Source organism: Methylobacterium brachythecii (assembly GCF_014196345.1).
In the GTDB taxonomy this organism is placed as follows: Bacteria; Pseudomonadota; Alphaproteobacteria; order Rhizobiales; family Beijerinckiaceae; genus Methylobacterium; species Methylobacterium brachythecii.
Window position 1 is genome coordinate 453151 of record NZ_JACIDN010000004.1, and the last position, 53516, is coordinate 506666.

The window sequence follows — 53516 nt, forward strand, 5'->3', positions numbered from 1 at the left end:
CGACGACGAGCGACCGCTCGTCGACATCGGCATCGAGGCCGGCCTGATCGTCGAGATCGCCGAGGCCATTCCGGAGACGGCCGACGAGGAGATCGATGCCGGCGGGCGGGCGGCTCTGCCGGGTTTCGTCGAGCCGCATCTGCATCTCGACAAGGCTTTCCTGCATCGGCGTCTGCCGGCGCGCACCGGCACCCTCGAGGAGGCGATCCGCGTCACCGGCATCCTCAAGGCGAAGCAGGAACGCGAGGACGTGCTGGAGCGCTCACGCCGGGTGCTCGACATGGCGATCCGCAACGGCACCACGCTGATCCGCGCCCATCCCGACGTCGACCCGATCCAGGGCCTGCTCGGCGTCGAGACCGCCCTGCAGCTGCGCGAGGAATACCGCGACCTGATCGATCTGCAGATCGTCGCCTTTCCCCAGGAAGGCATCCTCAAGACGGAGGGTGTCGTCGCGCTGATGGAGGCGGCGCTGGATTCGGGTGCCGACGTGGTCGGCGGCTGCCCCTACAACGAGCTCACGCCCGAAGACACGCGCAGCCATATCGACCGGGTCTTCGACATCGCGATGAAACGCGGCCTGCCGATCGACATGCATGTCGACTTCGCCGACGACACTCGCGACGCCCGCTTCGCTACCGCCCGCTACATCGCCGAGAAGACCATCGCCACGGGCTACCAGGGCCGCGTCGCGCTCGGCCACGTCACCAGCATGGGCGCTCTGGAGCCCGAAGAGGCCAAGCCGGTCATCGAGGCCCTGCGCGAGGCCGACATCAGCATCGTCACCTTGCCGGCCACAGACGTCTATCTCGGCGGCCGCAAGGACGAGTCGAAGCCCCGTCGCGGCCTGACGCCGGTGCGGGCGCTCCACACGGCCGGCGTCAACGTAGCCTATTCCTCGAACAACATCCGCAACGCCTTCACGCCCTTCGGCAAGGCCGACCCGCTTCAGATCGGCAACCTGCTCGCGCATCTCATCCAGTTCGGCACGCCCGAGCACCAGGCTGAGATCCTGAAGATGGGCACGGTCAATGCCGCCCGCGCCGTCGGCATCTCGGAGGCCTATGGGCTCGTCGTCGGCAAGCGCGCCGACATCGTGATCCTCGACACGCTGACCGTCGCCGATGCGCTGCTCGACCTGCCTCCGCGTTCGTGGGTGCTCAAGAACGGCCGCGTCACCGTGGTGACCACCGTCGACAGCCGGATCTGCCGGGGCTGTGGCCAGGTCCACGACCGCCCGATCGAAGCCCAGCCAGTCTGAGCCAGTCTGAGCCAGAAGCCCGAGCCACCGACCCGACCTTGGGAGACGCCACCATGAAGAAGCCCCCCGCCGAGATCGTCGCCTCCGCCCTCGCCGTGACGACGCTGTTCATTCCGCATCACCTGCCGCCCTGGGCGATCTTCATCGGCTGGGCCGGCACCTTCGCCGCCGGCGGCCCCAAGCCGGAAGTCCTGAAGCGGATCTGGCCGACCATGGCGCTCGGCAACTGCGTCGCCTGCCTCATCGTGCTCGGCTTCAACTTCGCCGGACAGCATCTCTCCGGCACCGCGCTGACGCTCGCGCAATGCGCGATCTTGTTCAGCCTGAATGGATCGATGATGGCGCTCGGCCGCTTCGAGCTGCTGAGCTTCGTGCCCGGCATGTTCTTCGGCTTCGCCTGCTACTTCGCGACCTATTTCGGCGGCTTTGGCCCGGTCCCGAAGGACCCGCTGGTGGCGCTCGCCTCGGTGATGGCAATGAACGCGCTCGGCCCCGTCTACGCGTGGCTCACCGCGACGCTCGGCGCGCACCATCCGGGACGCCCCGAGACCAACCTGTCCCACCCGGCGACACAGCACTAGCACGCACGGCCTCGCCCTGGCGCCACCCGGCGCCGGGGCCACCTCAATCCGGACAAGACCATGACCCGTCCTGCCACCAAAGCGGGCCGCCCGGAAGCGGGCGCCCCCGGTCCCGTCCTCGCGACCTCGAAGAGCGGCATGGTCACGAGCCCGCACAGGCTGGCGAGCGAGGCCGGTCTCAAGGTTCTGCGCGAGGGCGGTGACGCGATCGAGGCGGCGATCGCGATCGGCGGCGTGATCGCGGTAACCTATCCGCATTTCTGCGGCATCGGCGGCGACGCGATCTGGATCGTCGCCGACCGCGAGGGCCGGCGGACGACGTTGACCGGCATCGGCCAGGCAGCTTCCACCGCGCCTGCCTGCGCAGGCTCAATCCCGACGCGCGGCCCGCTCTCGACCCTCGCCTCGGCTTGCGTGGTCGACACCTGGCGCCTCGCTCAGGACTTTTCGCGCCGGCATTGGGGAGGGCGGATCAGCCTCTCGAACCTGCTCGATCCGGCTATCGGTTATGCCGAGAACGGCTTTCCGTTCTCGGCCTCGCAGGCCTTCTGGACTGAATTCCGCCGGGCTGATCTGCCGGCGTGGCCCGGCTTCGTCCGGACCTTCCTGCACGAGGGCCGCGTCCCGTACGTCGGCGAGCCGTTTGTGCAGAAGGCTCTGGCACGCAGCCTCCGCCTGATCGCCGAAAACGGTCCGCGCGACTTCTACGAGGGCGAACTCGCCGCCGCGCTCGCCGAGGGCCTCGCCGAAGTCGGCTCGCCCCTCACGGCCGAAGACCTACGCAACACGCACGCGCGGGAGGAGGCCCCGGCCACACTCGACTATCGCGGATTGACCCTGCTGGCTCCGCCGCCGCCTACCCAGGGCGTGACGACGCTCGCGATCATGGGCGTCCTGGAGCGCCTCGGATTGTCGGACGTCGAGGAAGGTAGCGCCGATTACTTCCATCGCTGCGTCGAGGCGGTGAAGCAGGCCTTCCTCGACCGCGGCGAGATCGCGGACCCATCCTACGTCGCTCCCGCGGGCGATCTCTGGATCGGGGCGGATCGGCTCGCCGCGAAGGCGGCCGCGATCCGCTCGGATCGAGCCCTGGATTGGCCGCAGCCATACCGGACGGGCGACACGGTGTTCTTCGGTGCGACCGATGCGCAGGGCCGCAGCGTCAGCGTTCTCCAGAGCACCTATTTCGACTGGGGCAGCGGCGTCGTCGTGGGAGATACCGGCGTGCTCTGGCAGAACCGCGGCGCGGCCTTCAGCCTCGATCCGGCGAGCCCCAACGTCTACGAGCCGGGCAAGCGGCCGTTCTACACGCTGAACCCCGGTATGGCCCTGAAGAACGGGCGACCGCATATCCTCTACGGCACGCAAGGCGCCGATGGGCAGCCTCAGACCCTGTCCGTACTGCTGACGCGGCTGATCGACTACGCCCTCGATCCGGCCGAAGCGCTGGCGCGCCCGCGCTTCCTGCTCGGACGCACGTTTTCCGACGAGCGCGACAGCCTGAAGCTGGAAAGCGACGTCGATCCGAGCGCCGTCGCGGCATTGCGCGAGCGCGGGCATGCGATCAGCTTGATCGAGGCCCGGAGCCCGCTGGCTGGGCAAGCCGGTGCCATCGTGATCGACAGCGACGGGCATTTGTCGGGCGCGCACGACCCGCGAAGCGACGGCCTCGCGCTCGGACTGTGACGTCGGCTGGAGGCGGCAGATCGACCGATTTCGCCGCCAGCCAGCCTCCCCTCGCCGACACGCTGCTCCGAGCGGTTGTCCACCCTGTGGCGCTTTGCGCCCAGCACGACGCTGCCCGCTCTAATGTGGGCACCCAGAGGCTGCGAGTATTCTGTTTCTTGGTCTTTGCGTCGAACGAAGATCAACGCTCCGCGGTAGTTGAAAAGAGCGGCTTCGCTGCTCGTCAATTTCCAAAACGTAAACAATGATCTTCTTGTAAGCTAATTCCGCATTGCCCATCTCGGCGAATGCACAGATCTGAAGCTGATTAGCGCTCTGTCCGGCGTGGAGATGGGTCTCGACGCGGCGAACGTGCCTTACCAGCGCGGCGGCGTGCTCGCCGCCATGTCGAGCTTGAGGGCCGAGCGCAACGATTGAAAATCGGCGACGATCCGTTGCATCCCGCGCACGGCTGGATGGCGGAGGCGACCTTTCGTCGTTACGTCGAGGCCGAGCAGGAGGGAGGTCCGTGGTGTTGCGGGAAAGCGTGACGGTCGAGTTCCCGGATGTCGGTACCATCTCCGCCGGCCTCGCCGCGGATGGCTTCGTCTATCTCGGACCCGACGCGATGCGCCGGCTTCTGGGAGCGGGCGCGTCGTCCGGCTGGCCCGGTTTCGCGGAAAGCTGGTCGTCCCTCGAGCGTGACGCGTTCATGGGCGATGGCGGCCAATACCGTCGTCGCCGGCATGCGATATTCCGCGGCTCGGGCACCGGCGTCGAGAGGCGACCTGGGCGGCCTCACTTCCAGGCCACGGCGTTCAATCGTCTCAACGGGGGGATCGCCCGGCACTTCGCGCCCGTGACGGCCGAGGTGGCGGACAGCCCTCTGACCCACAGGCTCCTCTCGGTATGCCTGCCGGCATTCGATCGAGGTTTGGCCGCATCACGGCCGGCCTGGGACATCGAGATGCATCAGTTCCGCATCGAGGCTACGGGCCAGGATCACGGATTGCCCACCCCGGAGGGGTTGCATCGCGACGGTGTCGATTGGGTCCTGATGATGCTGGTGAACCGCGAGAACGTCACGGGTGGCACGACGACGATCGTCGATGCGACGGGAACGACCGTGGCCCAGCTTCAGATGCGGCAGCCCTTCGAGACGATCATCGTGGACGATCGGCGCCTGCGGCACGGCGTTAGCCCGCTGACGGCGTTGGACCCTGCCGTGGTCGGCTATCGCGACGTCCTGGTGGCGACCTACTCGGCGCTCTGAACACCGACGTGATGTGCGGCGCCGAGCCGCCGCGAGACGTCTGCCGCGGCCTGGGCCACCCACGTGCCGATCTGGCGGACCTTGGCATCGGGCATCCTGACCGTCGGCCCGGAGACGGAGATTCCGGCGACGGCCTCTCCGTAGGCGTCGTGGATCGCGGCAGCGACGCAGCGCATTCCGATCGTCCGCTCCTCGTCGTCGAGGGCGTAGCCCGCCTCCCGGATGTTCAGAACCTCCCTGCGGAGTTGCTCGGGTCCGGCGATCGTTCGATCGGTGAAGCGGGTGAGGTGCGCCGCCGCGATGAAGGCATCGAGCCTCGCTTCGTCGAAGGCGCTGAGCAACGCCTTGCCGATGCCCGAGGCGTGCAGCGGCGACTTCGTGCCGGGTGGAATGAAGGCACGGATCGTTTCCTGGGTCTCCATCTGGCTGACGAACAGCACCACCCCTTCGCGCTCGACGCCGAGGTTGGACGTCTCGCCGGTCTTGGCCACGAGGTCGCGCATCACCGTGCGGCTGCGCTCGACGATGTTGGAATTGCGCAGGAAAGCCGAGCCGAGGCGGAAGGCCTCCGGGCCGACGAACCACTCCTGACGCTCGGGATTCACCTCGACGTATTGCCGTCGTTCGAGGGCCGCCAACACCCGATGCATCGTCGCCGTGGACTGCGTCAGGAGTCCGGCGAGTTCCGTCAGCGTCACGCCATCATGCGTCGCCAGGGCCTCCAGCACGTCGAGGGCGCGATCGAGCGCCTGAATGCCCGGCAGAGCCTGCGGCGGCAGGATGTTCTTGGGGCGGCCACGACGGCGAATCTGCTTCGACATCGAGCCGAGTTACCGGCATTTTCCGCGAATAAAAAGTAGGTTTTGGAATACGCTTCCTGCCAATGAAAAATTATAAACCACTGATCTGGCGAGAAAATTTCTCCAAAAACGTATATTGAATAATGAATTTAAAAAAATTTACCGAGGCAGGTCCGCGTGTTAGCGCTGACTTAAGTCGAGGACGCGAGCCGATGAGTACCCAGAACCCGATCTTCATTCCCGGGCCGACCAACATCCCGGACGTGCTGCGGAAGGCGGTGGACATGCCGACCATCGACCACCGCAGCCCGCTCTTCGCCGAGATCCTGCGGCCGGCGCTCGCGTCGGTGCGCAAGGTGCTGAAGTCCGCGGATGCCGAGATCTTTGTGTTTCCCTCGACCGGGACGGGCGGCTGGGAAACGGCCATCACGAACGTCCTGTCGCCCGGGGACGCGGTGCTGGCGACCCTCCACGGCCGCTTCAGCGAGCGTTGGATCGACATGTGCCGCCATCACGGCCTCGACATGCAGGTCGTCACGCAGGCCTGGGGCGACGGCATCCCGGCCGATCGTCTCGAAGAGATCCTCGCCGCCGACAAGCATCATCGGATCAAGGCCGTGCTCGGCACGCACAACGAGACGGCCACCGGTGTCCGGTCAGACATCTCGGCCGTGCGGCGCGCCTTGCACGCGACGCGGCATCCCGCCCTCTTGTTCGTCGACGGCGTCAGCTCGGTCGGCTGCATGGACTTCCGGATGGACGAGTGGGGCGTCGACGTCGCAGTCACCGGCAGTCAGAAGGGCTTCATGCTGCCGCCCGGGCTCGCGATCGTCGGGTTCTCGCGCCATGCCATCGCCGCTGCGGAACACGCCAAGCTCGCGCGCAACTTCTTCGATATCCGCGCGATGCGCGAATCCTATGCGGGGGGCGGGTATCCCTACACGCCTCCGGTCGGCCTGCTGAACGGCCTGCGGGTCGCCGGGGACATGCTGCTCGCGGAAGGCCTGGACAACGTCTTCGCGCGCCACTTCCGGATCGCCGAGGGTGTTCGGCGGGCGGTTGCGGCCTGGGGCCTGCGCCTCTGCGCCGCCCGACCCGAACTCTACTCGGACACCGTCAGCGCCATCCGAGTCCCCGACGGATTCGATGCCAACGCGGTCGTCTCGCACGCGCTGAACGCCTACGGCGTCTCGTTCGGCACTGGGCTCGGCGAGGTGGCCGGCAAGGTGTTCCGCATCGGGCACCTCGGCAGCCTGACCGAGGTCATGGCCCTGTCCGGAATCGCCACCGCGGAGATGGTCCTCGCCGATCTCGGGATTCCGATCCGGCTCGGATCCGGCGTGGCCGCCGCCCAGGAGCATTACCGGCAGAGCACGAGCGTCGCGCTGAAGAGGGCCGCATGACGACCGAGGCATCCCTGTACATCCCGACGCTGGCGGACATGCTGACGGCCCGCACGCGGATCGACCCCTACATCCACCGCACGCCGGTCCTGACCTCGCGCATGCTGAACGAGCTCACGGGAGCGGAGCTGTTCTTCAAATGCGAGAACCTGCAGAAGGCCGGCGCCTTCAAGGCCCGCGGTGCCTCGAATGCCGTCTTCGGCCTGTCGGACGAGCAGGCCGCACGCGGGGTGGCCACGCATTCGAGCGGCAATCACGGCAGTTGCCTGTCCTATGCCGCCGGCCGCCGCGGCATTCCGTGCACGGTGGTCATGCCGCGCACCGCGCCGCAGGCGAAGAAGGATGCCGTCGCCGGCTATGGCGCACGGGTGGTGGAGTGCGAGCCCTCCACCTCGAGCCGTGAGGCGGTCTTCGCCGAGGTCGTCGCCGAGAGCGGGGCCGAGTTCGTGCATCCCTACAACGATCACCGCGTCATCGCCGGGCAGGCGACCTGCTCGGCCGAGCTGATCGAGCAGGTCGAGGGGCTTGATGCGGTCGTGGCTCCGATCGGCGGTGGCGGCATGGTCTCCGGCACCTGCCTGACGCTGTCGAACCTGGCGCCGGGCATCCGGATCTACGCCGCCGAGCCTGAACAGGCCGATGACGCCTTCAGGAGTTTCAAGGCAGGACGCATCATCGCCGACGACGCGCCCGACACCGTGGCCGACGGCCTCAAGGTGCCGCTGAAAGAGCTGACCTGGCACTTCGTGCGTGACCACGTCACCGACATCCACACGGTCTCCGAAGAGGAGATCGTCGCCGCGATGAAGCTGATCTGGAAGCGCCTGAAGATCGTGATGGAGGCGTCGAGTGCCGTCACGCTGGCTGCGATTCTCAAGAACCCGAGCGTCTTCGCCGGCAAGCGCGTCGGCCTGATCGTCACCGGCGGCAACGTCGACCTCGACAGATTGCCCTGGAACTGAGGAGGGGACCCATGAACGCACATGTGAACTTCGCCGATCTGGAAGTCGGCTTCGACGTTCCGGCGCTGCCGGGAATGAACGAGGCCGACATCCAGACGCCGTGCCTGGTCCTCGATCTGAACGCGCTGGAGCGCAACATCAGGAAGATGGGCGCCTACGCCAAGGCGCACGGCATGCGCCACCGCGCGCACGGCAAGATGCACAAATCCGTCGACGTGCTGAAGCTGCAGATGGAGCTGGGCGGCGCCATCGGCGTATGCTGTCAGAAGATCTCGGAAGCGGAGGTCTTCGCGCGCGCCGGCATCAAGGACATCCTGGTCTCGAACCAAGTCCGCAACCCCGCCAAGATCGACCGCCTGGCGCGTCTGCCCAAATACGGTGCGCGCATCATCGTCTGCGTCGACGATCGCGCCAACGTCGCGGAGCTCTCGGCGGCCGCGCAGAAGCACGGCACGGTGCTCGAATGCTTCGTCGAGATCGATTGCGGCGCCGGCCGCTGCGGGGTGAAGACGAGCGACGCGGTCGTCGAGATCGCCCGCGAGATCAGCACTGCACCCCAGCTCCGATTCGCCGGCCTCCAGGCTTATCAGGGCGCGATGCAGCACATCGACAGCTACGCCGAGCGGAAGGCCAAGCTCGATGCCGCCATCGCCCAGGTGACCGATGCGGTGACGGCTTTGAAGGCCGTCGGCCTCGAGCCGGAACTGGTCTCCGGTGGCGGGACCGGGTCCTACTACTTCGAGTCCAACTCGAACGTCTTCAACGAGCTGCAATGCGGCTCCTACGCCTTCATGGATGCGGATTACGGGCGCATCCAGGACAAGGACGGCCGGCGCATCGACCAGGGCGAGTGGGAGAACGCGCTCTTCCTGCTGACCTCGGTGATGAGCCACGCCAAGCCGCATCTCGCCGTGGTCGATGCCGGCCTCAAGGCGCAATCGGTCGATAGCGGCCTGCCCTTCGTGTTCGGCCGCGACGACGTGAAATACATCAAATGTTCCGACGAGCACGGCGTCGTCGAGGACATCGATGGTGTCCTCAAGGTCAACGACAAGCTGCGGCTGGTGCCGGGCCATTGCGACCCGACCTGCAACGTCCACGACTGGTACGTCGGCGTCCGCGACGGCAAGGTCGAGACCCTCTGGCCAGTCTCGGCGCGCGGCAAAGCCTACTGAATCGTCGATCTAAGCCGTGTCGGAGGTGAAACCTGCGGCACGGCACGCCCGAGGAACATCCATGATCATCGTCCCCGAATCCCGGATCGCCGATCTCGTCTCGTCCAGCGAATGCTTGGTTGCGGTCGAGCAGGTCTTCGCCTCCATGGCGCGGCGGTCGGCCTACAACTTTCCGGTCATCCGCGAGGCGATCGGGCATGCGGACGCCCTGTACGGATTCAAGTCGGGCTTCGACCGCGAGAGCCTTGCGCTCGGCTTGAAATCGGGAGGCTTCTGGCCGGGCAACTTCGACAAGGGGCTGACCAATCACCAATCGACGGTCTTCCTGTTCGACGCCGATACCGGCCGCTGCCGCGCCGTGGTGGGCGGCAACCTGCTGACGGCTTTGCGCACCGCTGCGGCGTCGGCGGTCTCGATCAAGTACCTCGCGCGAACGGACTCGCGCGTGCTGGGCATGATCGGCGCCGGCCACCAGTCGACCTTCCAACTCCGGGCCGCCCTCGACCAGCGCCCCTTCGAGAAGGTGATCGGCTGGAACATCGAGCCCGCGGCGCTGAGCCGCCTCGAGGCGGTGGCGGCGGAGAAGGGCCTGCCTTTCGAAGCGGTCGATCTTGACGAGCTCGGCGCACAATCCGACGTCATCGTCACCATCACCTCGTCCTTCGCGCCGATCCTCAAGGCCGCCCAGGTTCGCCCCGGCACCCATCTCGCCTGCATGGGGACCGACACCAAGGGCAAGCAGGAGGTCGAAGCCGAACTTCTGGCAAAAGCCAGTGTGTTCACCGACGAGATCGCCCAGTCGATTACGATCGGCGAGGCGCAGCATGCCATCGGCCGCGGATTGTTGAGCGCCGAGGCGATTGCCGAGATCGGCGCGGTCATCAACGGCACGCATCCGGGCCGCCGCAGTGAAGACGAGATCACGCTGTTCGACGGCACCGGTGTCGGCCTGCAGGATCTCGCCGTCGCCTCGGCTGCGGTCGACGCCGCGGTCGCGAGAGGCGTGGCGATCACGGTCGACTTCTGACCGAGACCGCGGCCCCGGCGGGACCGTCGCGGTTGCCGAAGTCTCGTGATTTTTGCGAAGCTGCAGGGGCATGGCCTTCGCACCGGATGTGAATGCATGGACATCCGCCAGTTTCGCTACTTCATTGCGGTCGCCGAGCAACTCCACTTCGCGAAGGCGGCCGACCTGCTGGGGATCAGCCCGCCATCGATCACGAAGCAGATCCAGGACGTCGAACGTGAACTCGGGGTCCGGCTCTTCAACCGGACCAAGCGCTCCGTCAGCCTGACGGCCGCCGGGGCCATGCTGCTCGACGATGCCCGGATGGCGGTCCGCCAGGCGGAGCGCGCCGTCGAGACGGCACGCCTCGCAGGCCGGGGGCAGTTGGGCCGGATCGAGATCGGCTACGTCGCCTCGACCGCCTATTCCGGCGTCCTCCAGGAGCAGATCACGGCCTTCAAGACGGCGAATGCGGGGGTCGATATCCGCTCCCGCGAAGTCGCGATGGATCTTTTACCGGACATGCTGGACACGCGGCGGCTGGACGTCGCCTTCCTGCGGCCGCCGATGGAGTATCCGCCCGGCATCGCCTCGGTCACGCTCGTGCGCGATCCCTTCATCGTGGCGTGTCGCGAAAACAGCAGACTCGGCGCGAAGGCGGAAATCGCTCCGGCAGATCTGGCGAACGAGACCTTCATACTGCCCGAGCAGATTGCCGGTGTCCTGGAAGTGGGACGATTGGGCGGATTCGTACCGAAGCTCGCCGAGCAGCCGGGCAACCTGACATCCGTCGTCGTGCACGTGTCGCTCGGAGCCGGCGTCTCGATCGTGCCGAGCTCCGTGGCGAAGGCGCTGCACATCGAAGGCGTCGTCTACCGGCCGCTCCTGTCGTCGCCGGTTCTGTCCGAGATCGCCGTGGCGTTCCGGCGCGGCGAGGCCGGACCCGCGACGCGGGCCTTCATTGCGCAATTGCGGGCGGCGAGCTTGCCGGCACCCCCATCGTCCGAGCAAGACCGGACGGCCCTCTGAAGCGACGCTCCGGTTTGCCGGAGGCCGCGTGCATCGAGCGGCACGGGGAGCCGCGCCTCGGCCGGATGGCGTCCGGACGGCGCAGCAATGCGGAGCGGGCAGCGGCCGAACTCCTGCCCGGGATCGTGAGGGCGACCCGATGGCGAGCGCGCGGACGAGGCCCCCTCAGCGGGCGTCCCCGGCGAGCAGCGACGGCTCCACGCCGGTCTCGTCGTCCGGCCTCGGCGCCAGGTTTGCCACGAACTCGGCGGCAGCATGCGCACGCCGGTTCACCTTGAACTGGAAGACGTCGAACCGGTTGTAGTAGCCTACGACGTCCTGGAACTGCTTCGGCACGACGCACTGGGCGAGATCGATCTCGGCGTAGACGATGCCCTCTTCCTCCTTCAGCACCTCGCTGATCGGAGCGCCGCCGGGACCAAAGATCAGGGACACGCTCTTCGAGGCTTCTTCGAGCAGCTGGCGCGCCCGGGCATTGTCCCGGCTGATCAGGTCGATGGCGTTCGGGGGCAGGAAGCCGGAGGCGACGATGTTGAAGAGCTTGCCCTCAAAGGCATGGGCGCCCGCGCGCAGGCGGATCGCGGCCTCGAGGTCATAGGCGGCCTCGCCCGGCGGATGCGTCGGCCAGCGCGGGGAGAAGGACGAGATGTGAACGTTCTCGCCCTGGGCGAGGAGCGCGAAGCGGGCGAGCCCATTGGTGTTCTCGCCGCAGACCAGCGCGCCGATGCGGCCGACGCGGGTATCGACGACGCGTAATCCGCTGCCGTCGCCATTCGCCCAGGTCAGCTTCTCCCAGTAGGTCGGGACGAGCTTGCGGTGGACGTTGAGGAGCGAGCCGTCGTCGCCGATGAGGACGTTGGTGTCCCAGATACAGCCGTCGCTGATCGGCGAGGCCTCGTTGATGCCCATCGAGACGAAGACGCCGTGTTTCTTCGCCGCAGAGCGCAGGCGGCCGATCTCCGGCCCGTCGATCAGCACGGAGGAGGCTGCCAGCTGGCGGAAGAAATCGTGGGTGTCGACGGGCGCCCAGACGCCGGACCAGACCGGGAAGGACGCGATGTAGGCCTCCGGGAAGGCGATGAGTTCGGCGCCGTTGCGCGCGGCCTCCTCGATCCAGGCGCAGGCCTTGTCGACCGTGGCGTCGGCATCGAAGTAGATCGGCGCGGCATGGCAGGCCGCCGCCTTGAAGCGGGGGTAGGACTTCATCGGACCATCTCCTCGGAAACGTTTCTTGGTGTGTTGGTGGGCGTCGTCAGGCCGCGAACTCAGCGATCGCCGCTTCATTCCAGCTGATCCCGAGACCTGGCTCCTCGCTCGGGCGCACGTGCCCGTCCTGGACCGGCAGCGTCCTGGCCAGGATCGGGTCGGCCAGACCGAAATATTCGACGAAATGCGCCGTCGGTGTCGCGCACATCAGATGCGCGCTCGCTTCCCGGAAGAAGTGGTTGCTGACCGGCACGCCATGGGCGTGACAGAGCGCGCTGGCGCCGAGCCAGCCGGTGACGCCGCCGATCTTCACGAGATCGGGCATCATCAGATCGGACGCACCGGCGCGGACGTACTCGCCGAGGTCGCGCGGCCCCCAGAGGTTCTCGCCCGTCTGGATCGCGGTTCCGATCTCGGCCGTGATCTGGGCATGGCCGCGGAGGTCGTCGTACCGGACCGGCTCCTCGATCCAGCCGAGGCCTTCGCCGTCGAGCGCCCGGCAGCGCCGCAGCGCCTCGGGAAGGGTGAGGGACTGGTTGTAGTCGACGAGGAGATCGACGTTGCCGATCGCCCGCTTCACGGCACGCACGACGGCGACGTCCTCGGCCAAGGTCGGGTAGCCGATCTTGATCTTGACCGCGGTGAAGCCCTGGTCGGCGGCCCGTGCGGCGAGCCGCACCGATTCCTCCTGGCCGTCCATGCCGAAGCTCGCATAGGCGCGCAGGGGCTTCGCGGTGGCCCCGAGAAGCCGCACCAGGGGGCGATCCAGGACCTTCGCATGCGCGTCCCACAACGCGACGTCGATGGCGGCGAGCGCCATGTCGAGCAGGCCCCGGCTCCCGAGCAGGACGAAGCGCGCCCTCAAGCTCTCCATGATCCGAACCGGCGCGAGTTCCACGCCTTCGAGCAGCGGCAGCAGATCGCGCAGAAGCTGCGTCAGGCCGGGTAAGACGACCGGCGTGTAGGCGAAGGCATAGCCGTGGCCGATGGCGCCCCCCTCGGTCTCGATGTCGACGAGGACCAGCGGCGCGCTCGTCATGGTGCCGGTCGCCGTGCGCAGCGGCGACGACAACGGCGCCTTCACGGCGCGAACCCGCGATCTCCGGATCACGACGCCATGGGGCGACGAATCCGCGGCTCGATCTGCGGCGTGTGCGGGGGCCTGGCTCATCGTGCGACGCTCACGGTACGAGGGCGGCGATGCCGGCCTTGGCGATCACCTCGTCATGATCGGGGGTGTCGGCGGAGACGCCGATCGCGCCGACGATCCGACCGTTGACGCTGATCGGCAGGCCGCCGCGCATCAGCACGAAGCCACGGGCCGACAGGACGGCCGGGCGCTGTCCGTTGATCGCGTCTTCGAGCGCTCCGCTGGGCCGACGGAACAGGGCTGCCGTCCGCGCTTTGCCGGGCGCGAGTTCGACTCCGGCCGGCACGGCGGCATCGTCCATGCGCTCCATCAGGATGGGCTGGCCGCCGCTATCGACCACCGCGATGACGCATGGCCAGCGCTCGGCCTGCGCCTTCGCCTGCGCTGCGCGAACGATCGCTCGCGCGGCGTCCAGGGTGAGGACCGGCTGCATCGGCAACGCTTCGGCCAGGGCACTCCCGCCGAGAAGCGCAAAGACGAGGCCGAAGGACACGCAAGGACGAAGCGTTCGCAGCACTGGCTCTCTCCGGTTCAGACCGTCCTCCGGTTGTGGAGGGCGGCAGAGCCGGTGTCATTGCAGGCGCCGTTCTATTTAATTAGCCGCAGACTAATTGTCGTGGAGACTGATTTCGAAGGACATCGGTGCATACTGCTTTCCGATGGTGCTCGCGGAGATCGGCTCATACCCAGCGGTGCGGCTTTCATAGCCCATGCAGAGTTGATCCGACGGGGCCGCCTACCTCGGCAGCTATTTGTCGAAAAGCTTCTGCAGGGCCGCCCGGTCCTTCGTCGCAGGTAGGGCGACGAGGGTCAGGATGCGCGCCTTGTCCGGGGTGAGATCGCCCGCGAACACGGCGCCGGCCTTGAGCAACGTGTTGCCGCCGCCCTTGAAGCCGTAGACCGGCAGCGCGCGGCCATCGTAGACCTTCGTGGCGACGATGACCGGGACGCCTTTGGCGATCACGTCGGCGATCGCGTCGTGCATCTCCGCGTTCATGTTGCCCCAGCCATAGGCCTCGACCACGATCGCCTCGGCGCCCGACTCGGCTGCGTGGCGGACCTGGCTGCCGTCGGCGCCGGCATACATCGACACGAGATCGACCCGCGGCATCCGGTCGGGAAGCGGCAGTGTCTGCCGCCTCAGCGACTTGCGGCTGAAGACGACGCGGTCCTCGTCCACGTAGCCCAGAATGCCCGAATCGCCGGAATTGAAGGTCTCGACGTTGCTGGTGTGAGTCTTGCGCACCTCGCGGGCGGCGTTGATGCGGTGATTGAGGGTGACGGTCACGCCGGCACCGATCGATCCATCGGCGAGAATTTGGCGCGCCGCGTTGAGGAGATTGCGAGGGCCATCCGCATCGACGTCGGACGCGTTGCGCTGAGCCCCGACCAGCACGACCGGCTTGTCGCTCTTCACCGTCAGATCGAGGAAATAGGCGGTCTGGTCGAGCGTGTCGGTGCCGTGCAGGACGATGACACCCCGGATCGCCGGATCGGCCAGGATCTCGTCCACCTTGCGCGACAGGGCCGGCCAACGGTCCGGCCCCATGTAGTCACTGGGAACGTTGCTGAACTCGGTCACCGCGATGGTGGCGATGTCCTTCAGTTTCGGCACCGCAGACACGAGGTCCTCACCGGACAAGGCGGGGACAGGCGCATGGGTCGTGGGGTCGAGCTTCATGGCGATCGTGCCGCCGGTCGCGACCACGGCGATCTTGGGTAATTCGGCTGACACCACGTTATTTCCCAGTAAGACCGAACCGAGGAGGCCGACGAACGCCAGTCTCAGGATTGCTCTCGCCATCGTCCGCATCCCCCTCTCGACCGGTCGGCTTCGTCCATAACCGTGGGTGACGGGAGCCTTTCCCCGGCTTCCCGAACCACCTCAGCCGGGCAGAAGAGCCGTTGCCGGGTCAGGCAAACACCATCGGTACGCATCGATCAATGGCCGATGCCGGCTCGCCCGATCGATCAGGCGCGCTGCTTGAGGAAGTCGAGCACGCCCTGTCGGTGAAGCCGGTCGCCGACGGCGCTGCTGTGGTCGCGGTTCGGCAGTTCGAGCGAGGTCGCGTTCGGCATCAGCGCGGCGAGGCCCGGACCGGAGCCGGCGATGGTGTCGAGGGTGCCCACCGAGACGAGCGTCGGCGTCTCGATCAAGGCCAGTTCGGCGCGCGACAGGCGTTGGCGCGAGCAGCGGATGCAGGCGGCGAGCGCGCGTAGGTCGCTTTTCGTCTGCTCGGCGAAGGCCCGGAACGCGGCTGCCGTCGGGTTCGGCGCGGGCGTGCCGGGAGGGGCCTCCAGCGCCTCGGCGATGCCGTCCGGCAGGCCGCCCTTGCCGTCGACCATGTAGAGGCCGAGGCCGCCCATCAGCAGCGAGCGCACGCGCTCCGGATGATCGAGCGCGAGAATGGCGCTGATCCGCGCGCCCATCGAGTAGCCCATCACGTCGGCATGCTCGATGCCGAGATGATCGAGCAGGCGAAGCGAATCCCCGGCCATCACGTCGGTCCGGTAGGCCTCGGGATCGTAGAGCTTCTGGCTCTCGCCATGGCCGCGGTTGTCGAGCGCGACGACCCGGTAGCCGGCCTCCGTCAGCGTGCGGACCCACAGGGTGTTCACCCAGTTCACGGCATGGGTCGAGGCGAAGCCGTGGACAAGCAGGATGGGATCGCCCGCTCCCGCTCCCGCTTTCGCCGGAACGTCGATGTAGGCAATTGTCACGCCGTCGGAATCGAAGGTCTGCACGGGTTCGCGATCCTCGTTTTCCGGTCTCTTGGCGCGGCTTCCCGCAAAAAGCAAAGCGCGCGCGGCTGTTTGGCGCCGACTTGCCGCGGACCGATCGGGCTGGCATCAGCAACCTGCATGAAGGATACGCAGCCTTACGGCACCTACATTCCCACCGGGCTCGTTGCCCGGATCGCGGCGCATACGCAGACGCTTCCCGAGGGAAGCTGGCGCGGGCGCCGCACAGCGCTCCTGCTGCGGCGGATCGCGATCTCGCTGCTGCGCGGCAAGCCGCTCGACGTCGAGCGCTACGGCGCGCGCATGCGGCTGCACCCCTACGGCAACAATTGCGAGAAGAAGGTGCTGTTCACACCTCAGTTCTTCGATTCCGAGGAGCGGCAGATCCTGAAGGCGCGCATGCCGCAGAACGGCATTTTCCTAGATATCGGCGCCAATATCGGCGCCTACTCGCTCTTCGTCGGGGCCTTCGCGGGACCGAAGGCCAAGATCCTCGCCGTCGAGCCGCAGCCCGACGTGTTCGACAAGCTGATCTACAATATCGGTCAGAACCCCTACGGCACCATCAAGGCGGTGGCCTGCGCGGTCGCCGATAAAGCCGGCGAGCTGACGCTGTTCATCGACCTGCGCAACCAAGGCGAGTCGAGCGTCAAGATCGTCGGCACCAACCAGGGTGCCGAGATCAAGGTGCCGGCCGTGACGTTGCTCGGCCTGTGCCACTCGGAAGGGATCGAGCGCATCGACGCGATCAAGCTGGATGTGGAGGGCGCCGAGGACCTGATCCTCGAACCGTTCCTGCGCGAGGCACCCGAGAGCCTGCTGCCGAAGTTGCTCATCGTCGAGAATGGCACCGAGCAGTGGCATCTCGACCTGCCCGGGCTTCTGGAGAAATACGGCTACCGCCGTCTCGCCACGACCCGGCTGAACCTGCTGTTCGAACGGGCCTGATCAGGCGGGCGTCACCACCGGGATCGCGTCGGCGATCGTGACCTCCTCTGGAGTGATCCGGCAGCGATAGGCGTGGACCTCGACGCCCGCCGCCCGCGCCGCGCGGAACGCGCGGTCGAAGGCGGGATCGATGTCGCGGGCGACGTCGAAGGCTTGTGCCTGCATCTGCGCCACCACGATCAGCATCGCCCTCCCGCCGGCCGCGACGACGTCGGCGAGCTCGGCCATGTGCCGGGCACTGCGTGCGGCCTTGCAATCGGGAAATTCGGCGAGGCCCGGTTGCCGCATCAGGTGGCAGTTCTTCACCTCGACATGGCAGGGCGGCATCCCCTCCCCCGTGGCGAGGAAGTCGACGCGGCTGGCCCGGCCGTAGGCGACCTCCGGCCGAAGCGTCGTGTAGCCCGCGAGCGGCGCCAGCGCCCCGGCAGCGAAGCCCTCCGCTACCAGGGCATTCGGGCGCATCGTGTTGATGCCGACCCATTGCGGGCCGCCCGGCAGGTCCGCCTCCACCAACTCCCAAGAATGCGGAAGCTTCCGCGTCTTGCTGTCGGAGATCGAGAGCAGCACGCGGCTGCCCGATGCGTTCAGCCCGAGCATGGCGCCGGGATTGGCGCAATGGGCGGTGACGGCCGTGCCGTCGGCCAGCACCACGTCGGCGAGGAAGCGCTTGTAGCGCTGGACCAGCCGCGCCTCGATCAGGGGATTTGGAAAACGCATCGCGCCGCGTAGCACCGGTGCTGGCTCCTAGCCACGGGCGCGCTACTTGCCACGCTCTGTCCGCCTCCTCCGCTTCAGAGCGCCCATGCCCGAACCGATCGCCCCCGTCACTGCCGCCGTGCTCGTCATCGGTGACGAGATCCTGTCGGGGCGCACCAAAGACAAGAACATCGGCTCCATCGCCGAGCGGCTCACCGAGATCGGCATCGACCTGCGCGAGGTCCGCGTCGTGCCGGACGAGGCGAGCGAGATTGTATCGGCGGTGAACGCGCTGCGCGCACGCTACACCTATCTCTTCACCACCGGAGGGATTGGCCCCACCCATGACGACATCACCGCCGACAGCGTCGCGGCCGCTTTCGAGGTCGGCATCGACGTCGACGCGCGGGCTAGGGCCATGCTGCTGGAGCGGCACAAGCCCGAGGATCTCAACGAGGCACGGCTGCGCATGGCGCGCATCCCGCACGGGGCCGACCTGATCCCGAACCCGGTGTCGAAGGCACCAGGATTTTCCATCGGCAACGTCTTCGTCATGGCCGGCGTACCGCAGATCATGAACGCCATGCTCGATGCGGTCCTACCCGGACTTTCGCAGGGAGTTCCCGTCCTCGCGGAAACGATCGAGGCAGGCGGCTTGCCCGAGGGCGCCTTCGCGACGGGCCTCTCGGCTATCGCCGCGCGGCACGGCAGCGTCTCGATCGGCTCCTATCCCTCGATGACGCAGAGCGGTTTCGCGAACCGCATCGTGGTGCGCGGCCGCGATGCCGAGGCGGTCGCTGCGGCGCGGGTCGAGATTGAAGCGATGCTTGAAACGTTGAAGAGGTAATGCCGTCTCGCTAACTGTGAAGCTTCCGCTGTATACGGCGAGATTATCGTTGTTCATGCCATGCAAAACAGTTTCTCGCTGTATTGGGCCTGACGTCTCGTAATCGAGATGGTGGATTTTAGCCGCCATTAACCGGCCGAAGCTCACCAACGGTGTGAGGGATATCCGTGACTTGGCGGGCGTCCCGCATCGTTGCAGGCGCTCACCGTGCTCCGTTTTCGCAGACCGCAATGCCTCGGCTTCCTCCGCGATCAGCGGGCGGCCACGGCTGTCGAGATCGCGCTGATCACGCCCGTCTTCCTGATCCTGATCTTCGCCTGGATCGAGGTCGGCCTCTGCCTGTTCATGCTGAGCACGCTCGACAATGCGGCGCGCGATGCGAGCCGGCTGATCCGGGTCGGAACGGTCACGTCCGATACCTTCAAGGCAGCCATCTGCGCCAAGGCCTCGCCGTTCATCCCTTGCAATAACATCGTCTTCTACGTGCAGTCGGGGACGAGCTTCGGAAGCCTGACGCCCGCGAAGCCGTCGACGACGACGACGCTCAGCAAGACCGGCTTCACCCCCGGCGGCTCGGGTGCCGAAGTTCTCCTTCAAATCGGGTACAACAAGCCGGCCTTCGTCTCCAAGCTACTGCAGGCGGCAGGTTTCGGCGGCAACATCCCGCTCCTGACCACGCTTGCATTCCAGAGCGAGAGCTACTGATGAGCGGCCTCGTCAGACGCTTTCGACGGAACCAATCCGGCGTCGGCGCGGTCGAGTTCGCGCTGATTCTGCCGACGATGCTGTTCGCGATTCTCGGGAGCTTCCAGATCTTCGCGCTGGCGCGCGCCCGCATGCTGACCGTGGCGGCGACGCGCAATCTGGCAGATCTGGTCTCGCAGCAGGACAGCGTCACGCCGACCCAGATCGCAGACTTTTGCAAGGCGGGAAAATTCTCGCTGCTGCCACTCGCCAGCGCGTCGTTCAAGGCGTCGATCGCGAGCGTGACCTATTCGAACAACGTCCGGAAAATCGACTGGACCGATGTGAGCTGCGGCGCCGTCACGGCGATCGCGAATGCGGCCACCACCGCGGCGTCAGTAACGCAGGCCGCCGGCGACACCGCTATCGTTGTCAGTGCGAGCTATACCTACACCTCGCCCATCACCTTCCCGCTGACGCTGAACGTTACCTTCGCCAGCACTGCCTTGTCGCGGCCGCGCCTTGGCACGGCGGTGACGTATGGAACCTGAGGCGACACGCATGTCCGGACCCTTTGCTCGTCGCGATGCACTGCATGCATTCCGGCGAGACCAGCGTGGCATGTTCGCGATTTGGTACGCCGTGATGGCGATTCCGCTGCTCGTCGTCGCCGGAGCCGGACTCGACATGATGCGGGCGGTTCAACTGCGTTCGGAACTGCAGTCGGCCGCCGATGCCGCCGCGCTGGCCGGGGCCATCGTCTACACGTCCGATTCGGCGAGCACGGCGGCACAAGCCACGGCGCAACGCTATATGGCCGATTCCATGACCCGGGTGCCGTATGGTTCAAGCGTGACCTATGCGGCGATGCCGAAATCAGGTTCTGCCAGCGTGAACAGTGTCGTCGTGACCGCGCAGGCGACCCTTAAGAATTCGCTCATGGCACTCATGACCAAGGCTACTGCCGTCGGCGTGGTCTCCGAGGCCCGTACCGCCGGCTACAAGCTGAACTTCTCGCTCTCGAGCTTCGCCAGCAACGCGGCCGATGCCAACAGCATCTACTGGTACGTCGTCCCGAGCGACAACAGCGTCCCCCCCGCCTCGGCACTGAACCTGCTCTTCTCGAATACCGGCGGCAGCACGTCGAAGGACATCTCGGCCATCATTGGGACTGGCCAGAAGATCGGCTTTGCCCTCAAGAACGTCACCGGCGGCGTCACCGGCTACGGCAAGAACAGCTACGGCGCCGCTCAGGGCAGCTCGCACTTCTTCTATTCGCACCTGACCCCGCCTTCATCGGCGGCCTATGGTCTGCAATTGTTTAACTGCAGCCTGCAGACCACGATCACGGGTAAGACGGCCGGGATCAACAACGGGTCCTGTGCGCTCGCGCTCGCGCCGCCCACCAACGGGACGGTCAATTGCAGCCAGTCGGCCGGCAAGACGATCACCTATTACTGGAACGACATGGGCGGCCCGACGGACGACCGCGACTACAACGACGCGGTCTTCAACGTGAGCTGTCCTGCCAGCGGCGGCGGCTCCGGTAGCACCGCCTCGAACAGCGTCGTGCTGATTCGATAGAGCGCTTCGTCAGCTTTCGGCGCGGGAGCTGCGACGGGACGCGGTTCTCGGGCGTTGCACAGGCTCGAATCGAGCCCGAGGGCGCCATGACCGAGAAGGACCGCGGCGACGCGGCTGAGAATCACCGGGATACCGACGAGGAGGTCGAGGAGGCTCATCGCCCCGACGCTCTGCTGCTCCACGAGATCATCCGCGCCGAGGGCGAGGAAGAGCTGCGCCGCACCGCCGTGGCGCTGACGCTCTCCGCCTTCGCTGCGGGGTTGACCATGGGCTTCTCACTGATCGTGCCCGGGGTCCTCAAGTCCCAGCTGCCCGATGCGCCCTGGGCCGATCTCGTCACCAGCCTCGGCTACTCCATCGGCTTCCTCATCGTGGTGCTCGGCCGCCAGCAGCTCTTCACCGAGAATACGGTCACGCCGATCCTGCCGCTGCTGCACGAGCGCAGCCTCATCAATCTCTGGCGGGTGGCGCGCCTCTGGGGGATCGTGCTCGCCGCCAACATGGTGGCGACCTTCGTGATCGCCTACGCGCTCGCCGAGACCGATGCGTTCAAGCCGGAAGTCCACGCGGCCTTCGCCGAGATCAGCCACCACACCATCGAGAGCCCGTTCCTGACGACCATGGTCAAAGCCGTTTTCGCCGGCTGGCTGATCGCCCTGATGGTCTGGATCCTGCCCGCTACGGGCTCGGCGGCGCCGTTCATCATCATCCTGATGACCTCGCTCGTCGCGATGTGCGGGCTCGCCCACATCGTCGCTGGCTCCGTCGACGCGTTCTATCTCGTCGCCACCGGCGCGATCGGCATGGGCGACTACCTCTGGCGCTTCTTCGTGCCGACGCTTCTCGGCAACGTGCTTGGCGGCGTGACCCTCGTCTCGGTGCTCAACTACGGGCAGGTCGCGCCCGAGGTCGAAGACAAGGCGGCGTCCACGCGCGACTGACGGCCCAATCTGAACGTTCGCCGTGCCCGGCCGCATGGCCCGGTTCAGGAGGCTCGGGCGATGATCCTGACCGGACCGGCGACGCGTCTCGCGGCTGCCGGCAACCCTTCGGGAAACTCGACCATGTCCCACCCTGTCGTTCGGCGATTGGCTGGTTTCGGCCTCGGCGCGTTGGCGGTCGCCACCGCGCTCCCGGCGCTTGCCGCCGATTTCGCATACCCGCCCTATCCCGGCAGCGAGCCGCAGCCGAGCCGGGTCTACCGCGACGAGCCCATCGGGGATGATTTGCCGCCTCCGCCTCCGCCTCCGCCGCATCGTCCGGCCGCCTACGGTCCGCGCTTTGCCGCCGGTCCTTATGGCGGCCCTCCGCCTGAGGATTGCCGGACCATCGTCAAGCACCGGATCGACGCATTCGGCGACGAGGTCGAGCGGCGCGTGCGTATCTGCGACGAACGGCCCGTTCCGCGATTCCGGCCGAGCTTCTACCGGCCTCATCCCGTGCCGCCGGCCGACGTTCCCTACGACCGCTGGGATGGGCCGCCGCGCTGGTGATCGCATCCGCCGACATGGAAGAGCCGGCGCATCCCCGAGGGCATGCGCCGGCTCTTCGTCGTCTCAGACTCGCGCGACCGGTTTTGCCTTCAGCGCGGTGGCCAGTGCCTTGAGCTGACGATCGAGGTCGGCCAGCTCGTTGAGAGCGATGGTCTTGTGGCCGTCCTTCACTGCGCGGGTGATGTCGCTGACCTGCGAGGAGGCCATGCGCTTCAGCTCGGCGGCGAGTTGCTCCCTGGTCATCGGCGCTCCTTGTCCTCACCCGGGTGGTGAGACCGGTGATACGCACTCATGCTTAACCGCTGGTTTTTTCGGGGCCGCGGGTCGGCTGGTTACAGCACACCCGGAGGATGCCGGCTGTCTCGCCCGGCAAAGCGCGATCGATGTCCCGTCTCATGGAAGACGAAGCCGAATGCCGGTTGCTGGGCTTGCGGAGGCTCGTCCCCTCACCTGCCTCCGGCGCGATCGGGATTTAATCCCTCTGCAGCCATGATGGCCGAGCCTGTGTGGCGGGCAGGCGACAGACTTCGTCCGAGCTTGGCCGCATAAGATGGGCGCAGACTTCAAGGATCGTCATGCGCGCCGCGCTCTTCGCACTACCCCTCGTCGGATGGAGCGCGGCTGCATTCGCGGCCGATCTCCCGGTGCGGACGGCTCCGGTCGTCGTCGCGCCGCCGCTGTTCACCTGGGGCGGCTATTATGGCGGCTTGTTCGCGGGCTACGGCACGATCGACGATGGCGGGCGCTCGGTCTGCGTCTCGCCGGCGGCCGGCCTCGGCGGAACGGGCTGCGCAACCGTCCCGTCATTGCGCCGGGACTCGGGCGATTTCGTCGCCGGAAGCGCCGTCGGGTACAACTACCAGCTCGGCTCCGGCGTGGTTCTCGGCGTCGAGGGCGACATCTCGTTCACGCGCCTGCGCGGTTACGCTCTGCAGCAGGGCGTGTTTCCGCTGGTGGGCGGCGGGAATTCCGGCCCGAGCACCTTCCACATCGGTCAGCGCCTCGATTCGCTCAGCACGATCCGTGGTCGCCTCGGCTACGCCTTCGGCAACACCCTGGTTTACGCCACCGGCGGCGTCGCGGGCGGCGAGGTGCGCGTCGATGCTGATGGCTCCAGTGTGGCGCAGGGCCCGTATGGCTCGCAGAAGACGGATTTCCGCCTGGGCTACGCGGTCGGTGCCGGCATCGAGCAGGCCTTCACCTCGCGCCTCTCGGTGAAGGTCGAGGGTCTATACTACGACCTCGGCGATCGGACCGTGCTGGGCGTGAACGGCGCCGGCATCGCATACGGCAACCGGGTCGAGACGAACGGATACCTGGCGCGCATCGGCCTCAACTACCGTCTCGGCAACGAGATCGGCGACGTGCTGCCCGGCTTCAGCATCATCAACGACATCCTGCACCCGTCGACCGCCGCCGCGCCGGTCGCAACGACCTGGGATTTCGAGACCGGCGAGCGCTACTTCTACAGCTCCGGCTCGCACCGCTACAGCCTCGGCTCCCCGGCCAATGCCGGCCAGCTCAACTCGGCGCTAAACTACGGAAACTTCTCCGCGCATTCGGCGGAGACGTTCGCGCGCCTCGACCACAACCCGTCGGGCCTGTTCCTGAAGGGCTTCTTCGGATCGGGCTTCGTGAATTCGGGTAAGCTCAACGACCGCGACTTCCCGCCGGTCGTCGCGACCGCCTCGAACGCGGTGTCGAAGATCAAGGACGGCGACATCGCCTACGCGACGATCGATGCCGGCTACACCTTCCTGCGCGGCAGCAACTACCGCCTCGGCGGCTTCCTAGGCTACCAGTACTATTCGGAGCTGGCCAACGGCTTCGGCTGCAGTCAGGCCGGCGCCGCCGCCACCTGCAGCGGCGCTGCCCAAGTGCCGACCAACGTCAAGGTTCTCAGCGAGGACGCGCATTGGAACGCCATGCGCGTCGGCCTCACCGGCGAGGTGCGCTACGACCGCTTCAAGCTCGCGCTCGAAGGCGCCTACCTGCCGGTGGTCAATCTCGACGGGTACGATCGCCACTGGCTGCGGCCGTCGATCAATCCGCTGCCGCAGAGCGGGACCGGCGACGGCTATTTCCTGCAGGGGATCGTCTCATACGACCTGAGCCCGGTGATCAGCCTCGGCGTCGGCGGTCGCTACTGGAAGATGAATGCCGATAACGGCCGAACCCAGTTCCCGTTCAGCCCGTCAAGCCCGACCAAGTTCGAGACGGATCGCTACGGCGGCTTCGTCCAGATCACGCACAAGCTGCCGGACCTCGGGATAGCGAGCCTGATCACGAAGTAAGAGCCCAAAGGCGCCCCGGTCGATTCCGGGGCGCCTTCGTCTCGGGCTCAGGTCCGCCAGGGGTGATCGGGCAGCTCGGTATTGCCGATGACCTTCGCTCCGGCCAGCGCAACGGCGTCATCGTTCTCCACCGACGAGCCGCTGACGCCGATGGCGCCCGACATCTCGCCATCCGTATCGACGATCGGGATGCCGCCGGGGAAGGTGATCAGCCCGTCATTCGAGTGCTCGATCCCGTAGAGCGGGCCGCCGGGCTGCGACAGGCCGCCGATGGCGCCGGTCTTCATGCCGAAGAAAACCGCCGTCTTGGCCTTCTTATGGGCGATGTCGATTGAGCCGACCCAGGCGCCGTCCATCCGGTAGAACGCCTTCAAGTTGCCGCCGGAATCGACGACGGCGATGCACATCTGCGTGCCGAGTTCGACGGCCTTCTGACGCGCGGCTTCGATGGCCTTCTCGGCCTGGTCGATGGTGACGTGCATAGCGTTGTGCCTCCCGGTGGAATGGTTGAGCTTCCACAGGCGTTAGGTGTGCTCGCTCAGCGATGCGGCAAGGTCTGAACGTGAGGTTGGCGCTCCAGCCATGTCACCGACGCGTAAGCGCCGAGCCAGGAGCCGATGGCCGCGAACAGCACGTAGAACGCGTTCTCGGTGTATTTGATCACGGCGAAGGCCGAGAGCAGGTACCAGATCGCGCTCCAGTTCGCCGCCCGGATGCGACGGCGCGCGGTGACCGCCGCGTTGAAGAAGACATAGGCGGCATCGGTCACGCCCGTGGCGAGGACGACGCCGAGCGCAATCAGCGGGTCGATGGCGAGGCTTGGCATGGTGACGGCTCCCCGTGGGGGCCATCGTGCCCCCGGCCGGGCGAGCTTACACGGGTCGTCGACGGCGCACGCCTCAGCGCTGCGCCTCCAGCGCCATCCGCGCGGCGAGGCCGGCCAGCACGGTGCCCATCAGCCAGCGCTGCACCACGAGCCAGGTCGGACGGCGGACGAGCAAGCTGGCGATCGAGCCGGCCGTGAGCGCCACGAGGCCGTTTACCAGCATGCCCATCGCCGACTGGACGGAGCCGAACAGCAGCGACTGCATCAGGACGTCACCGCGGCTCGGATCGATGAATTGCGGCAGCAGCGACAGGTAGATGACCGCGATCTTCGGGTTCAGAAGATTGGTCAGCAGGCCCATCACGAACAGGCGCCGGCTCGAATCGTGCGGCAGATCCTTCGCCTGGAACGGCGAGCGGCCACCCGGGCGCACGGCCTGCCAGGCGAGATACAGCAGGTAGACCGCGCCGCCGATCCTGAGCGCATCGTAGGCATAGGGGATCGCCAGCAGGAGTGCCGTCAGGCCGAAGGCGGCACACAGCATGTAGAACAGGTAGCCCACCGCCACGCCGGCCAGCGAGATCAGCCCGGCCCTGCGCCCCTGCGAGATCGAGCGCGACAGCACGTAGACCATGTTCGGTCCGGGTGTCAGCGCCAGCCCGAGGGCGACGAGCAGGAAGGGAATCAGATCGAAGACGGTGGGCATGGCGGCGCTCGGAGGATGACGCGCTTAGATGCCTTTCCGTCGCACGAGGCCAGATCGCTGCGATCGTGGCTGATATGAAAAAGGGCCACCCCGGTCTCCCGGAGCGGCCCTGAAGCGTGTCCGATGTGCGGACCGCTTACTTCATCGCGTCGGCCTTTTGGATCAGCGCCTCGGCCATCTTGATCGAGGCGATGTCGATGAGACGGCCGTCCAGCGCCACGGCGCCGCGACCGGCCTTGGCGGCCTCTTCCATCGCGACGAGGATGCGGCGGGCCTTCTCGACTTCCTTCTCGGAGGGGGTGAACACCTCGTTGGCGAGATCGATCTGCGAGGGGTGGATCGCCCACTTGCCCTCGTAGCCGGCCGCCGCGCAGCGCCGGGCGGCGGAGATGTAGCCGTCCTGGTCCGAGAAATCGCCGAAGGGGCCGTCGATCGGGCGCAGGCCGTAGGCGCGGCAGGCGACCAGCATACGCTGCTGGGCGAACAGCCACGGATCCTGCCAGTGGGTCTCGCGCTTGCCGGCCTCGTCCTTGTCGGTGAGCACGGAGTAATCGGGGTTCACGCCGCCGATCACGGTGGAGCGGGTGCGGCAGGAGGCGGCGTAGTCGGCCACGCCGAAGGACATGGCTTCCAGGCGCTTAGAGGAGGTCGCGATCGCCTCGACATTGGCCATGCCGAGCGCGGTCTCGATCAGCACCTCGAAGCCGATCTTCTTCTCGCGCTTCTTGGCCTGCTCGATCTGGGTGGTGAGCACGTCGATCGCGTAGACGTCGGCCGGGACGCCGACCTTGGGGATCAGGATCATGTCGAGGCGCGGACAATTCTCCACGATGTCGACGACGTCGCGGTACATGTAGTGGGTGTCGAGACCATTGATGCGGATCATCATGGTCTTGTTGCCCCAATCGATGTCGTTGAGGGCCTGGATGATGTTCTTGCGCGCCTGCTCCTTGTCGTCGGGAGCGACCGCGTCCTCGAGGTCGAGGAAGATCACGTCGGCATTCGAGGAGGCCGACTTTTCCATGAAGGTCGGGTTCGAGCCCGGCACTGCCAGCTCGGAGCGATGCAGGCGGGCCTTGGCCTGCGGGATCAGGGTGAAGCTCATGATTTCCTCTCTTCTTTTAAAGGTTCAGCCGGTGGCGCCGAAGCCGACGGCGATGCAGTTGATCGACAGGAGCAGCGCGGATTTCACTGCCTCGCGCCGATCCTCGTCTTCTTCGCTGCGATAACGGCGCAGCAATTCGACCTGTTCGCGGCTGACCTGGTTGATGGTCGGCAGGCGTCCATTGAGACGGTCGCGGAACAGTGGGAAGCGCTCCGCGAGTTCGGTGTCGCCGCTGACGCGCAGCACCATCCGCTTGGTCAACTCGTACTCGGCCTCGATCATCGAGAAGATGTCGGTGCGGATCTTTTGGTCCGCGACGAGCCCGGCATAGTCGCGGGCGATGTCGAGGTCGACCATGAGCAGCGTCTTCTCGACCTCGTCGAGCACGAGGCGGAAGACGCGCGACTCCTCGAAGAGCCGCTTGAGCTGCCGCTCGCCGCCCTCCCCGCGCACCTCGATGAAGCTCTGCAGGCCCGAGCCGACGCCGTACCAACCGGTGATGACGTGCCGGTTCTGCGACCAGGCGAAGACCCAGGGAATCGCACGCAGATCGTCCAGCGACTTGGCGCCGAAGCGGCGAGCCGGGCGCGAGCCGATATTGAGCAGCGAGATCTCGTCGAGGGGGCTCGCCTGCTGGAAATAGTCGACCAGCCCGTCATGCTGGAGCAGGTTGACGTAGGCCGCGCGCGAGGCACCCGACAGCGCCTCCAGCACGTCGTCGAACTCGTTGCGGGGCTGGCCGTGGGTCTCGCGCTCGGATTGCAGCGCGTGCTCCAGCACCGACGAGGCCAGCAGCTCCATCTGGTAGGCCGCGGTGCCGCGGTTGGCGTATTTGAACGAGACCACCTCGCCCTGCTCGGTGGTGCGGAAGCGGCCGTTGATGGAGCCGGGCGGCTGGGCGAGGATTCCGCGCCGGGTCGGCACGCCGCCGCGGCTGACGGACCCGCCACGCCCGTGGAAAAAGGCGATGGGCACGCCGGCCTGCTTGCCGAGATCGGTCAGCCGGCTCTGTGCCTTCGACAGCTCCCAGTTCGAGGCGATGAAGCCGCCATCCTTGTTCGAGTCGGAATAGCCGATCATCACCTCCTGCACGCCGCCCTGCCAGCGCGTCGAGCGCCGCACGACGGGGACGTTCAGGAGCTCCTTCATGATGGTCGGCGCGGCACGCAGGTCGTCGATCGTCTCGAAGAGCGGCACGATCGGCAGCGGGCAGATCTCGGTGCCGGCCGTGTCGAGGAAGATGCCGGCCTCCTTGGCCAGCAGATAGGCGCCGAGCACGTCGTTGGTGGAGCGCGTCATCGACAGGATGAAGCTGCCGAAGGCCTCGCGATCGAGCTGCTCACGCATTTCGCCGACGAGGGCGAAGGTCTCGAGCGTCTCGCGGGCGTCGTCGGGTAAGTCGTCGAAGGTCGCCTCCGGGTTGCGCGGGCGGCCGAGCTCGGTCAGCAGCCATTCGCGCCATTCCGGCGTGTCCTCCTTCGGCAGAGGCTTGCGATCGCCGATCTTCTGCTTCCAGAGCGACTGCAGCGTCTTGGTGGTGCGGGTGGTGTTCTCGCGCAGGTCGAGGCGGACGGTCGAGAAGCGGAAGATCTCGACCATGCGGCGCACCGGGCGCACCATGTCCGTGGCGAGCGAGCCGCATTTCGCGTCGGCGAGGCCCTGCTCCAGCACGCGCAGATCGTTGATCAAGCCGTCGGCGCTCGGGTAGTCGGCCCCGGTCGAGCGCGAGCCCTTGTTGCGCTGGATGGTGGCTTCGAGCTTGCGCAGGATGCAGGTCAGGAACTGGCGGTAGGGCTCGCCCGGGTTGCGGCTGGCGATGGCCCGGCTGTCGCCGCTCTCGGAAAGTGCGGCCGCGAGCTCCTTCTTGAAGCTCTCGGGCGTCGGCAGGGACCGCTCGGTGATCGAGATCACGCGGCCGAGATGGGTGATCTGGTCGCGGTAGCGCCGCAGGCTCGCGAGCGCGTTGCGCTGGAGCGTCTCGCGGGTCACCGAGGCGGTGACGTAGGGGTTGCCGTCGCGGTCGCCGCCGATCCAAGAGCCGAACTGGAAGAAGGGCGGCACCTCGAAGGTCTCGTCCGGATAGTACTGCGCCAGGCTCTCCTCCAGGGAGTAGAGCATCTCCGGCAGCATTTCGAAGAGCGATTCGTCGAAGAAGTGCAGGCCCCAGGCGACCTCGCGCTCGACGGTGGCCTTCTCCAGGTGCAGCTCGCCGGTCATCCAGACCAGTTCGATCTGGTCGCGCAGCTCGTTCATCAGGCCGTTGCGCTCGCGCTCGGTCCAGCGCGGCAGCTCCAGCTCGCGCAGCACGAGGTAGATCCGGCGCAGCTTCTCCAGCACCGTGACGCGCTTGCCCTCGGTGGGGTGCGCCGTGATGGTCGGGCGGATGCGCAGCTCCTTGAGGAGCGCGTGGATCTGCGGCGCCTCGATGCCGCTGGCCGAGGCCTCCGCCAGTACCTTGGCGAAGGAGCCGCCGAGCGCGTCGCGGCCCTCGTCGCGCTCGATGTGCCGGCGCCGGCGCATGGCCGCGTTCTGCTCGGCGATCGAGAGCAGCTGGAACCAGATGCCCTGCACCTGAAGGGCGCGCGCCAGCATCTCCGGCGTGTAGCGGGAGATGTCGGCCCGGCCGTGCAGGACGTCCTCCAGCTCCGGCTCGTGACGGCGTGCGACGTCGACGAGCGCGTGGAAGAGGATGTCGAGGGCGTCCTTCGACGACGTGCCCGTGATCACGGGCGGCGCGAAGGTGTCGCCGCCGGAAGCGGGTGTCGGGGCTGTCTGCAGGGTGACGATCATGGGGTGGTCACCTTGGGTGTCCGTGGCGGCCTCTCGTGAGACGAGAGGTCGTTGCAGCTTCTGTTCGTCATTCCGGGGCCGCGGAGCGGAACCCGGAATCCACGACTGGCCGCGCGTATGCGAGTGGATTCCGGGTTCTCGCCTCTGGCGAGCCCCGGAATGACGAGTGCGGTTGGTCAGGCCGCTTTGCGGCGGTTCAGCACCTCGGCGACGGTCGTGCCGAAGGAGCCCGGATCGGGCGCGACGGTGAGGCCGTAGCTCTTCATGATCTCGGCCTTCTCGGCGGCGCTGTCGCCGGAGGCGGAGATGATTGCGCCGGCATGGCCCATGCGGCGGCCCTTCGGTGCGGTGAGGCCCGCCACGAAGCCGATCACGGGCTTGGAGAAGTTCTCCTTGATCCAGGCGGAGGCCTCGGCCTCCTGCGGGCCGCCGATCTCGCCGATGATCAGCACGGCCTCGGTCTCGGGATCCTCCTGGAACAGGGCCAGGTGGTCGAGGAAGGACGAACCGTTGATCGGGTCGCCGCCGATGCCCACCGAGGTCGAGATGCCGATGCCGAGTTCCTTCAGCTGTGCGGCGGCCTCGTAGCCCAGCGTGCCGGAGCGCGAGATCACGCCGACATTGCCCTGCTTGTAGATGTGACCGGGCATGATCCCGAGCATCGACTTGCCGGGCGAGATGATGCCGGCGCAGTTCGGGCCGACCACCATGGTGCGGCGCTCCTTGGGGTAGCGCATCAGGTAGCGCTTCACCCGCATCATGTCCTGGGCCGGGATGCCGTCGGTGATCGAGCAGACCAGCTTCAGGCCGGCATCGGCCGCCTCCATGATCGCGTCCATGGCGAAGGGCGGCGCCACGAAGGTGATCGAGGTGGTGGCGCCGGTCTCGCGCACGGCGTCCTTCACCGTGTTGAACACCGGCACGCCGACATGGGTCTTGCCGCCCTTGCCGGGCGTGACGCCGCCGACGACGTTGCTGCCGTATTCGATCATCTCCTTGGCATGGAACGAGCCTTTGTCGCCCGTGATGCCCTGGACCAGGATCGGGGTCTTCTCGTCGATGAGAATGCTCATGGCGTAATTCCTCCCTCGTCCCGGGTTATTGCTTGGCCGACTTGCCGGCCTCGACCGCCTTCTGGGCGGCCTCCGCCAGGCTGTCGGCGGTGATGAGGTCGAGATTCGAGTCCGCGAGGATCTTCTTGCCGGCCTCGACGTTCGTGCCGGCGAGCCGGACCACGAGGGGCACGTTGATCTTCACTTCGCGCGCCGCCTGCACCACGCCCTCGGCGATCCAGTCGCAGCGGTTGATGCCGGCGAAGATGTTCACGAGGATCACCTTCACGTTGTCGTCGGACAGCACCAGGCGGAAGGCCGTGGCGACGCGCTCAGGCGAAGCGCCGCCGCCGACGTCGAGGAAGTTCGCGGGCGAGCCGCCGGCATGCTTGATCATGTCCATGGTGGCCATGGCCAAGCCGGCGCCGTTGACGATGCAGCCGATCTCGCCGTCGAGGCCGATGTAGTTGAGGCTGTGCTCGGCGGCCTGCGCCTCGCGTGGATCGCTCTGCGACGGGTCGTGCATGTCGGCGATGTTGCGCCGGCGGAACAGGGCGTTGTCGTCGAAGGACATCTTGGCATCGAGCGCCAGCACGCGGTCGTCCTTGGTGACGACGAGCGGGTTGATCTCGAGCATGGTGCCGTCGCAGTCGCGGAAGGCCCGGTAGGCGTTCATGATCGTCTTCACAGCGGCCGAGACCTGCTTGATGTTCAGGCCGAGCTGGAAGGCGATCTCGCGGGCCTGGAACTGCTGGAGGCCGACGGCCGGCTCGACGACGACCTGGATCAGGGCCTCGGGGTCCTTCTCGGCGATCTCCTCGATGTCCATGCCGCCATGCTTGGAGGCGATGACGCGCACGCGCTCGGCCTTCCGGTCGAGGACGTAGCCGAGATAGATCTCGCGATCGAAGGGGTCGGCGGTCTCGATGTAGACGCGCTGGACCGGCTTGCCTTCTGGGCCGGTCTGCAGGGTGACGAGGCGCTTGCCGAGCATGTTCTTGGCGGCGTCGCGGACCTCGTTATAGGTCCGGCACAGCTTGATCCCGCCGGCCTTGCCGCGGGCGCCGGCATGGATCTGCGCCTTCACGGCCCAGAACGAGCCCCCGAGCTCGGTCGCCGCGTAGACGGCCTGGTCGGGGCTGAAGGCGACGGCGCCCTTGGCCACGGCCACGCCGAAGCTCGCGAGCAGCTCCTTCGCTTGATACTCGTGAACGTCCATCGAAGATCTCCTCCGCGTTTCCTTTTGCGAAGCATCCTCGCGTAAAAGTCAGTTCACGTGAAGCTGCCTGCGCCTGAACTTTTTCTTCTCTGGCAATTCAATTTGCTTGCCTGCCAGTTGTTTATAGAATTCATTTAAAGCGGAGCCGGTGGCGTGAGCCGGCTCAATTGACCTTGTTCTTGACGACCTCGTAGACGCGCTCGTTGATGGCCGAGGCTTCGCCGAGCAGGCCCTCGAGTTCCTTGAGCCGCTCCTCGGCAAAGGCGCGATCGTCGAGGCCCTTGGCGTTGACATAGACGTTGAGCGCAGCCGAGCGCAGGCCTGCGTAAGCCGAGAGCACGGCGACGCCGGCATCCGAGATCACGTTGAGATTGCCCTTGTCGGCGACGGGCACGGCGAGGTCGATCACCTCGCGGCAGACCCGGCAGCAGGCGAGCGGCACGTCGGTTGCAACCTTGAGCGCCGCCTGGATTTTTTCCGCCCGCGCGGCCTTTTCTTCGTCCGTGTTTTTCGGAAGCCCGTAGGCCGCCATCACCGCGTCGAAGGCCTCGACGTCGTCGGCGATCATGCCGGTGAGCGTCGCGCGCAGTTTTTCGGATTGGGCGAGGACGCCCTTCAGCTCCTCCTCGACCTCGACGTATTTCTTCTTGCCGATGGTCAGGTTGCACACCATCGACAGCAGGGCCGCGCCCATGGCGCCCGAGATGGCGGCGGCACCGCCGCCGCCGGGGGTCGGGGCGGAACTCGCCAGCCCGTCGAGGAAATTCGCGATGGTCTCGTTCTGGGCCATGGCTCAGGCCATCTCTTTGGCGAGGGCGTAGATGTTCTCGGCGTCGAACACGCCTTCGCTCGACTCGAAGAGCTTTGCGATGCAGGCGCGGTGCAGCTTCAGCTTGAGGCCGCCGATGCCGAGCGCGCCGAGCGCGATCTTGCCGTTGTAATCCTTGGCCTTGTCGGTGGCCTCGATGCCGCCGATGCCGAGCGGGGGCTGGGCGTTGTAATCGGCGACGATCTCGACCGACGCTTCGTTCTGCCAGGCGGCAGCCGGGACGAGCTCGAGCCCGATGGCGCCGGCCGTGAAGATCAGGTTCTGGCCCTTGATGATCGCGGCGCGCGAAGCGTCGTCCGGCGTCTCGGCGGCCGTCACGTTGACCTTGAAGCGCTTGTTGACGGCATCGGCGGCGGCCTGCGCCTTGTCGAGCTTGCGCCCGCAGACGATGACCTCGGCGCCCTCACCGGCCAGAAGCGCGGCCGAGCGCATGCCGACCGGGCCGGTGCCGGCCAGAACGACGGCCTTCTTGCCCTTCACGGAACCGCCGGCCGCCTTCACGGCGAGTGCGACGCCGGCTGCGGCGGTGGTGTTCGAGCCGTTCGAGTCGAGCATCACCGAGACGCGGAACGGGCCGAAGAAGCGCTTCTTGACCGCCTCGAACACCTTCTCGCCGGCGGCCATGTCACCGCCGCCAACGAAGATCGCCGTCGACTGCTTCTCCTTGCCGCCGCGGGTGTAGATCGTGCCGTCGACATAGGCGCCGACGTTCTCGGGGGTGACGTTGCCGTAGCCGGTGATGTGATCGGCACCGCCGTCATAGCCGACGACCACGTCGAACACGCTCGGGGCGGCATCCGTGTCGAATTGGAAGAGAAGCTTCTTGGTCATGGTTCCTCTGGCGATCTGGTCGCGCGGTGCTTGGCGCGTTTCATTTGGGCAGCCCGTGGCCGCCATTCGTTAAGTCCGTCATTCCGGGGCCGCGAAGCGAAACCCGGACTCCAGAAACACAGGTCTCGATCCATCCGGCCGCCTCGGCGGCTCTGGATCCCGGCTTCGCCTCCGGCGCCCCGGGATGACGGCGTTCGTGGGCTCTACACCTCGACGACGTTCTGCGGCTTGCCGTCGGCCCAGGCCTCGACGTTGTCGACGAGCTGATCGGCGAGGATCTGCATCGCTTCCTTCGATGCCCAGGCGACGTGCGGGGTGACGATCAGGTTCGGAAGATCCTGCTCGCACAGGATGTTGCCATCCTTCGGCGGCTCCTGGGCCACCACGTCGAAGCCGGCGCCGCCGATGGTGCCGTTCTTCAGCGCCTCGACCAGGGCTGCCTCGTCGACGAGACCGCCGCGGGCCGTGTTGATCAGCAGCGCGTGCTTCTTCATCTTCTTGAGTTCATCGGCGCCGATCATGCCCTTGGTGTCGGGCGTCAGCGGCACGTGCAGCGTGATGACGTCGCTGTCGCGCAGGATGGTCTCGAAATCGACGAGGCCCGGCTGTTCGAAGACGTCGTAGGCGATGACCTTCATGCCGAGCGCCTCGGCGCGCTTGCCGATCGACTTGCCGAGCGCGCCGTAGCCGACGATGCCGAGCGTCGAGCCGGCGATGTCGTGGATCGGGTAGTCGAAGTAGCAGAACTGGCTCGACTTGTTCCAATCGCCCCGGCGCACGGAATTGGCGTAGGGGACGATGGCGCGGCGGAGCGAGAACATCAGCCCGATCACGTGCTCGGGCACGGTGTTGAAGGCATAGCCGCGGATGTTGACGACGGTGATGCCCTGCTCTTTGGCCTGCTTCTTGTCGACGACGTCGGTGCCGGTGGCGGCGACGGCGATGAGCTTGAGGTCGGGGAGCTGCTTCAACACGTCGGCGCGCATCGGCACCTTGTTGATCAGGGCGATCTCGGCACCCTTCAGGCGCTCGACGATCTCCTCCGGCGTCCAGGTCGAGTCGTATTCCTTGTAGTCGTGCGGGAAGCTGAAGCTCCGCACCTTCGCGTCGAGGGATTCGCGGTCGAGGAAGACGACTTTCTTGGTCATGGAATGTCCCTGTCTTCGGGCCGTGGCGTCGGCCGTCGCGTATTCTTGTCCAGGGTTTCGGACGGGGCGTCGAGACGCCCCGTCCGATGATCGGACTGCGCAGCCCCGAGACCTAGCGGGGTCTCGGGGCTTGGCGAGACTTACGACTTCGAGAGCGGGTTCTCGCGCAGGTAGCTCGACGCGGCGGCGACGCCCGAACCGGGCGTAACCTTCACGCCGTTGTCGATCATCGACATCTCGGCACCGGCGATGGCGCCGAGGAGCGAGAGCTCGTTCAGGTCGCCGACATGGCCGATGCGGAACACCTTGCCGGCGACTTCCGACAGACCCGCGCCGAGGGCGAGGTTGTAGCGGACGAAGGCGTGCTTGATGATCGCGGCGGCGTCGACGCCCTCCGGCACCACGATCGCGGTGACGGTGTCGGAGTTCCACTTGGGCTCCTTGGCGCAGGTCTTGAGACCCCAGGCCGCGACGGCCTGGCGGGTCGCCTCACCGAGCACGTGGTGGCGGTGATAGACGTTCTCGAGACCTTCCTCGTTGAGGCAGGCGAGCGCTTCGCGCAGGCCGTAGAGCAGCGGCACCGACGGCGTGTAGGGGAAGTAGCCGGCCGGGTTCTGCTTCCGCATGTCTTCCCAGTCGAAATAGACGTGGGCGAGACGGTCGTTGTTGCCGCGCAGGGCTTCGGAGGCCTTGAGCGCCTTCGGGCTGATGCAGATCACGCCGAGGCCGGCCGGGAGCATCAGGCCCTTCTGCGAGCCGGCGATGGCGCAGTCGACGCCCCACTCGGTCGCATTGAAGGGCAGCGAGCCGATGGAGGAAACACCGTCGACGAAGAGCAGGGCCGGATGGCCGGCGGCATCGATGGCCTTCCGCACGGCGCCGATATCCGAGGTCACGCCGGTGGCGGTCTCGTTATGGACGACCATGACGGCCTTGATCTCGTGGTTCTTGTCCTCGCGCAGGGCCTGCTCGATCTTCGCCGGATCGGCGCCGGTACCCCAGGCCTCTTCCTGGACGATGACGTCGAGGCCAATGCGCTTGGCCATGTCGATCCAGAGATGGCTGAACTGGCCGAAGCGCGAGGTCAGCACCTTGTTGGTGCGCGCCAGGGTGTTGGTGAGCGCCGACTCCCAGATACCCGTGCCGGAGGCCGGGAACAGGATGATCGTGCCGTCGGTCGAACCGAACACCTTCTTGGTGTCCTCGAACAGCGGCTTGGTCAGCTCGGGGAACTCGACCGAGCGGTGATCCTCGGAGGGCACCAGCATCGCGCGCTGCACACGGTCCGGGATGTTCGTCGGACCCGGAACGAAGAGGTGGTTGCGACCAGGCCGTCTCGTTGCCGCCATGAGTGTATCCTCCAAATTTCTATCTCTAACGGTCGGGCCGTGAGCCCGATCCTGTTGTCACATCGTCGTAGCGGGGCCTAGCCGCCGTGAAAGCGATCCCGCGGCCCCGATAGCGCATGGCTCCGGCCGATCGGGCAGCCGAAGGTCCCCGCTCGCGCAGGGTCCGCGCCCATCGACCGTCGTCGGACCTGTCGGAAACGCCAAGCCTGGCAGAGCGGCGATCCGGCTGACGCCGTTCGCGTCGCGACGTGCTCCCCACGCCGGTCGCCTCCGCAGACTCGCTGCCTTCGATGCCTCAGCCGCCGGCCCCGTTCAAGGGTGGGGCGAGGGCGTCGAACGCCGTGATTTCCTTACCGAAACCCGAGCCGCCCGCTCCGTTTTGCACGGCCGCCGCCACGGATCTCGCTGCGACGGATGATGCCCGGCTTGCCCCCGAAAGGAAAACTTAAAAAACTCAATCGGATGGCAAAAAGAATTTCCGGCGTTGCGCTCCGGACTCAGCCTTCCGCCAATGCGCGCAAACTCATTTCCGGCCCTCTGCACGGGGGGCTGGCGTCATCAAACTGATATGGGAATTCGGTTTGGCTCCGGCACTTGGGGTAGGCCGGAGGAGCCGGTGTCAGAGGATTCCGAGACGACGATCCGCGTGCGGACGCTCTTTCTGTCCGATACGCATCTCGGCACCAAGGGCTGCCAGGCTGCGCTGTTGCTCGACTTCCTGCGGGACGTCGACGCCGACACGATCTACCTCGTCGGCGACATCGTCGACGGCTGGCAGCTCCGTTCGGGCTGGTACTGGCCCCAGGCGCATAACGACGTGGTGCAGAAGCTCCTGCGCAAGGTGCGCAAGGGCGCGCATGTGATCTACGTACCGGGCAATCACGACGAGTTCCTGCGCGACTATATCGGCACCACGTTCGGCGGCGTCGAACTCGCCGAGAGCAGCATCCATGTCGGCGCCGACGGCAAACGTTATCTCGTCATCCACGGCGACCAGTTCGACATGGTGGTGCGCCACTCGAAATGGCTCGCCCATCTCGGCGACGGCGCCTACACGGCGGCCCTCACCGTCAACACCCTGCTCAACAAGGTGCGACGCCGGCTCGGCCTGTCCTACTGGTCGCTTTCGGCCTGGGCGAAGCTGAAGGTGAAGAACGCTGTGAACTTCATCGGCAAGTTCGAGGAGTTCCTCGTCTCCGAGGCGCGCCGCCAGGGTGCCGACGGCGTGATCTGCGGGCATATCCACCACGCCGCGAACCGCGACATCGACGGGTTCGCCTACATCAACACCGGCGACTGGGTGGAATCCTGCACGGCCGTGGTCGAGCACTACGACGGCCGCATGGAGGTGCTGCACTATCCCAGCATGTTGCGCGAGCGCGCCGCTGCCGCGCAGGCCACCGAAATGATCGACACCCCGTCTCGGGCGGTCGCGTGAGGCTGCTGATCGCCACGGATGCCTGGCATCCGCAGGTCAACGGTGTGGTGCGGTCGCTGGAGCAGATGGTGCGTGCCGGCGAGGCGCAGGGCGTCGAGCCGATCTTCCTGACGCCGCAGGATTTCCGCTCGGTTCCGATGCCGGGCTACAACGAGATCCGACTCTCCCTCGTGACGCGAGCCGGCGTCATCCGGGCCTTCGACGGCCACAAGCCGACCCATGTCCACATCGCCACCGAAGGGCCGATCGGCCACGCGGCACGCCGTGCCTGCCTCGCCCGGGGGCGCCCCTTCACGACCAGCTATCACACGCGCTTCCCCGAATACCTCGCCGCTCGCGCACCCGTGCCGGAGCGGTGGAGCTACGCGTGGCTGCGCCGCTTCCACGCGGCAGCGAGCGGCACCATGGTGAGCACGGCCTCGCTCGAGCGGGAGCTCGCCGGGCGCGGCTTCACCAACCTCATGACCTGGACTCGCGGGGTCGATACCGAGCTGTTCCGCCCGCAGGTGGGCGATGCGCTCTCCGACATTCCGGGCCCGATCTTCCTGTTCGTCGGGCGCGTGGCGGTCGAAAAGAACATCTCCGCCTTCCTAGGCCTCGATCTGCCGGGCACCAAGGTGGTGGTCGGCGACGGACCGGACCGGCTGCGCCTGCAGGGGCTTCATCCCGAGGCGCGCTTCCTCGGCACCAAGACCGGCGAGGAGCTCGCCAGGATCTACGCGGCCGCGGATGTCTTCGTGTTCCCGAGCCTCACCGACACCTTCGGCATCGTGCTGCTGGAGGCCCTGGCCTGCGGCCTCCCGGTGGCCGCCTTCCCGGTGACCGGACCCCTCGACGTGCTCTCGGGAACCGGCGCGGGCGTGCTCGACCACGACCTGCGTGCGGCCGCCCTCGCCGCCCTGGAGATCCCGCGCGAGCGTTGCCGCGCGGAGGCCCTCCGCCACACCTGGGCCGAGAGCGCGCGCCAGTTCTACGGCAACATCGAGACCGCCCATGCGGTCGGGCCGATGCGTTCGGCGGGGCGTGGCCGGCCGTCGGAGAGGCTCGTCGAACTCGGGTGACGCGAGGGGCTCGGGATGCGAGAAGCCGGCTCCCACCTCCTTCCGCTCCTGGCCTCATGCCTCCCTTCGATCCCGCCCAGGTCGCCCAGTATCCCGCCGCGATCGGCTGCGACGAGGTCGGCCGCGGCGCCCTGTGCGGGCCGGTGATGGTCGCGGCGGTCTGGTTCAACCCGCTCCTGTTTCCGCCGCACCTGTTCGCACGGCTCGACGACAGCAAGCGTCTCGACCGGACGGCGCGCGAGATGCTGAGCCCGCTGATCCGCGCCCATGCCCGGGTCGCCCTCGCCGCTGCCTCGTGCGGGCTTGTCGACCGCATCAACGTGCGCGCCGCGACCCTCGATGCCATGCGCCGCGCCGTGACGCGGCTCGGGGTTGAGGCGCCGGTTCTCGTCGACGGGCGCGACCTGGTGCCGGGGCTCGCCCTGCCCTGCCGCGCGGTTGTGGGGGGCGACCGGCTGGTGCCACAGGTCGCCGCCGCCTCGATCGTCGCCAAGGTCTGCCGGGATGAGCTGATGCGGCGGCTGGCGCTGCGCCATCCGGCCTATGCCTGGGAGCGCAATGTTGGCTACGGCACGGCGGCCCATCTCGCCGGGTTGACCGCGCGCGGGCGCAGCCCGCATCACCGCGTGAGTTATACGAGACGCTTTCGAGGGCCATAGCCTCATTCGGGCGCACATTGCGGGATCCGGATCCCGGAAAATATTTCGCGGCGTCGGCGTTCTAGCAGTCGAAATCCGACACTTGGTACCCGACCTTCGCGTCGGTGATGGGTGAGTTTTTTCCCGTCTGCTTTCGGGCAACGAACTTGGAAAAGCGGACGCTCACGCCGGAAATGACGACAGGCGGCTTCGCGCCCGTTCCGGTTATTCACGCCGATGCACCGACTACCAAAAGCAGTCATTCCTGCACGCGGCTGCCGCGGCGGCTACGGTGGCTTTTTGAAGCCAACGTCCAAGTTTCCAGAAGCCTATTAGTCGGCAGCTCCAATTTGTCTTCAGCACAGGCTTATCAGGGTGCGGTCGGAACCAGTCGACCCGCTGGAAGGCTTCCCTCCTACGTCAGAGCGGGAGACAACCATGATCACCGACAAGACCACGCCGTCCGAGACAGTGACACGCGATGACGACGACGTCGGAAAGCTCGGGTCGCCCGCGGTTGCGGGTGGCCGGCAGACGGCGCAGCAGGAAGACATCACCAATATGAGTGCCAAGGGTCGTTCGGACAACGATCGGCAGAAGGACCGGGACGGTTTACAGCACGACGCCGGCAGGAACCCCGTTCCGGTCGGCGGGTCGTCCGGCGGCCATTCCGACCAGAAATCCGCATCGGGTAACGGCGAGAAGGTTGCCCACGGGCACTACAAGGTTGAGAAGGAGCGGGATTAGGGCTCGCCGCCTTGCTCCGAAAGGTCGGCGTACCACTCCGCATAGGACGTGTTCTCGACCAGGCGGCGGTTCTGGTCAGGAGCACCGTCGGTCCACCAGACAGGACCGCGTTCGCCGAGCCCACGCTTGGCGCGGTCGACCTGGGCTCGGGCCTCGGCCATGGCGTCCACATTGTCCGTGCGTTTGGCCGCCTTCACCCCCCGGCGCCCGTCCATGAGCTCATGCACCAGCCGATCCCGCTCTGCCGGCTCGAGATCCGGGCGCTGCCGCCTCCAAAGCCGGCCGCGCACTACGATGTAGCGACCGTCCGGTGTCTGATCCGCTGAAAAGGGCGGCACGATATCCCTCTTGGACTTGCCGCCCTTCTTGCCAAGCTCGGCTTGCGCGGGCGACGAGGTCCGTGGTTTCGACTTGCCCTCGTGACTCGCCTCGGCATTGGCTTTCTTGGCCGTTTCGCTGCCGTGGCCCTTCTTCTCGGTCATGCCGGCTCACCTGGATCATGCGGCAGCAATCGAGCTGATGTGGCGGCGGTTCCTCGACGAGGAGTTCAGTTCATTTGGACGACCACTCTGCCGACATAGGCGGGGCATGAGCCATACACGCGAGCGCTTTGGCCGCTATCCGTGGCGGGCGGCCCGGGCGCGTTGCACCAGTGGCCGGATCTGACGGGTTGGATGCCAACCTTTACATTTTGGCCGTGCCGAGGTTTGTTGCTGCTCCTTAGAATGGCTGCACGACAGCCAGATGGAGACGGGGATCTCAACCCTGGACCGTGGGTAGGGAGCAATGCTGGATTTTGGACCATCCCACCATGGGTGGGCCGACCTGCTGACAACCGAGATCGCGGAAGCTGCAGGTGTCAGAGAGGACTACGCGCGACGGCGTTCTGCCGAAAACGCGCGCGAGCGAACCTTGGCCCTCGGCCGGGTTATCCAAGCCGAAATCATCCCGCGCTTGATGCTGCTCGACCGACGCGAGCAGCGCGTACAACCGGACGCCTTGCCAAAGCTCGAGACGGAGGCCGTGGCAGCATTCACAGATCTTGTGCTTGCCCACGATGTGACTGCTCTGATGGAGGCTTTCGGGGCCCTCATGACACGGGGCTATGCGGCGGATGATCTGTTCCTAGACCTGCTCGCGCCCTCTGCCGCGCTGCTGGGACGCATGTGGGACGATGACCTGTGCGACTTCATCGAGGTCACAGCGGGACTGGCTCAGTTGCAGTTCCTTCTAGCCGCATTCCGCACAGACGGCGGCATCGCGCCTTTCGATGATAAGCGCCGGGTTCTTCTGATGGGCGCACCGGGCGAGCAGCACACCTTCGGTTTGGCGATCGTTGAACAGTTCATGCGAAAGGCTGGCTGGCACGTCGTTAGCGGCCTTGCTTCCAGTCCCCAGAAGATTGCTGAACTGGTCAACGGACAGTGGTTTGCCGTGGTGGGCCTTACACTGAGTCGTGAAACCCACCTCGCTCAATTGGCTGCTTCAATTCGCAATGTGCGGCTGGCATCGTGCAACCCTTCGATCGGGGTCATGGTCGGTGGGCCGGTCTTCCTTGAGCATCCGAAATTCGTCAAGCAGGTCGGCGCAGACGCTTCAGCCGTCGACGCGCCGACGGCGGTTCTGCTCGCCCAACGGCTGCTATCTTATAAACATAACGCGCTGCCTTGAGGTCGGAATAGCGGCGCTCCCGACCGACATGGGAGCCAAGCGCCGTCAACGCCTGCCGCGGCTGTTGGGCTCGTAAGACCAATAGGCTGCGGCGGCCAACAACGCTCTCATCATTCCATTCCTAGCGCAATCCGCGCATGCGGTTCTGAAAGCCACCTTATGCGCCGCAAGGCTGCCGTCGTGGTCGGGATTGGGCCAGGTCTTGGACTAGCGATCGCTCGCCGCTTCGTTCGTGAGGACTTTTCTGTGGTCGGGTTGGCCCGTGCGCCCGACAAGCTGCAGCGTGAACTTGGCATCGAAGTCCGCGAAGCGGATGCTGCCAATCCCGAAACGCTAAACGGCGCGCTTCGCGAGATCGAAGCCGATCGTGGGCCCGTCGAGGTCTTAGTTTATAACGCCTATAGAGCGAGCTTCGGACTGCCAGGTTGCCTAGCAGTGGACGAGCTTGAGACAGATCTGCAAGTGAATGTCGTTGGAGCTTATGCGGCAGCCCGAATAATGCACGAGCTAACGGCTGCGCGCGGACGGGGAAGCATCTTGCTAACTGGTGGAGGCCTCGCTTTCGATCCACGTGCTTGGCTCTGTGCTTTCTCGCTATCTGCAGGGAAAGCCGCGTTGCGAAATCTTGCCTATTCATTGTCAGAGGCGTTTAAGGCCGATGGAGTGGCCGTTGCAACAGTGACCATTGCTGGCAGGATCCAGGAAGGCACGCTCATCGCGCCGGATTTGATCGCCGAAGCATTTTGGCGCCTTCACGTCGAAGGCGTGAATGCCGGTCCAGAGCTGCACTTGGACCACCGTGTGGGGGCCGATCAGACGGCCGGCATTCGCTCGACACAGTGGCTCGGGAGACGGGCTTCGCCGACCGGGAACGGATGCGGCGGGCCTTCCTGCGGGCGTTCGGTCAGCCACCCCAGGTCATCCGACGCAGCGTCCGTCATCACGAGCCTGGCCAGACCGCTTGAGCCGTCCATGGGAGAGATCGCGCTGGAGGTGCAGGCCTCTCCCCCAGCAACTTCCAAGCCGGTGTCGCCGGCCGCCTTGCACGTGTCTGACTGAGGCTGCGCCGACGCCTCCTGCTTGGACAACCCACCGTTTTCGCAGCGGAACGTCCGCTCACGGGCTGGGCAGCAAAGCCTGCTTTCCACCCTTGTTGGACGAAGGGGGTAGGTGCGATGGCCAAATTGGCCGCCGAGGTGAATGTCAGATGTCGGTCTGCTCGGACATCACCAACGCATCGTCTGCTTCGACCCCGAGATAGCGTACCATGCTCTCAAGCTTCGTGTGCCCCAGCAGCAGCTGGCAGGCGCGCAGGTTCTTCCCGCGCACTGCGTAAGTTTCCCGAAAGCGGACCTAAGCCTAGGACATCGTACAGCGAACAATGGCCGCGAAGCAGCCGGCTGACGCCGGCCGCAAGCAATTTTCCTAGATTGGCTAACAGATTGCCGATCCCATTGCTCCGCTTCATTAACGATCATGACGCGTTGCACGAAATAGAGATCTGCCGTTGGCGCTCATTGCTGCGAATGGTCAGTTTGGCATCGGCCTCGGTCCTGCCTTGGCGATGCGGACGGGGATCGCCTTCGCCGCTGGCGTCTTAGCCTGCTCGTCGTGATGAGAGAGCGGGATGAGCACGTTCATCTCGGGATAGTAGCCCCCGCAATTGCCCTCCGGGATGCTGTATTTGACCACTCTGAGCCCCTTCACGGCTCGCACATACTCGTCGTTGGACTCCGTGACGACGTCGACGGTATCGCCGTCCGCGAGGTCGAGCCGGGCGATGTCGACCTCGTTCATAAACAGCACCTGCCGGGTGCCTTTCACCCCGCGAAAGCGATCGTGATAGCCGTAGACTGTGGTGTTGAACTGGTCGTTCGAGCGTAGCGTGATCAGGTCGAGCACGTCTGCGTGCCGGGCCGGCATGTCAGGATCCTCGTCGAGGCCCTGAGGCACGACGAAATTGGCCTTGCCCGTTTCGGTATCCCAGCGACGCTCGCGCGCGGCGAGCGGCTTGTGGGTGCCGCCCGGCTCGAACAGACGCGCGTTGAAATCCTTGAACACCATCGGATAGGTCGCCTCGATGGCGTCGCGCACCTTGGCGTAGTCGCCGACCCACGCATCCCAGTCGACCTTGGGGTTCGGCGGCAGGGTTGCCTTGGCGATGCCCGCGACGATCCAGGGCTCTGAGCGCACGTGATCGCTCACCGGTTTGGTGACGCCGACAGAACCGTGGAAGCAGGAGGTTGAATCTTCCATCGAGACCGCCTGCGGACCAGCCGCCTGCTCGTCGATCTCGATCCGTCCGAGGCAGGGCAGGATGTAGGCGACCGCGCCGTTGACGAGGTGAGACCGGTTGAGCTTGGTCGAGACCTGCACGGTCAGACGCATGCTGCGCCAAGCTTCCTCCATCCGCTCCGTATCAGGAATCGCGCGCACGAAATTGCCGCCGAGGCCAATGAAGGCCTTCACGCTTCCAGCGATGATGCCCTCGCAGGCCTCGACCGTGTTCAGGCCCTTATCGCGCGGCGGCTCGAAGCCGTAGAGGTCGGCGAGTCTGTCGAGGGGCACCAGCTCCGGTTTCTCGGCGATGCCGACGGTGCGCTGGCCCTGCACGTTGGAATGACCGCGGACCGGGCAGAGCCCCGCCCCCGGCTTGCCGATATTCCCGCGCAGCAGCATGAGGTTCACGAGCATCTGAACGGTTTCGGTGCCCTTACGATGCTGGGTCAGCCCCATGCCGTAGATGCCGATGACCCGCTCAGCACGTACGTAAACGGCGGCGGCGGCTTCCAGCGCCTCGCGCGTTAGCCCCGATCGTTTTTCGAGCACTGCCCAGTCCTGACGATCGCAGAAGCCGACGAAATCCTCGAAGCCGTAGGTGTGCTCGGCGATGAAGACGGCGTCGAGCACGCGCGGCCGCCCCTCCGCCTGCGTCTCCCGGTCGGTCGCGAGGAGCGCCTTGCACATTCCGGTGATCGCCGCGATGTCGCCTCCCGCCTTTACCTGATGATACTGCGTCGAGATCCGCGTGGACGACTTGGTCAGCATCTCCACGGGCGATTGCGGGTCGGTAAAGCGCTCCAGTCCGCGCTCCCGCAGCGGGTTGAAGGTGATGATAGGAACCTTGCGCCGCCGAGCATCCTGCAGCGGATGCAGCATCCGCGGTGCGTTCGAGCCGACATTCTGGCCGAAAAACAGGATGCAGTCCGTGCTCTCGAAATCCTCCAGCACCGTGGTGCCCACCGGCACGCCGATCGACGCCTTCAACCCCGTCGAAGTCGGCTCGTGGCACATGTTGGAGGAGTCGGGCAGGTTGTTGTTGCCGTAGAGCCGCGCGAACAGCCCATACATGTACGAGGTTTCCAGCGAGGCGCGGCCGGACGAATAATAGACGACGGATTTCGGATCGAAGCCGCACAATTCGCGGCCGATTTCCGCAAACGCGTCTTCCCATGAGATCGGGGCGTAGCGGTCGCTCGTCGGATCGTAGCGTAGGGGATGTGTAAGCCGGCCTTGCGCCTCCAGATCGAAATCCGTCCAAGTCAGCAACTCGGCGACCGTATGCTTCGCGAAGAAGTCGGGACCGACGCGCTTGCGAGTCTGCTCCCAAGCCGTCGCCTTGGCGCCGTTCTCACAATACTCGAAGGTCGCGGGCTTCGCCGGCTTTGGCCAGGCGCAGGAGACGCACATGAAGCCGCCCGGCTTGTTCTGCTTCAACAGCAGAGCCGCGCCCGAGATAGGGATTTGTTCGCGGGTCAGAATCTCAACAAGCGAGCGGGCCGAGCCCCAGCCGCCCGCTGGATCGTCGTAAGGCTCGATCTCGACGTCGCTCACAGGCTGGCTCCTCGCTTATCCTCGGCAACCTCACCTCGAATCGTGAGTTCCACGGCTTGCCAATAGGCCGCGGGCCGCCTGATCTGCCCGCGCACATCAAGGCTGGCGCAGATCGGGATCGCCGACGGGGGGCGAAGCCGCCGAGATCGTGGCAAGCGGAACGGCTGCTTCGAGAAACGTCGAAAAGCGGCTTCTACGAGGAGGTTGGGCGCGAAGCTGCTGAGCGGTTGCATCTTTGCATGGATGAAGCACAGGCCGTGCTCACGCGCCCACTGTGTGCATCGGGTCTTGATCACCTTCGGCACGTGACTCGGACGCCACCCCTCACGACGGAAGCCTGCTTTTTAGTGAGTATGGCCTGACACTGAGGTGGCTGTGGGTCTTTCATCCTCGGTTTCTAGGGATAGGCCGCCGCTCACAAAAGCGAGCAGCTACGAACTCCGCGCAACGCTGGATTGCTTTGCCGAAGGCGATGGCCCTGGCTTCTCCAGTAAGACGAACCTCGGCCAGCGATTAGTGTACCAGGACTCGACCTCCCGGCCGCAGAGCCCGCATTCGAAGCTGCCCTTCTCCTCGAGGGATTGCTCGTCCTCGACCCGCTGGTAGACCGCTCCACACTCGCATCTGACCTGGGTCTCAGACATCGGCTCGCTCCGGTGAGAGACGACAAACCGCGAGTGAGGCGGGTCGGTTCAGCGCGCACGAAAAAACCCGGCTCAGCAGGTGCTGGCCGGGCCTCGGAAGTTTCCGGCAACGCGGCCTTGGAGAGCGCGCTACCTATCCAAAACCATACCAGAAGTCAGATGATCTTGCCTAGGCGATCAGGCACGAAAAAGCCCGCCGCGGCGAACCGGGCGGGCGGAGGCTGTGCCAGCGATTGGGAGGAACTGGCGCCGGGATCACTTCGACATCGCTCCTCGGTTAAGCCCAGACGCAACAGAGCCCGCACCGTGAAACGCCAGAAGGCCGGGCGGGCTCTGCAGCCGGACTGTGTGCTGAAATGAAACGCTCCCGAGGGCGGGAGATGGGTTTCTGCGCCGGCCGGATCAAGCGCAAAAGAAAGCCCGCTCGGCGAACCGGGCGAGCTGCCTTACGGGCTGCTCCAAACCGCCTGCAAAGCTAGTGTCGCGCGAAAGACCGTTTGCCGTCAGCATCTCGGACGGAAATCGTCATTGGCGACCCGCTAAGGACTTCTGCGCTTTCCCGGGCAATATCAAACAGCGTTCGAACGGCCAGCGGTTCGATATGTTTCCGATCGTTTAGCGAAACGCCATCCTCGTCGATTGAGTGGGGATCGTTTTGTATGTCGAAGTAGAAGCGAGGCATGCCTTGCCGTAGCACTATTCTCCCGCCAATACCTTGAGTCCTATCTTAAGCGATGGTCAAGTCCGCAGCCAATGACTTCGGAGAATGGTCGGATTTCTTACAGATAGATTGTCAGATTTCTTACAAATACACTGTGACTTGAGAAAGGCCGATACGGCGTTACATAAGGCTTATCATAGAGTTCCAGTTGCTAATCTCGCCCGTGCGGCCGGAGCGTCAATGTCGCTAAACAGCGCTACGCTTGTCGATGTCATCGAACGCCTGCGCCAAATCCAGCAGGAAGTGGGGATGGACGCCCCATTTCAGCTTCGGGTTCTACTAGAAATGCTTTTAGTAGAATTGGCTACGATGCAATCCTCAAGCGAGACTTCGTCGGATCTTCGATCTGAAAGACCGACCGAAGAGTAAGCGCGCTTGCACCATTTTCATCTCTAACTTTGACGACGATAGTATAGCCGTCACTGTTCTTGCCCTCGGAAGCCGACAGTTCGCCCATCACCTTGAGGGCTTCTCTTCGGACGGCTTCGCTATCTACAAGCTCTCGACCGTCTTCGTCGCGAAATTCGAAGCCATCGTGAATGTCGAAAAAGTACCTCGGCATACATTCTATCCTAAGAAACCACTAGCGCAGAAAGCCGCAGCGGCGAGATTCAACCGCATCATTGGTACGAACTCAGATTGCGCACAACCGTATATGCGTCCGCAGTCACGTCCGTTCCAAATTCACACATTTTGAACGGGGTGCGCGAAGGATATAGCCGCCCTACCGCTTCGTAAGCGGGTCGGGCTTGCTTACAGGTGCGTCAGTGGCCTGTATTTCGAGGCGGAACAGGGTGAGGCCACGATCGTCTGCGACCTCCAAATGCTAGTCATCGCCCTTAATGATATCCTTCGCGTAATCTTTCAAGACAAGTGCCGCGAACCCAACAGCTTCTAAGCGCGCGGCGCCAAGGTTTGGTAGATCGATCCCATCGAGATCGGACCGCACAACGCCATCATAAAGATTGAAAAAGTATCGGGGCACTTGTCGCTCCACTTCCGTTGGAAGTGGCTCGCAGCCATTATGACTGTCAGCGTACCAGCTTTAGTAATGGACGCTTGCTGTGATGGTTCCTGGCCGGGGCTGCTGAGGATGCGGTGTTATGGTCGGGGGAACTGCCATCGATCACCGCGATCGCGTCGCTCAGTACTCGCCTGGGATGAATGGAGCGCAGACACAGCGTGGGTCGGCCTGACCGCACAGAAAAGCCCGCACCAGCTTTCGCTGGGCGGGCCAAGGTGCGATCTAGGAGAGGGATGCTGGCGCACCAGCACTTGGAGAACCGGCCGCACGACCGAATGTTCACCGGCAAAAAGAAACCCGCCGAGGCAAGCCGGACGGGCTCAGTTTCGAGGTTGGAGCGGCATGCGCCGCCGCCTCTATGAAATCAGGCTTTGTGGCATCAATCTAGATCGCTGCGCGCGTCGACGCAGGGCGCTTTCATGATCGTCCGCTACGCTATCGTGCTGCCCTTTGGGTTTCGAGTCCATCAATCCGCTTCTGCATCTGGATCAGCGCGTTTCGCAGGCGAAAGAGCAATCTACCGAATTTCGATAGGATCCTTGGGACTAGAGACGGTAAGCTGTAGCGCCGTCGACCCGCCTTAATCCGGTCGGCAGCGGCGGGTCGGATGGTACTCCTGGAAAGATCGCCGTTCGGCCCGCTTGAGCGCTCGGCAATAGACGGCTGAGCGCAAATACCGCCTCGACGAGAGTGCGAGGTGATTGTCTGGCGGCTTGGTCGTTTCGGGGCGCCAAACGTTGGTCGATGATGACGTATCGACTGATCGGTGTTGCGCTTGGCGCCTACGAAATCCTTTTGCGGGGCGAGACGGTTGGAAACCTCACCCGCACCGCTGGCACTCGGCTACGTCCGGTGGTCTGGCGAGCGCGCCTCACCGAACGGCAGGCCATCTCGAACCACCCGCGGCCCTTCACGCGATCAGAGAACGACTTTCGGACCTTCGCTGCCGCGCAGGCTTGGTTGGGGCCGGCAACAACAGCCGCCAAGACGTAACCGCGCGGCGGCGTCACCCAGCTGGCTGGGGTTAGATCAAATCCAGAAACACGAAGCCGCTACGAGGCCGCGTCGTCCGCCGGTCGTCTCAACACGGCGCGGGTGACGGCGGGTCGAGCGGTTTTCCTGCCCCACAGGCCGCTTGGCCCGCCTGGAGCTTCGCCGCTTCGGCCTTTCCAGTCCCGCTGGCATCGCAGACGAATCTTGGAAACACGCGACAGCTACGACTGTGAACCGTCTGATTCAGCTCGATCGGACGGCGACGGACCGGGCGATCGCCTGCCCCCCAAGCGTCGCTCGGCCCGTCAACCAATGATCGCTCAAAACGGCCTTAGCGATAGCAATCAGACCCGAGGGCGCGTCCAAAATGGGCAGCTGGACCTTCGACCTCCTGAAGGACATGGGAAAGGCGTACCTCAAGCATGTCGCGAAGGAGCGGCTTGGACTCGACTTATGACCTCTTCGGTGCCTCAGTCCTGATTCAATAGTTTTGCCTCGTTCACCAGGAGCTAGGCGTGACCGAAGATCGAGCCTCATCACGGAAGTACGGTCAGAACCGTCTGCTCGCCGCCCTCCCGGCAGCGGACTTCGAGCGTCTTCAGCCCAAGCTCGAACGTGTGCCGCTGGCTCTAGGGCAGATGCTTATCACGGCTCATGAGCCGATCCGATACGCCTATTTTCCCCTGAGCGGGATCATCTCGACGGTCGCGCAGATATACGACGACCGCATCGAGGTCGGTTTGATTGGCTACGAAGGGCTCAGTAGCACGGCTGTTATCCTCGGTGCGGATCGTACCCCGCACACGTCCATCGTTCAGGGAGTAGGCGAGGCGCTCCGCATCAGGAGGACGGATTTGCAAGCGGCGCTATTAGAGCGTCCATCGCTATTCCGCCCGTTCGGGCTGTACGTTCAATTCTTCATCACGCAGATGGCGCAGACGATCTACGCCAATACCGCATTCGGATTGGAGGCAAGGCTCGCCCGCTGGATCCTGATGGCCCATGACCGGATCGAAGGCGATGAACTGCTTCTGACTCACGATTTTCTGTCGATCATGCTGGGCGTTCGACGCCCCGGCGTCACGACGGCTTCGCATGTCCTTGAGGGCGCTGGGATGATCCGGAACAAGCGCGGCAGGATCACCGTGCTCGACCGTGAGAAGTTGATGGATTTGGCTGGCGAAGCCTACCAAGTGGCCGAAATCGAGTACGAGCGCTTGGCGGCTGGAGTCTGACCCGTCGCTCAATCCAGTACGAGGGCATCCCTCAGAGGCAATGTTGCCAAAACCGTGCCCGTGTCGTCGGTGATCTCGAATGTCTCGCCGTTCAGAAGCTTGCCTGCCTTGACCCGCTCAGCGAGCATTTCTCGCGCAGCAGCAAAAGCTTCCGCTTTTGCCGCGTCGAGGTCCGGCAAAAGTGAGCCATCAAAGTCTTCGATTAGCTCATTCCCCCTGCGCAGGTGTAAGAAATATATCGGCATGGTCGAAAAACCTTGAAGCAAATCAACGGCCAACTCGACGTGAACTGCACCTACTTTAAATAGTTTTGTGCGAAATCGTACAATTGCGATAAGATTATATGGCCAACATACCGTGCCAACTATAATAGGAGGCCGACCAGACTTAATCTACGATTGTAATCGGGGCTGCGACCATACGGCACCGATTTTAATTTGCTTTTCTGCTTCCGTGACGAGTTGGTCTTCTGCCGCGCAGTCTGCGGCGCGGAGAATGCCGTGTACAATCCCCTCTTTTCATCGATGATGCTCGCCCTCGAAGCTCAGAAAGTCATTGAGCTTCGTCTCGTGCGCCTCGCATGGGGTGGCCGTGAAGGCTCCGCCGAGATGCAGTCGATGGTGACCGAGAAGGTCTACGCAAGCTTCGAAGCGTTCAGTACGATGATGCAAGGCGGGTCACCCGAAACCATCATCGCGCGATATCGCGAGCACGTCGCCACCAATACCAAGCGCCTATCGGCGGCCTGATCATGCCCGCTCCGTTCTATGTCCTGATTGGGTTCATCTTTCTCGGTGTGCTCGTCATTGGCTCGCTTTTCATGGGCACCGGGCCGATGCAAGACCAAGCGAGAAGTCCGCATGAAATCAGCAGGGCCGAGAACCATTTGCCGAAATAGCCAAGCTCCTCATGGCGGCGATTCCGACAATTTGCCCTGAGGACCGCCGCCGATTCTGTGATGTTGAAGTCGATCCGGAACAGGACGAGGTCGGCCTCATCCGTGACTTCCAGGCGCCATTCTTCGCCGAGCTTTACCTCTCGGCATTCCTCGACAATTAGCTCGCCCGCCATACGCAGAGCCGTCCGACGCGCGGCAGCGTAGTCGGGCAACTCGGTGCCGTTGGGATCACGCGCGGTGAACCCGACATAGATGTGGAAGTGAACCGGGGCACTCATCGCTCGCCATTCCATAGGCGACGGCGAAGCATGCCCTCAGTCGCCGACGCCCGTTCTTGCCGGCCAGCGATGGCTTTCAATGTAGGAACGGCTCTGAGATTCCTGGGTATGGTTGTTGCAAAACGCGACCATGCCGCTGAGCCCCCTCGCGTCCCTTAAGCTAGAAAAATCCCTGCAAAATGTAGACAGCGGTCCACATGATGGCCGCAGCCCAAACGACAGTCACGCCAGCTGCTGCGGCCAACAAGATGCCGATCGACAGAGAATTCACTCGCTGCAACCAGTGCTCGCAGTGCGCATCGTTTGGACATAGCGTCCGAAACTGCCGACGAACATCAGCAGCGCTCCGCACGGCGGGGGCGAAGAACCGCACAAAAAAGCTCGGCTGAGCGGGTGCTGGTCGGGCTTAGCATTTCAAAAAAGCTCAGTGCGGAAGGTCGGTGTGTTTTAGTCGAGGATGGATAGCCGGCAGCATGGCCCAACAAATCTGCTCCCGTGAAGGCGAAGCCGAAGAGCCAGCGTGCCAACTACTTGCGCTTATCCATCGGCGTCAGCCGGACCTCGCATGGCCCAGAGCATGTTGCCTTCTGAGGTCGTAAGGGTTGCCGAACTCAGCGGGTATTCGGCAGTCGCAACAAGCCGCCGCCTTGCTTCTTCAATAGCTGCATTCGCCGTCTCGGCTTCGAAGCTCGTGAGATGCAATGACTTCTTTCCCGAGACACTGAACCCTCGGAAGACAAATCGCAGGTTGTAGGTCGGCACTCGCGGCCCCCGACACGAAAGCGGGCTCATCCCCACATCGCAATCAGTCGTAAGCGGGCTTGAACGTGTCAATGCGGGTTATTGTCGAGCCGCGCTGACGTGCTGAAGCTGACGTCGATTCAAGCTCAGCCGTTGCCGAACGAACTTACCTCGTGAGAGCGGTACGCGAAAACCGCGCTGCGCCGTCCTCTAAATAGCGTATGTGCGACCGGTATAGCCGCCGAAGAAAAGGCCGCCGCGGCATGCCGGGCGGGCCAAGTTCCTGGGGACCATACCGGCAGGATCGAGGTGGAAGCTGCTGGCATGGCATGCAGCGATGGGGTCGCTACCTCTCGATTAATTGCAGCTTTTGGGCTGCTGCACCCCAACGTATGACGTGAATAAAGCCTACGCGGGCGGCTGTGATATTCGCGAACGGCAGTGTCCAAGCACAACAAAGCCCGCCATGAACTAAGATGATCATGGGCGGGCTCTGAGGCCGGGTGGAGCAGCACTGCAGACACCCGAGTTCGTGCAACCGGGCGCACGGCCGATTGTTCACCGGCAAAAAGAAACCCGCCACGGCAAACCGGCGGACTGAGGCCTCGATCTGAAAGAAGCGCTACCATTAGCGCCCTTCAATCCGGGCTGCCGTGCGCGGGCACACCCGAAGCCCAGACGCAACAAAGCCCGCCTGTGTCAGCCGACATGGCGGGCTTTGAGGTCGGGCAGCGATCGGGCGAGAACGCGGCCCGCGGCGGTTATACGGCGGGCGCCGCGAAAGGTTTCAGTCTGGGTGATCGGCCCCCACACGGTGGTCCAAGTGCAAGGTTAGTGCAAAGTCGGCCTTTGCTCCACGGGTAGCTTGGTCGGCGGAGCTTGTCGGGTGAGCGCAGCCGGCCAAGCGGATGAGGCTGGCACGAAAACTTCCGGTGCCGG

General features: G+C 65.3%; 51 protein-coding genes and 3 pseudogenes (1 of these 54 running past the window's edge). 26 read left to right on the forward strand and 28 right to left on the reverse strand.

Annotated features, from left to right (window positions below; genetic code table 11):
• The 4 genes from GGR33_RS13360 to GGR33_RS13375 all read left to right on the forward strand — a co-directional run.
• Positions 1-1261, forward strand: the 3' portion of a protein-coding gene (locus GGR33_RS13360) for an amidohydrolase family protein (protein ID WP_343068508.1). 41 nt of this gene lie to the left of the window's left edge; only the last 1261 of its 1302 coding nucleotides appear in the window; its start codon lies beyond the left edge, outside the window; it ends in the stop codon at positions 1259-1261.
• Between the two features lie 53 nt (positions 1262-1314).
• Entirely contained in the window at positions 1315-1842 is a 528-nt protein-coding gene (locus GGR33_RS13365; protein ID WP_183505893.1) for a DUF1097 domain-containing protein, read from the forward strand.
• Between the two features lie 138 nt (positions 1843-1980).
• The gene (locus GGR33_RS13370; RefSeq protein ID WP_183506075.1) at positions 1981-3528 is read left to right on the forward strand and encodes a gamma-glutamyltransferase family protein; all 1548 of its coding nucleotides are present in this window, start codon (positions 1981-1983) and stop codon (positions 3526-3528) included.
• 511 nt (positions 3529-4039) lie between these two features.
• A complete protein-coding gene (locus tag GGR33_RS13375; RefSeq protein ID WP_183505895.1) occupies positions 4040-4780 on the forward strand; it encodes a 2OG-Fe dioxygenase family protein in 741 nt (246 codons plus the stop codon).
• Here GGR33_RS13375 and bhcR read toward each other — a convergent pair.
• Positions 4765-5601: an HTH-type transcriptional regulator BhcR gene (gene bhcR / locus GGR33_RS13380; protein WP_183505897.1), complete on the reverse strand. Its 837-nt coding sequence runs from the start codon at positions 5599-5601 to the stop codon at positions 4765-4767. The two genes, GGR33_RS13375 and bhcR, sit on opposite strands and share 16 nt — an antisense overlap.
• Positions 5602-5792: 191 nt before the next feature.
• On the opposite strand from bhcR, the gene bhcA reads away from it, so the two are divergent.
• The 5 genes from bhcA (at position 5793) to GGR33_RS13405 (ending at position 11155) form a co-directional block, all read left to right on the forward strand.
• Positions 5793-6983 (forward strand): L-aspartate--glyoxylate aminotransferase BhcA, encoded by a 1191-nt coding sequence (bhcA, locus tag GGR33_RS13385; protein WP_183505899.1) that lies wholly within the window; start codon positions 5793-5795, stop codon positions 6981-6983.
• Positions 6980-7945 carry a beta-hydroxyaspartate dehydratase BhcB gene (gene bhcB / locus GGR33_RS13390; RefSeq protein ID WP_183505900.1) on the forward strand — a complete coding sequence of 322 codons (966 nt, stop codon included), beginning with the start codon at positions 6980-6982 and terminating at the stop codon, positions 7943-7945. The genes bhcA and bhcB overlap by 4 nt, the downstream gene beginning before the upstream one ends.
• 11 nt (positions 7946-7956) lie before the next feature.
• On the forward strand, positions 7957-9120 hold the full coding sequence (gene bhcC / locus GGR33_RS13395; RefSeq protein ID WP_183505902.1) for a 3-hydroxy-D-aspartate aldolase BhcC: 1164 nt from the start codon (positions 7957-7959) through the stop codon (positions 9118-9120).
• Positions 9121-9181: 61 nt separating this feature from the next.
• Positions 9182-10147 (forward strand): iminosuccinate reductase BhcD, encoded by a 966-nt coding sequence (gene bhcD / locus GGR33_RS13400; protein WP_183505904.1) that lies wholly within the window; start codon positions 9182-9184, stop codon positions 10145-10147.
• A gap of 96 nt (positions 10148-10243) precedes the next feature.
• Entirely contained in the window at positions 10244-11155 is a 912-nt protein-coding gene (locus tag GGR33_RS13405; RefSeq protein WP_183505906.1) for a LysR family transcriptional regulator, read from the forward strand.
• 165 nt (positions 11156-11320) lie between these two features.
• On the opposite strand, the gene GGR33_RS13410 is transcribed toward GGR33_RS13405, so the two are convergent.
• The 5 genes from GGR33_RS13410 to GGR33_RS13430 form a co-directional block, all read right to left on the reverse strand.
• Entirely contained in the window at positions 11321-12361 is a 1041-nt protein-coding gene (locus GGR33_RS13410; RefSeq protein ID WP_183505908.1) for a carbon-nitrogen hydrolase family protein, read from the reverse strand.
• Positions 12362-12407: 46 nt separating this feature from the next.
• A complete protein-coding gene (locus GGR33_RS13415) occupies positions 12408-13445 on the reverse strand; it encodes an enolase C-terminal domain-like protein (protein WP_343068509.1) in 1038 nt (345 codons plus the stop codon).
• 97 nt (positions 13446-13542) lie between these two features.
• Positions 13543-14028 carry a GlcG/HbpS family heme-binding protein gene (locus tag GGR33_RS13420; protein ID WP_284211916.1) on the reverse strand — a complete coding sequence of 162 codons (486 nt, stop codon included), beginning with the start codon at positions 14026-14028 and terminating at the stop codon, positions 13543-13545.
• A 231-nt stretch (positions 14029-14259) separates the two neighbouring features.
• On the reverse strand, positions 14260-15246 hold the full coding sequence (locus tag GGR33_RS13425; RefSeq protein ID WP_284211917.1) for an asparaginase: 987 nt from the start codon (positions 15244-15246) through the stop codon (positions 14260-14262).
• 236 nt (positions 15247-15482) lie between these two features.
• A complete protein-coding gene (locus tag GGR33_RS13430; protein WP_183505912.1) occupies positions 15483-16256 on the reverse strand; it encodes an alpha/beta fold hydrolase in 774 nt (257 codons plus the stop codon).
• 117 nt (positions 16257-16373) lie between these two features.
• Here GGR33_RS13430 and GGR33_RS13435 point away from each other — a divergent pair, with 117 nt between their 5' ends.
• Entirely contained in the window at positions 16374-17201 is an 828-nt protein-coding gene (locus GGR33_RS13435; RefSeq protein WP_183505914.1) for an FkbM family methyltransferase, read from the forward strand.
• Here GGR33_RS13435 and sfsA read toward each other — a convergent pair whose 3' ends face one another.
• Positions 17202-17918, reverse strand: a complete 717-nt coding sequence (gene sfsA / locus GGR33_RS13440) for a DNA/RNA nuclease SfsA (RefSeq protein ID WP_183505916.1) — start codon at positions 17916-17918, stop codon at positions 17202-17204.
• An 85-nt stretch (positions 17919-18003) separates the two neighbouring features.
• On the opposite strand from sfsA, the gene GGR33_RS13445 reads away from it, so the two are divergent.
• The 6 genes from GGR33_RS13445 (at position 18004) to GGR33_RS13470 (ending at position 22505) form a co-directional block, all read left to right on the forward strand.
• Positions 18004-18744 carry a competence/damage-inducible protein A gene (locus tag GGR33_RS13445; RefSeq protein ID WP_183505918.1) on the forward strand — a complete coding sequence of 247 codons (741 nt, stop codon included), beginning with the start codon at positions 18004-18006 and terminating at the stop codon, positions 18742-18744.
• Between the two features lie 207 nt (positions 18745-18951).
• Entirely contained in the window at positions 18952-19449 is a 498-nt protein-coding gene (locus GGR33_RS13450; protein ID WP_183505920.1) for a TadE/TadG family type IV pilus assembly protein, read from the forward strand.
• A complete protein-coding gene (locus GGR33_RS13455) occupies positions 19449-19979 on the forward strand; it encodes a TadE/TadG family type IV pilus assembly protein (protein WP_183505922.1) in 531 nt (176 codons plus the stop codon). Before GGR33_RS13450 ends, GGR33_RS13455 begins: the two co-directional genes overlap by 1 nt.
• The gene (locus tag GGR33_RS13460; RefSeq protein WP_183505924.1) at positions 19969-21012 is read left to right on the forward strand and encodes a TadE/TadG family type IV pilus assembly protein; all 1044 of its coding nucleotides are present in this window, start codon (positions 19969-19971) and stop codon (positions 21010-21012) included. The genes GGR33_RS13455 and GGR33_RS13460 overlap by 11 nt, the downstream gene beginning before the upstream one ends.
• A gap of 86 nt (positions 21013-21098) precedes the next feature.
• Entirely contained in the window at positions 21099-21953 is an 855-nt protein-coding gene (locus tag GGR33_RS13465) for a formate/nitrite transporter family protein (RefSeq protein WP_183505926.1), read from the forward strand.
• Between the two features lie 60 nt (positions 21954-22013).
• Complete coding sequence (locus GGR33_RS13470; RefSeq protein ID WP_183505928.1) at positions 22014-22505, forward strand: hypothetical protein; 492 nt, start codon at positions 22014-22016, stop codon at positions 22503-22505.
• 63 nt (positions 22506-22568) lie between these two features.
• Here the strand turns inward: GGR33_RS13470 and GGR33_RS13475 are convergent, their stop codons facing one another.
• Positions 22569-22748 carry a hypothetical protein gene (locus tag GGR33_RS13475; RefSeq protein ID WP_183505930.1) on the reverse strand — a complete coding sequence of 60 codons (180 nt, stop codon included), beginning with the start codon at positions 22746-22748 and terminating at the stop codon, positions 22569-22571.
• Positions 22749-23080: 332 nt separating this feature from the next.
• Here GGR33_RS13475 and GGR33_RS13480 point away from each other — a divergent pair, with 332 nt between their 5' ends.
• Positions 23081-24799, forward strand: a complete 1719-nt coding sequence (locus tag GGR33_RS13480; protein ID WP_183505932.1) for an outer membrane beta-barrel protein — start codon at positions 23081-23083, stop codon at positions 24797-24799.
• A gap of 47 nt (positions 24800-24846) precedes the next feature.
• Here GGR33_RS13480 and GGR33_RS13485 read toward each other — a convergent pair whose 3' ends face one another.
• The 11 genes from GGR33_RS13485 to GGR33_RS13535 form a co-directional block, all read right to left on the reverse strand.
• Entirely contained in the window at positions 24847-25281 is a 435-nt protein-coding gene (locus GGR33_RS13485) for a GlcG/HbpS family heme-binding protein (protein WP_183505934.1), read from the reverse strand.
• 56 nt (positions 25282-25337) lie between these two features.
• Positions 25338-25625 (reverse strand): hypothetical protein, encoded by a 288-nt coding sequence (locus GGR33_RS13490; RefSeq protein ID WP_183505936.1) that lies wholly within the window; start codon positions 25623-25625, stop codon positions 25338-25340.
• A 73-nt stretch (positions 25626-25698) separates the two neighbouring features.
• Positions 25699-26331 (reverse strand): LysE family translocator, encoded by a 633-nt coding sequence (locus GGR33_RS13495; protein ID WP_183505938.1) that lies wholly within the window; start codon positions 26329-26331, stop codon positions 25699-25701.
• Between the two features lie 136 nt (positions 26332-26467).
• A complete protein-coding gene (locus GGR33_RS13500; protein ID WP_183505940.1) occupies positions 26468-27436 on the reverse strand; it encodes an HpcH/HpaI aldolase/citrate lyase family protein in 969 nt (322 codons plus the stop codon).
• Positions 27437-27460: 24 nt separating this feature from the next.
• Entirely contained in the window at positions 27461-30226 is a 2766-nt protein-coding gene (locus GGR33_RS13505) for a phosphoenolpyruvate carboxylase (RefSeq protein ID WP_183505942.1), read from the reverse strand.
• Positions 30227-30402: 176 nt separating this feature from the next.
• Positions 30403-31299, reverse strand: a complete 897-nt coding sequence (sucD, locus tag GGR33_RS13510; RefSeq protein WP_183505944.1) for a succinate--CoA ligase subunit alpha — start codon at positions 31297-31299, stop codon at positions 30403-30405.
• 25 nt (positions 31300-31324) lie between these two features.
• Entirely contained in the window at positions 31325-32497 is a 1173-nt protein-coding gene (locus tag GGR33_RS13515) for a malate--CoA ligase subunit beta (RefSeq protein ID WP_183505946.1), read from the reverse strand.
• Positions 32498-32660: 163 nt separating this feature from the next.
• Complete coding sequence (fchA, locus tag GGR33_RS13520) at positions 32661-33287, reverse strand: methenyltetrahydrofolate cyclohydrolase (RefSeq protein ID WP_183505947.1); 627 nt, start codon at positions 33285-33287, stop codon at positions 32661-32663.
• Between the two features lie 3 nt (positions 33288-33290).
• Positions 33291-34157, reverse strand: coding sequence for an NADP-dependent methylenetetrahydromethanopterin/methylenetetrahydrofolate dehydrogenase (locus tag GGR33_RS13525; RefSeq protein ID WP_183505949.1), 867 nt, complete (start codon positions 34155-34157; stop codon positions 33291-33293).
• Between the two features lie 203 nt (positions 34158-34360).
• Entirely contained in the window at positions 34361-35305 is a 945-nt protein-coding gene (locus GGR33_RS13530; protein WP_183505951.1) for a D-2-hydroxyacid dehydrogenase, read from the reverse strand.
• A 140-nt stretch (positions 35306-35445) separates the two neighbouring features.
• Positions 35446-36654 (reverse strand): aminotransferase class V-fold PLP-dependent enzyme, encoded by a 1209-nt coding sequence (locus GGR33_RS13535; protein ID WP_183505953.1) that lies wholly within the window; start codon positions 36652-36654, stop codon positions 35446-35448.
• A gap of 616 nt (positions 36655-37270) precedes the next feature.
• On the opposite strand from GGR33_RS13535, the gene GGR33_RS25955 reads away from it, so the two are divergent.
• From GGR33_RS25955 to GGR33_RS13555, 4 genes are all read left to right on the forward strand, one after another.
• Positions 37271-38092 carry a UDP-2,3-diacylglucosamine diphosphatase gene (locus GGR33_RS25955; protein WP_183505955.1) on the forward strand — a complete coding sequence of 274 codons (822 nt, stop codon included), beginning with the start codon at positions 37271-37273 and terminating at the stop codon, positions 38090-38092.
• Complete coding sequence (locus tag GGR33_RS13545; RefSeq protein WP_183505957.1) at positions 38089-39153, forward strand: glycosyltransferase family 4 protein; 1065 nt, start codon at positions 38089-38091, stop codon at positions 39151-39153. Before GGR33_RS25955 ends, GGR33_RS13545 begins: the two co-directional genes overlap by 4 nt.
• Before the next feature lie 56 nt (positions 39154-39209).
• Positions 39210-39812: a ribonuclease HII gene (locus GGR33_RS13550; protein ID WP_183505959.1), complete on the forward strand. Its 603-nt coding sequence runs from the start codon at positions 39210-39212 to the stop codon at positions 39810-39812.
• Between the two features lie 417 nt (positions 39813-40229).
• On the forward strand, positions 40230-40538 hold the full coding sequence (locus GGR33_RS13555; protein ID WP_210301992.1) for a hypothetical protein: 309 nt from the start codon (positions 40230-40232) through the stop codon (positions 40536-40538).
• Here the strand turns inward: GGR33_RS13555 and GGR33_RS13560 are convergent.
• Complete coding sequence (locus GGR33_RS13560; protein WP_183506081.1) at positions 40535-40876, reverse strand: hypothetical protein; 342 nt, start codon at positions 40874-40876, stop codon at positions 40535-40537. The two genes, GGR33_RS13555 and GGR33_RS13560, sit on opposite strands and share 4 nt — an antisense overlap.
• A 448-nt stretch (positions 40877-41324) precedes the next feature.
• Between GGR33_RS13560 and GGR33_RS13565 the strand changes: the two genes are divergently transcribed.
• The 3 genes and pseudogenes from GGR33_RS13565 to GGR33_RS25960 all read left to right on the forward strand — a co-directional run.
• On the forward strand, positions 41325-42209 hold the full coding sequence (locus GGR33_RS13565; protein WP_183505960.1) for a cobalamin B12-binding domain-containing protein: 885 nt from the start codon (positions 41325-41327) through the stop codon (positions 42207-42209).
• 159 nt (positions 42210-42368) lie between these two features.
• Positions 42369-42881, forward strand: a pseudogene (locus GGR33_RS13570) (SDR family oxidoreductase); the annotation flags it as partial.
• Positions 42882-43024: 143 nt separating this feature from the next.
• A pseudogene (locus tag GGR33_RS25960) lies at positions 43025-43174 on the forward strand (GlxA family transcriptional regulator); the annotation flags it as partial.
• A 238-nt stretch (positions 43175-43412) separates the two neighbouring features.
• On the opposite strand, the pseudogene GGR33_RS25730 reads toward GGR33_RS25960, so the two are convergent.
• From GGR33_RS25730 to GGR33_RS26555, 6 genes and pseudogenes are all read right to left on the reverse strand, one after another.
• A pseudogene (locus tag GGR33_RS25730) lies at positions 43413-43535 on the reverse strand (integrase); the annotation flags it as partial.
• A 204-nt stretch (positions 43536-43739) separates the two neighbouring features.
• Positions 43740-46043, reverse strand: a complete 2304-nt coding sequence (locus GGR33_RS13575) for an FdhF/YdeP family oxidoreductase (RefSeq protein WP_183505963.1) — start codon at positions 46041-46043, stop codon at positions 43740-43742.
• Positions 46040-46348 (reverse strand): hypothetical protein, encoded by a 309-nt coding sequence (locus GGR33_RS13580; RefSeq protein WP_183505965.1) that lies wholly within the window; start codon positions 46346-46348, stop codon positions 46040-46042. Before GGR33_RS13580 ends, GGR33_RS13575 begins: the two co-directional genes overlap by 4 nt.
• A gap of 814 nt (positions 46349-47162) precedes the next feature.
• Complete coding sequence (locus tag GGR33_RS26550; protein WP_425488780.1) at positions 47163-47369, reverse strand: DUF6894 family protein; 207 nt, start codon at positions 47367-47369, stop codon at positions 47163-47165.
• 343 nt (positions 47370-47712) lie between these two features.
• Positions 47713-47970, reverse strand: a complete 258-nt coding sequence (locus GGR33_RS13585) for a DUF6894 family protein (RefSeq protein WP_183505967.1) — start codon at positions 47968-47970, stop codon at positions 47713-47715.
• Positions 47971-48234: 264 nt separating this feature from the next.
• Positions 48235-48405 (reverse strand): DUF6894 family protein, encoded by a 171-nt coding sequence (locus GGR33_RS26555; RefSeq protein ID WP_425488781.1) that lies wholly within the window; start codon positions 48403-48405, stop codon positions 48235-48237.
• Positions 48406-49940: 1535 nt separating this feature from the next.
• Here GGR33_RS26555 and GGR33_RS13590 point away from each other — a divergent pair.
• A complete protein-coding gene (locus tag GGR33_RS13590) occupies positions 49941-50660 on the forward strand; it encodes a Crp/Fnr family transcriptional regulator (RefSeq protein ID WP_284212190.1) in 720 nt (239 codons plus the stop codon).
• An 8-nt stretch (positions 50661-50668) separates the two neighbouring features.
• Here GGR33_RS13590 and GGR33_RS13595 read toward each other — a convergent pair whose 3' ends face one another.
• Positions 50669-50938: a DUF6894 family protein gene (locus GGR33_RS13595; RefSeq protein ID WP_246413067.1), complete on the reverse strand. Its 270-nt coding sequence runs from the start codon at positions 50936-50938 to the stop codon at positions 50669-50671.
• Between the two features lie 222 nt (positions 50939-51160).
• On the opposite strand from GGR33_RS13595, the gene GGR33_RS13600 reads away from it, so the two are divergent.
• Positions 51161-51409 (forward strand): hypothetical protein, encoded by a 249-nt coding sequence (locus GGR33_RS13600; protein ID WP_183505971.1) that lies wholly within the window; start codon positions 51161-51163, stop codon positions 51407-51409.
• Between the two features lie 16 nt (positions 51410-51425).
• Here the strand turns inward: GGR33_RS13600 and GGR33_RS13605 are convergent, their stop codons facing one another.
• Entirely contained in the window at positions 51426-51836 is a 411-nt protein-coding gene (locus GGR33_RS13605) for a DUF6894 family protein (RefSeq protein ID WP_183505973.1), read from the reverse strand.
• Positions 51837-53516: the final 1680 nt, after the last annotated feature.

What these genes read in the sequence shown, in the direction of transcription:
- GGR33_RS13605 (WP_183505973.1), bottom strand. Translation starts at nt 51,836, where the DNA reads ATGAGTGCCCCGGTTCACTTCCACATCTATGTCGGGTTCACCGCGCGT.
- bhcB (WP_183505900.1), top strand. Translation starts at nt 6,980, where the DNA reads ATGACGACCGAGGCATCCCTGTACATCCCGACGCTGGCGGACATGCTG.
- GGR33_RS13465 (WP_183505926.1), top strand. Translation starts at nt 21,099, where the DNA reads ATGACCGAGAAGGACCGCGGCGACGCGGCTGAGAATCACCGGGATACC.
- GGR33_RS13555 (WP_210301992.1), top strand. Translation starts at nt 40,230, where the DNA reads ATGATCACCGACAAGACCACGCCGTCCGAGACAGTGACACGCGATGAC.
- bhcC (WP_183505902.1), top strand. Translation starts at nt 7,957, where the DNA reads ATGAACGCACATGTGAACTTCGCCGATCTGGAAGTCGGCTTCGACGTT.
- GGR33_RS13370 (WP_183506075.1), top strand. Translation starts at nt 1,981, where the DNA reads ATGGTCACGAGCCCGCACAGGCTGGCGAGCGAGGCCGGTCTCAAGGTT.
- GGR33_RS13470 (WP_183505928.1), top strand. Translation starts at nt 22,014, where the DNA reads ATGATCCTGACCGGACCGGCGACGCGTCTCGCGGCTGCCGGCAACCCT.
- GGR33_RS13405 (WP_183505906.1), top strand. Translation starts at nt 10,244, where the DNA reads ATGGACATCCGCCAGTTTCGCTACTTCATTGCGGTCGCCGAGCAACTC.
- GGR33_RS13505 (WP_183505942.1), bottom strand. Translation starts at nt 30,226, where the DNA reads ATGATCGTCACCCTGCAGACAGCCCCGACACCCGCTTCCGGCGGCGAC.
- GGR33_RS13535 (WP_183505953.1), bottom strand. Translation starts at nt 36,654, where the DNA reads ATGGCGGCAACGAGACGGCCTGGTCGCAACCACCTCTTCGTTCCGGGT.
- bhcD (WP_183505904.1), top strand. Translation starts at nt 9,182, where the DNA reads ATGATCATCGTCCCCGAATCCCGGATCGCCGATCTCGTCTCGTCCAGC.
- GGR33_RS13410 (WP_183505908.1), bottom strand. Translation starts at nt 12,361, where the DNA reads ATGAAGTCCTACCCCCGCTTCAAGGCGGCGGCCTGCCATGCCGCGCCG.
- GGR33_RS13455 (WP_183505922.1), top strand. Translation starts at nt 19,449, where the DNA reads ATGAGCGGCCTCGTCAGACGCTTTCGACGGAACCAATCCGGCGTCGGC.
- bhcA (WP_183505899.1), top strand. Translation starts at nt 5,793, where the DNA reads ATGAGTACCCAGAACCCGATCTTCATTCCCGGGCCGACCAACATCCCG.
- GGR33_RS13475 (WP_183505930.1), bottom strand. Translation starts at nt 22,748, where the DNA reads ATGACCAGGGAGCAACTCGCCGCCGAGCTGAAGCGCATGGCCTCCTCG.
- GGR33_RS13550 (WP_183505959.1), top strand. Translation starts at nt 39,210, where the DNA reads ATGCCTCCCTTCGATCCCGCCCAGGTCGCCCAGTATCCCGCCGCGATC.
- GGR33_RS13585 (WP_183505967.1), bottom strand. Translation starts at nt 47,970, where the DNA reads ATGCCGAGGTACTTTTTCGACATTCACGATGGCTTCGAATTTCGCGAC.
- GGR33_RS13485 (WP_183505934.1), bottom strand. Translation starts at nt 25,281, where the DNA reads ATGCACGTCACCATCGACCAGGCCGAGAAGGCCATCGAAGCCGCGCGT.
- GGR33_RS13445 (WP_183505918.1), top strand. Translation starts at nt 18,004, where the DNA reads ATGCCCGAACCGATCGCCCCCGTCACTGCCGCCGTGCTCGTCATCGGT.
- GGR33_RS13495 (WP_183505938.1), bottom strand. Translation starts at nt 26,331, where the DNA reads ATGCCCACCGTCTTCGATCTGATTCCCTTCCTGCTCGTCGCCCTCGGG.
- GGR33_RS13530 (WP_183505951.1), bottom strand. Translation starts at nt 35,305, where the DNA reads ATGACCAAGAAAGTCGTCTTCCTCGACCGCGAATCCCTCGACGCGAAG.
- fchA (WP_183505947.1), bottom strand. Translation starts at nt 33,287, where the DNA reads ATGGCCCAGAACGAGACCATCGCGAATTTCCTCGACGGGCTGGCGAGT.
- GGR33_RS13525 (WP_183505949.1), bottom strand. Translation starts at nt 34,157, where the DNA reads ATGACCAAGAAGCTTCTCTTCCAATTCGACACGGATGCCGCCCCGAGC.
- GGR33_RS13515 (WP_183505946.1), bottom strand. Translation starts at nt 32,497, where the DNA reads ATGGACGTTCACGAGTATCAAGCGAAGGAGCTGCTCGCGAGCTTCGGC.
- GGR33_RS13490 (WP_183505936.1), bottom strand. Translation starts at nt 25,625, where the DNA reads ATGCCAAGCCTCGCCATCGACCCGCTGATTGCGCTCGGCGTCGTCCTC.
- GGR33_RS13480 (WP_183505932.1), top strand. Translation starts at nt 23,081, where the DNA reads ATGCGCGCCGCGCTCTTCGCACTACCCCTCGTCGGATGGAGCGCGGCT.
- sfsA (WP_183505916.1), bottom strand. Translation starts at nt 17,918, where the DNA reads ATGCGTTTTCCAAATCCCCTGATCGAGGCGCGGCTGGTCCAGCGCTAC.
- sucD (WP_183505944.1), bottom strand. Translation starts at nt 31,299, where the DNA reads ATGAGCATTCTCATCGACGAGAAGACCCCGATCCTGGTCCAGGGCATC.
- GGR33_RS13565 (WP_183505960.1), top strand. Translation starts at nt 41,325, where the DNA reads ATGCTGGATTTTGGACCATCCCACCATGGGTGGGCCGACCTGCTGACA.
- GGR33_RS13365 (WP_183505893.1), top strand. Translation starts at nt 1,315, where the DNA reads ATGAAGAAGCCCCCCGCCGAGATCGTCGCCTCCGCCCTCGCCGTGACG.
- GGR33_RS13435 (WP_183505914.1), top strand. Translation starts at nt 16,374, where the DNA reads ATGAAGGATACGCAGCCTTACGGCACCTACATTCCCACCGGGCTCGTT.
- GGR33_RS26550 (WP_425488780.1), bottom strand. Translation starts at nt 47,369, where the DNA reads ATGCCTCGCTTCTACTTCGACATACAAAACGATCCCCACTCAATCGAC.
- GGR33_RS13460 (WP_183505924.1), top strand. Translation starts at nt 19,969, where the DNA reads ATGGAACCTGAGGCGACACGCATGTCCGGACCCTTTGCTCGTCGCGAT.
- bhcR (WP_183505897.1), bottom strand. Translation starts at nt 5,601, where the DNA reads ATGTCGAAGCAGATTCGCCGTCGTGGCCGCCCCAAGAACATCCTGCCG.
- GGR33_RS13500 (WP_183505940.1), bottom strand. Translation starts at nt 27,436, where the DNA reads ATGAGCTTCACCCTGATCCCGCAGGCCAAGGCCCGCCTGCATCGCTCC.